The sequence below is a fragment of the Acinetobacter sp. 'aerobic (ED)' genome (assembly GCF_904886855.1).
Lineage (GTDB): Bacteria > Pseudomonadota > Gammaproteobacteria > Pseudomonadales > Moraxellaceae > Acinetobacter > Acinetobacter courvalinii.
On sequence record NZ_CAJHGI010000004.1, the window covers coordinates 55,534 to 113,204 of the forward strand.

Below are 57,671 nucleotides of genomic sequence, written 5' to 3' on the forward strand. Positions count from 1 at the left end.
TCAAATGGCCGGGGTTCTGCATAAATATCAATCACGTTTTTTACTCACGCTGACGGGTGCCTGTGCCATCCACTGTCGCTATTGTTTTCGTCGCCATTTTCCTTATCAGGAAAACCTGCCTAAAAATGACGACTGGATCAATATCAAAGCCTATATTGAACAAAATCCACAGATCAATGAAGTGATTTTAAGTGGTGGCGATCCACTGACATTAAGTAACCGAAAAATTGCGTTGTGGCTAGAACGTCTAGCATCTCTCCCTCAGCTCAAGATATTGAGAATTCATTCACGCGTTCCAATTGTGATCCCCAACCGTATTGATGATGAGCTGATTTCTATATTAAAAAACAGTAGGCTACGCATTGTAGTAGTGGTACACTCAAATCACGCAGCTGAGCTTGATGATTTCACCTGCTCGAAGTTATTACAGTTATCACTCCACCATATTACTGTGCTTAATCAGGCGGTTTTACTTAAAGGTGTGAATGATGCTGCGGAAACTTTAAATGCATTGAGTAGCCGTTTATTTGAAGCACGAGTAATGCCCTATTACCTTCATGTTTTAGATAAAGTCAAAGGGGCTCAGCATTTTGATTTAAGATCTTCAGAGATAGATCAAATATATACTGATGTATTAGCAAGTTTGCCAGGCTATCTGGTACCAAAACTTGTCAGGGAAATTGCGGGCGAAAAAAATAAAACACCGCTTTTTGGGGTTCAAACGTTCTGAGATTGATAACACAATGATGAATAATGCTTTTTCGGATATTTTTCAAATTCCAACTGTCTTGAGACGAGACAAACTCAGCTTTTGCGATACCAATTCGAAAAGTCTAAATGAATGGATTTCCAACTTGTCCATCATGCAGTTGGGCGATACCTCTAAAGCATTATTCGCTGCCTTACTTGAACTGAGTGAACTTGAGTGCCCTGAAACCTTGCGTTTCGATCTGGTGCAGGTGCTGCACCCCACTATTGAAAATGTGTTAGGAAGTCTGGAAAAGAACTTTTTCAATCAGGGCGTGATCAGTTCAGACCGTAATGAACACATTATTGAACTGGCCATGCTACTGCGTTGTTACTTCGCAGCAATCTATATCAATATTGTGCGTCGTAGTAACGATCAGCTCGATCAGCAGAAATTCTCCATCTTTGCGCTTAACCAAAAGAAAAATCTGCAAACCGCACGTACACTCGCCACCTTTCAGTCCTTGCAACAACTGACCCAACTGCTCTATCAACAACATATGTTGTATAGCGAACCTGTGGCGGGACAATGGCTCATTGCCCATCAGCTTTATGATGCCGCCGTAACCCATAAATATCAGCATACCAATCTGGATCAGATACAAGGTAAACCGAATGCCTTAAGTAATATCTCGCAAGCCTATGCGCAATTGATTTTGATGGATATTTTTAATACCAATCAAATCCGTCAATCCGAGATTCAGGCTTTATTCCAGTGTAGTTTTGACTGGGCAAAAATGGTTCAGATCCTGACCAAAGAAACAGACCTGACCAAATATGTGGTCGATACGACTAAAGATCATCCACCAATTTATAATAAAAAACAAAGCTCTGGCTTTAATCCCAATATTTTTATCAGCACCCATAGTCTACTGGACCATGTCACCGCGACCTTACATAAAAATGCAGAATATGTGTCCAAGAATGAGAAGATCTATTTAACCCCTGCATTGAAATTCCATGTGCAAACCATTCTTGGTACCACGGCAGAGCGCCGACATGAGCGTTATGAATATTCCGCTCAATTACATATCTGCTTTGGCTTACTTACGGCCCACTTCTATCTGTCTAAAGCCAAGAATTTTTCAGAAACCCTCTTATTAGACCACAGTTACGGTCTACAAAATGAATCAAAGTTTATGTCGGCATGGGACAAAAAAAGTTCAACCGACAATCAAGAATCGGCAATTCAACGTTTAAGCCGTGAAAGTAAAGCCGTTTACCAAGCCGATATATTAGATATTAGTGTGAACGGTTATCGTATTAAATGGTCTGGGGAGGCACCAAAGAACTTAAGAACAGGTGAATACATCTTAGTTAAAGAAACATCGCATGGGCATTGGCGTGGCGGTGTGATTCGTTGGCTCAAACAATCGACCGAGAAAAGTCTGGAACTCGGTTTGGAAGTACTGGCACAGGAAATCTTCCCTTGTGCGGTACGGGTTCAGGCAGATCGCCATATCAGCAATTATCATCCGACACTTTTATTAAAAAACCAGAATTTGGATGAAACCAAAACAACTTTAATTTTACCAGGTTCACAAATTTTTCGAGAACACCAGGCTGTTTATTTAAGATTGGGGAAAGAGGAAGTAAAAGTGTATTTATTAAACGCACAATTAATAACCCAGAGTTTTGTTCAATTTGATTTTGAACTGCTGAATGATGAGGAACAACCGATCCTTCAGCGATATATGGCACAAAAGAATATGGACACCATTGATCAAGATTTATGGGAAGCTTTAAAGTGAGAAATTCTTTACTCTCTAAAAAATTAAAACGCACTGAAACACGTTTATTGATTATTGATGACAACCAGCTTCGTTATAATCAGATTTCAGCTTTATTTACGGCTCAAGACCATCAAATTAAAGCCACTTTACTGGATGATCTGAAAACCTTCGAGAAACAGCTGAATTTACCATGGGATATTGTGATTTTTGGTCGGGCCTACGATTTAAAAATCGAACAGACCCTCTCCCTGATTCAAGCCTCATCACAACCTAGTTTGCCTGTTCTCCTGCTTGAACCTGAAGATTATAAAGCCGATCAATATCAGGCCTACATTCATAAAGGCATTTATGACATCCTGAATCTGAAATCACCAGAAAAATTCTATATCAGTATCATTCGTGCGCTTTCTTATAGTCGTTTGGTGCAAGCAGAACACCGTTTGCTGAATGAACTGGAAGCCGCACAAACGCAAGCACAATCACTGGTTGCAGAAAGCCATAAAGCGGTTGCCATTTTGCAGGAAGGTATTCACATGCATGTGAATGCCGAATACGCCAATCTATTTGGTTTTGCCAATCCAGAAGAATTAATTGGCTTGCCGATTCTGGATGTGTTGCAGCCAGAGGATTTAAGCCAGTTTAAACTGCGCTTTAAAAAGATTTCTCAAGGACAGTTTGAACAAGGCCGCTTTGAACTTCGTACACAAAACGCGACAGTGAAGCAGAATCCCCTTCAACTGGAATTCTTACCTTCAGGCAATGAAGATGAAATCCAGCTTAATATTGAATGTGGCACTTCATCTCAAGCGGCAGCCACACCTTCAACAGCCGCACCTGCCGAGAAAGCATCCAGTCTAAGTAGCGCTTTACAACACATTAATCGCCAGCTTAGCAATCATCCGGCCAATGCCAATGCGCTGGTTTTATTCAGCTTAAGCAATTGTCCGAGTGAAGTTTTCCAAACCGATTGGCGTGGCACTCGTGCATATTTTGCCAATATTCCTCACTTCATTAAAGAACAGGTGAATGTCCCGATCTGTCAGGTGGAACATGGTTTATATGTCTCGTTATTTCAGGCCGAATCAAAGAGTGTGCTTAATTCCCTGCTGATGGGTTTGAATGGCTTACAAAAACCGCAATTGGTAGTGACCGATCACTACACCTTCCCGCTGCATTTAAAATTAGGCTATTGCGAAATTAGCCAGCCTATTGCAGATGAAGTTCGTTTTGAACAGGTGTTAACCAAGGCTTTCCTAGTTCCTCTACCAGTGTTCAATAGTCCGAAAATTGACGCAGATATTGGCCTGACCACAGAACATATTCCTGTTGCTGTACAGTTAACCCTGTTACAAGAGCTGAAAAAGAAACTGGATGCGGGCGATATCCATCTAAAATATCAGCAGCTCTATGACAAACAGGATCAACATACCCATACTTATGAAGTATCCGGTGGGTTTATCTATAATAATCAGTGGCAGGATTTAAGTGATCTTGGCGACCTGAAAGATGATCCTGAATTATCGATTCAACTGGATCGCTGGATTCTTGTTGAAGCCTGCAAGCAGTTACACAACTTTATTACCCAATATCCAAAGGCGAAATTGATTGTAAACCTCAATCATCAGGTCTTGCTAAATGATAAAAAGCTACCAGAACTGGTGGCGAAACTATTAACCATTATTGGTAGTAAACAGGCTCATCCTTTAATTTTGCAGTTCTCTGAACAAGCACTACAACAAAACCTGTCGCAGGCACAGCCACAAATCGCGCTATTGCGTCAGCATGGTGCCGAGATTTCCATCCGTGGTTTTGGTGATTCGCTCTATAGCGATTCGATGTTGCAGCAAATCGATGTTCAGTATCTGAGCTTGCACAGCAAACTTACTCAAATGCTGAGTGCTGAAAAAGAAATGGCCGCTCTACAAGAGAAAATCTTGCACTTTATCGGGCAAAAACCTGTCGAAATTTTCTTAACCGAACTCAACGACATGAACCTGTTTGCCAATGCATGGAATGTCGAAGCACGCTTCTTGCAAGGCAATTATTTCCAGAAAAAACTGGACCGTCTTACTGACGTACAGGATCAATAAAAAATCCTCCCCAACCCTCCTTTTCAAAAGGAGGGTGAATTAAAGGGCATAAAAAAACGGGCATATTGCCCGTTTTTTCTTTCTTGATATTAACGTTTGATAGAACGTGACATACCAGAGAAACGTTGTTTGAATTTGTCGATACGGCCGCCTGTATCCACATTCTTTTGTTTACCAGTGTAGAATGGGTGGCAAGCTGAACATACGTCAAGGTAAATTGTTTCTTTACCAAGCGCAGATTTAGTTTCGATAACGTTACCACATGAACAAGTAGCAACTAATTTTTCGTATTTAGGGTGAATATCGGCGCGCATGGTCGATGCTCCTATTAAGTAAGAAAGGCTTAAGCTGTTATCGCAATTGATCACTCTCAACATGAGGAAAGCAACGTGTTCGCACACGTGCAGATCAACACCATAACAGACCATTTCTTTTGACTCACCGAGACTCTAAAGGTCAGAGCAAAGCCAACAAGTGGCGAGCATTATACGCCAATAAATTAAATTTTGCGAACTATTCTTGATTCGATTTTGACCAGTGATTCGCAATAATGCCACAGACCATGAGCTGGATTTGATGAAAAATCATAATCGGCAGCACAATCATTCCCAAAGGCTGTCCGATAAACAGGATCTGGGCCATCGGTACGCCACTTGCCAGCGTTTTCTTGGAGCCACAAAAGAAAATTGTCACCTGGTCTGCTCGGCTAAAGCCCAGCCATTTTGGCACGTATAACGCCAGCAACATCACGATGGTTAACAGCACCGAACATGCCAGGATTAAATAAAACAGTGTCAGGCCATTCACCTGTTGCCATAAACCGGCAATTACCGCGCTACTAAACGCGCCATATACCACCATCAGAATCGATCCCTGATCGAAAGCTTTGACCAGACTTGGCATTTTAACCATATAAGGAAAAATATAAGGTCGTAGCAACTGACCCAATACAAACGGGACCAGTAATAACAACGTAATCTGCAGAATCGATTCGGTTGGATCAAAGTCATGCTGACTTTGGCCTAAAATAAAATAGCTGACTAAAATCGGGGTAATCATCATGCCGACAATATTAGAAAAAGACGCGCTGCACACTGCCCCAGCCACATTGCCTTTGGCCATCGAGGTAAATGCAATGGAGGATTGCACCGTGGATGGCAAGAAACACATGAACAGGAAGCCCCAATACAGTTGCTGACCGAGTAAGGGCTCTAACACCGGCTTTGCCAATAAGCCGATCGCTGGAAAGACCAAGAAAGTAAAAGCAAACACTAGAGCATGCATTTTCCAGTGCAACATGCCTTCAACCACAGCTTCACGTGAAAGTTTTGCCCCATGCAGGAAAAAAAGTACGGCAATTGCAACAGTCGTCAGAATATTAAAATAATGTGCAACCTGACCTGAAACTGGAAAAAACGTTGCCAGTATCACCATCACAACCAATAAAATTGTAAAGCGGTCCAATGCCAATAATTTCAACATAACTATCCCTATCCACGCTAATAATGAAAAAGCCCAATATGGCGAATAATTCAACCATTCGATCAAATTACTCATCATACTGGGCTATTTCAATAAAGCTAGCGTTTTAGCTCAAAAATCTTCAACCAATCAGGCCAGAATCAGTTGTTATAGGCATCCTGATCTTGCTGAATCAATTCAACTTTATAGCCATCTGGATCTTCAACAAAGGCAATCACGGTAACACCACCTTTCATCGGACCCGCTTCACGCACCACTTTACCGCCACGCGCCTTAATTTCTTCACAGGCTTTATAAGCATCGTCTACACCAATGGCAATGTGACCATAAGCATTACCCAAGTCATAGCTAGAAGTATCCCAGTTATGTGTGAGCTCAAGTACGGTATTGTCTTTTTCATCACCGTAACCGACAAATGCTAACGTAAAACGTCCTTCTTCATAGTCACGTTGGCGTAGCAATTTCATACCAAGCACCTCAGTGTAGAACTTTAAAGACTGTTCTAAATTACCTACTCGTAGCATCGTATGTAACATGCGCATAGTTATTCACCTTTCTGCTGTGTTGTCTGGTTTTCATGATCACGTAACAGTTTCGCAACCCAAACCACAAGAACTAAAATTGGGATACCAATTAGAGTCGTCATTAAAAAGAAATTCGGATAGCCGATATTGCTGACAATTGTTCCCGAATAACCACCCAACAATTTAGGCGTGAGCGTCATGAGAGAACTGAAAATCGCATATTGAACGGCTGTAAATGATACGCTGGTTAAGCTGGATAAGAAGGCAATAAATGCTGCACCTGCCAATCCAGAGGCTAAATTATCGATAATAATCGCCAAATACAACCATAAAGAACTATAGCTCTTAATGACCTTACCCGAGAGTTCAACAGTGCCAGCCTGACCTGGCTCAATCACCGCCACAGGCTGAATATCAATATCTAGCGCTTCTGTAGGTGCAGTGGTATCGATACGATATTTTCGGGTTGCCAGTAATTCATGGCCAGTGTTATTTTTCAGATTCGCCAAAGCGGTAATGGTTTTGCTGTTAGATGCCTGCAACAGCTTGCCATCCACAGCACCCGTAAATAAACCGCTAGAATCAACTTTCGCGACAAATTCCTGACCATCCAGTTTTAAAACAACCGGACGTTCTGCATTTAAATCTTCAGCCTTAATCCCTGCCAACTGCCCTTTAACCACCAGACTTTGTTTTAACTCTTTTGGCGTTAACTGATCATCGTTGCTAATCGGCAACAACTGGATTTGTGGCTGTTGTGAAGTAATTAAATAAGGCACTGCAAGTTGAATGTTTGAATCAGCTTGATTCTGATACTGGGCACTGACCTGAACTGCCTTGGCTTTCGCCAAGACCTCATTCGGTACTTGCAACTTCCAGTAGCCCACCTCATCAGTGTGTACCTGATAATGCTGTTCACCCACCTGAACTTGCACCTGATCCAGTGCTTGACCTGACTTAACCAGACCAATGAAAATCAAATTGGTTGAACTGGCCAGCACCGCCCCCACAAACATCAGTTTCATAATGTTCATACGTTGTGCCAGCAAACCACCAAGGAAACCACCAATCAGGCTAAATAAAACACCATAGATCTTCACGGCTTCCGCAATCTGCTCTTTACTAAAGTTCAGATCCTGGTAAAAGACATTGGAAATGACGCCTGCAATAATGTCAGAGATACGGAAAAAACCAATGAGCAATAACAGCACCAATGCAAGCTTGACACCATAACGCTTAAAGAAGTCCAGAATCGGCGCAACCCAGGTTTCTTTCGCCATTTGCTGATTTACTACACCAACTTTGACCAGTCCAAAACCAATCAATAGCGCCGAGGCTGTAGCCGTCAAAAAGCGTAGTGCTTCCAGACCAAATAAGGCAGCTGTATCTTTAATAGCTGCAGATTTCGAAATTGCTTCAGTGACATTACCCGAATAGATATAACTCACCACGAATGTCGCGACTGCAATAAAGAATACAAAGACCAGTCGATAATAATCCGTGGTTTTGTAATGCTTATTGACGCGATTGACCTGCGGTTCACGCACACAAAGCGTGGTAATAATCCCGACCACCATGACGGCGGCCATGGTTAAATAGGTATATTTCCAAGCCTCGTAAATATAGTTCCCTTTCGCAGTGCCCAGATAAGCAGCTAAAAACAAAGCCCCAGCGCCCGCAACAATCATCCCGATACGATAACCTGCATTGTAGGTAGACGCTAATACGGTCTGCATTTCGGTTTCAGCGAGTTCAATACGATAGGCATCAATCACAATATCTTGCGTTGCCGCAGAAAAACCCAGTAACACCGCACCCACGGCCATCTGGATCAAATAACTCTGCCCAAGCGCCGGATCAGAAAATGCCATGATACAAATTGCACAGATAATTAAACTTTGGGCAATCAGCAGCCAGGCGCGGCGTCGACCTAAACGTTTGGTTAAAAATGGTACGGGCAATTCATCAATCAGCGGCGCCCAGACAAACTTAAAAGAATATCCCAATGCAGCCCAACTGAAAAAAGTGACTGCACTCTTCTCAATGCCCGCCTCACCCAGCCATAAAGACAAGCTAGAAAAAATCAGTAAAATCGGTATCCCCGCAGAGAAACCAAGAAATAACATAATCAGGGCACGGCGATCTAAAAATGCTTTAAATGCCGAAGCCCACCCGGTGGCTTGCGTTGTCATTGGTTATTATTTTCCAATAATCTATAAATGTGCTTATTCAATCGTTTCTTGCTCCTGCTTGCAAGTTGCTTTATGCAATCATTCTTTTGTTTTGTCGATAAAAAACACAAGTTCGCTTGATCTTTAGGTCTAAAACTGTATACCTTTAATTACTCAACTTACGTTTATTTGTTGGATAGCAACAGTGACCCAAAAACTTGATCAAATGACTGCAACAACTTTATCTTTAACACCAACAAACACGATTACAGCGAAGATCAATTCATTTCCAAGCGCTTTTGAACAGACGGACATACAACCAACACTGCTTAAAACAGCACTACGTGCAGACCAACTCACACATATTCCAGATTTAGCGGAAATACCAAGTTCAACCAAACGAATCAAGCCGCTTAATAACTTCTTAGGACAAGACCGCGCACGCGCTTCCGTTGAGGCGGGTATCGCGCTGCCTTATTCTGGCTATAATATTTTTGCTGTGGGGACAGCAGGCCTGGGTAAACGCACCATGATCAAGCGTTTACTGCAACAACATGCCAAGACCATGCCGACTCCGGATGACTGGGTCTATCTCAATAATTTTAAAAATCCGCGTCAACCGATTGCTTTACGCTTTCCGGCAGGACAAGGGGTTAAGTTCCAGAATGCCTTACAGCAAACATGGCAAATTATTCTTAAACAATTAGAACGCCGTTTTAGTGCTGAAAGCTATCACAACCGCATTGAGCGTATTCGTCAGGATACCGGTGATGTTCAACAGCAGGCACTGGTCGAACTGACCAAAGAAGGTGAAGAACTCGATTTAAAACTGATTTCACGTAATGACAAACATGTCTTTGTTCCCATGCAACTCAAGGACAATGAATATCATGAGTTGACGCAAACTGACCTGAATACTCTGAATAGCAAAGAGCGTGCAGAAATTACTTCCAATATTCGCTATATGGAGAAGAAACTCGAACGCCTCGGATTACATCTCGGTGATCTGGAAGATGATGCCCGTGATCAGGTTTCAAGTCTAAATCGCGATATCGCAACACAAGTGGTTACCCCACGGGTAGAATCGATTTTAAATAAAAATAAAGACGTCAAAGGTCTGGATCTATATTTAAAACATTATGCAGAAGACATTATTGACAATGTTGAGCTGATTCTTGAACAAGAAGAGGATGACTTTACCCCTGCTTTATTCAACCGTGTTCCATCACGCTACCAAGCCAATGTCATTGTGTCGAATAAACCGAATAGCGGTGCACCTGTCATTTTTGAAGACTTTCCGACGCACTACAACCTGTTGGGCCATGTTGAGCAACTGACCCATAACGGTACCATTACCACTGATTTTACCTTGATTCGTCCAGGTTCATTACATCAGGCCAATGGCGGATTTTTGATGCTGGAAGCAGAGCAACTGCTAGAGCAACCTTATGCATGGCAGGGATTGAAACGTGCCTTAAAATCGGGTCAGCTCAAGCTGTCTTCGCTAGAGCACATGTTGACGTTAACAGGTAGCATTTCCATAGAGCCGGCTTCCGTTCCGCTTGAAATAAAAGTAGTTTTATTGGCAGAACCTGAAATTTATTATGAAATTTTAGAGGTTGAGCCTGAACTTGGCAGTGTCTTTAAAATCCGTGCTGACTTTACAGATACATTACAACGTAATGACAGTAATGAGCAGGCCTATATGCAGCTGATCGCGGATTATGTACAAGCTGACAAACTATTGCCTTTTGATCGCTCTGCACTTGCAGCCTTGCTGACGGATTCAAGTCGTCAGGCTGAAGACCAAAGCTCATTATCGCTCCATGCATCTACCTTAGGCGATTTAATTCGTGAAGCGCATCACCATGCCTTTAAAGCAGGCGACAAGATCGTGACCGACGAGCATGTCAATCAGGCCCTGCATCATCGTCAATACCGCTTAGGCTATTTACGTGAACTGTACTGGCAGGATCTGTCACGTGGCACCCAATTGATTGAAACCTCAGGCCACCGACTAGGTCAAATCAATGCCCTCTCCGTGATTCATTATGCTGATGTCGAATTTGGTCTCCCTTCTCGCCTGACGGCATCTGTATATCAAGGTGGCGGCGATATTCTGGATATTGAGCGCAGTGTCGAACTAGGCGGCTCTCTGCATGCCAAAGGTGTGTTGTTGATGTCGAGCTTCCTAAAAGCACACTTTGGTCGTGAACAGATCCTGCACTTCTCTGCCGCACTGGCTTTTGAACAAAGCTATGGTCAGGTCGATGGTGATAGTGCAACCGTTGCGGAACTGTCTGCCTTGATCTCTGCAATCTGCCAGATCCCGATTGACCAATCTTGGGCAATTACCGGTTCGATGAACCAGTTGGGTCAGGTGCAGCCGATTGGCGGTGTCAATGCCAAAATTGAAGGTTTCTATGATGCCTGCAAATTGCAAGGCTTGACTGGCAAACAAGGAGTGATTATTCCACGTCAAAACATGCAACATCTGATGTTACGTCAGGACGTGAGTGAAGCCGTCAAAGCGGGACTCTTCCATGTGCACGCGATTGACACCATTGACCAGGCCTTAGAAATTCTAATGGCGCGCCCAGTAGGTACGCTGGATAAAAAAGGTCGCTACAGCAAAAATTCGATTTATGCTGCAGTCATGGAACAGCTTGAGTACTGGCAAGCCATTGAAGACGGTGAAGCTGTAGAAGAGGATGAGCCAAAGAAAAAGAAAAAGCGCAAAAAAACCAAGAAAGATGAGGTAGAAGCAAAAGCCAAAGCAAGTGAAGAAAACACTGCTGAGGCAAAAACGCTAAAATCGATGCGTAAAAAGAAAAGCAGATAAAGAAAAAGGCCATGTTCCGAGGAACATGGCCTTTTGACTTAGGCAACACCCTGTAAAGAGCGCCCCCCCGGTAACTGGGCAAAATATTGCTTCAAAGCATCAATACAGCGATGCACCTTCATTGGATATTGTTCGCGTTTAGAGGTTAAAGCATGCAAGGTATAAGATGGTAGTTGCCAATCTGGCAGAACCTCAACCAACGATCCATTGATCAGTTCTTTCTGAATATCCATATACAGGATACGTGCTATGCCATGCCCTTGTTGACATAACGCCTTGGCGACAAAAACATTATTGGTACCTAAACGTGTTTTCATATCCACATTCACCACATCGCCACTGATCCCGTGACGGAAGGTAAAATGTTGATAATTTTGCATGAGGGTTATCGGCAGTAATTCATGGTTACGCAAGTCTTCAGGACGGGTGATTGGTTGCGCCTGATTCAGATAACTTGGAGATGCAACCAGAACCTGATCTACCCGCGCTAAAGGCACAGCAGACAATTGCTGATCTTCCATCTTCAAGCTCATGCGTATCGCAATATCAATACGTTCTTCGATCAGGTCAATATAACGATGGTCTGCTTCAAAATGAATCGCCAGCCCTTTATGTGCCGACATCCAGTGCGATAATGCAGGAATAACGTGCAAGGCACCGAGTTCAGGTGTGGTAGCAATACGCAAATCGCCCACCAGATCATCACGTAATTCATTAATGCGGATTTTGCCTCGCTCAGCTGCGGCCAACATTTCCTGACAACTGAGGAAAAATGCCTGTCCAGCTTCAGTGAGACTGAGTTTTCGGGTGGAACGATGAAGTAAGGTGACATCCATTTCTTGTTCTAAAGAACGGATTTGTTGACTGACCGCACTGGTGGTAATTCCAAGTTCTCTTGCTGCACCACTGAAAGAACTTTTTTCGACGACACAAGCAAAGACCCCCATTGCACGCAATTGATCTAGCATAGACTTCCCTCTCAACTTAATTTATTAATATGCTTATTGTTCTAATGAAAGCAATCAAATTAAGTATACAAGGAAGTCTATTTATAGACTAGGGGAATTATTAATAAATTATTGAAAGTTTATTAATAATCTTTAGTTAATTTGGTAAAACTGTGCTCGGGTTCACAGGTTTGCCATCTAAACGAACCTGGAATTCCAGCATGACTTGCGACGCGCCAGAAGAACCCATTTCTGCAATTTTCTGTCCTGCTGTCACATTATCACCGCTTTTCACCAGCATCTTGCTGTTATGGGCATAGGCTGTGATGTAGCCATCAATATGTTTAACCAATACCAGGTTGCCATATTCTTTTAAGCCATCCGCCGCATAGACCACCTGCCCGTTTGCAGCTGCAAAAATCGGATCGCCCACATTTCCACCATAGCGTGTACCTTTGACATTACTCGCCAGATTAAAGGTTTGAATGACGGCACCATTTGATGGTTTCACCCAACGCAGGCTTGAAGCCACAGTCGAAGATGACGGATTAACCGGTACGGTCGGCACTACCGGACGTGGTACCACTGGTTGTGGTTTTGGTGCGACGGGTTGCTGGCTTGGTAAATTAATACTTTGACGCTGGATTGGTGCGGTTTGTGCCATGGCTTGCGTCGATGTTGTACGCTGGGCAGCCGAGCCTTTTAAGCGCAATGACTGATTGACATAAATACGATAAGGCGGTGCGATATCATTCAGTGCAGCCACATTCAGATAGTTCAAACCATAACGATTTGAAATCCCGCTTAGGGTATCGCCTGAACGCACCGTGTAATAGTTTGGTGCTGGCAGCGTATGACGTGCTCCACCATTGACTTGCGGTTTTGATGCACACCCTGTCATAACTGCCACTGTCGCAACCGCCATAGACAAAACGATTGTTTTAATCATTTTCTGTGATAGAAAAACCGAGACATGGTTTAAGTGCATCTTCGCCCTCATCGAAAAAACCTCAATTTATTTGCGCTAAGAGTATCAAAAAAGTGAGAAAAAACGAGTTCTCACTTTCTTTATTCACAAAGTTATAACATTCATACCCTTAACCATTTACATGCGCATGTAAATTTTCCAATACGGTATAGTTCGTCGCATCCATCTGGATCGGGGTAATACTGACATAACCATTTGAGACTGCAAAAAAATCTGACTGGACATAATCCGAGACAGGTTGCGGATCGGTAACGGCTTCACCCGCCAATCCAATCCAGTACACCTGACGTCCACGCGGGTCAACATGACTGCTGATCGGTTTGGATTGTGCCCGGCGGCCTTGGTAGGTCACTTGAGCCCCTTGAATTTGCTCAACATCCGGAATATTAATATTAAAGATATGTCGCGGCGGTAAAACCGGCAAGCCTTTGGCAATGAAGTCATGAACCCATTGCGCTGCTTTGGCATAATGTTCAGGATGCTCGTAGGCTCGTACATTGGCGCCCGCCAGTGAAACGGCAATCGCAGGGTGCTTCATTAACCGCCCTTCAAAAGCCGCACCAACCGTACCAGAATATAAAACATCATCGCCCAGATTCGCACCACTATTGATTCCGCTGACCACCAGATCAAATTCAAAATCAAATAAGCCATTCATGGACAAATAGACACAATCTGCTGGCGTACCATTGACCGCCCAGACATCTTCAGCAATCTGTACAGGACGTAAAGGACGGTCCAGCGTTAATGCACTTGAATAACCACTACGTTCACTTTCAGGCGCAACCACAACCACACGACCTAAAGGTTTTAATGCTTGAGCCAAAGCTTGTAGACCGGGTGCGAACACACCATCATCGTTTGCTATTAAAATATTCACTAAAATCAATTCTCTTCAATGTTACTAAGCAGTTTTTTCAATTGAATTATTCCTTGAATTATATATATTTATGGCTTCTTAGTATTAAAAATTTACGCAGCCATGAGACATTTATCTAATTTTATTAAAGTTTTTGGGGTGAGTTTCACGCTTTTTACAGCACCTGTTGTCTTTGCAGATGAAACGGTTTCAGTGAAAGAAGCAGATGCCCTCATTAAAGATGACATTGCCAATGCACAGGTACTGATTGAGATGTGTCCAGCTCTGATTGGGAAAAATGCCAAATTTGATCAGAACATCAAAAAAATGGTCGGCACCTATTTAAGCAACTATTCTGACAAATCAGCTTCGCTTGAAAGTTTGCAAAAAGATGCTGAATTTAAAAGCCTGTTAAAAGATGCCCATGAAGCAGCGGCAGAAGTCGACAAGGCTGAGCAAAAAGTGGTATGTGAAGAAGTCTTGAATTTCGAAGGCTAATCTGGCTTTCGTATATCCGTGTGGTTTTAAATTAAAATGATTTAAAATCACACCATTTCTATTCAACTCAACACATCATCCCCTCCTTTCACCCTGAAAAAAAGACCCACCACAAGACTTTTGAAATCAAAAAACCAGTTAAAAGTATTGAAGAATTTTAAATTCTGAAAATTTAAACCCACACTTTCTCCACGTTTCCTACAGCAAACATACATTTTTTTACTGGCTTCTATGCTATAAGTTATTCAAATTCTTTAAGTCTTGTTCTGAGTTTGATTTATTATGAAGAAAAATGTTTTTAAAACACTAGGTTTATCATTTCTCATCGCTTCTAGCGCTCTAGCTCCTACGGCATTTGCGGCAGATAAAAAATCTACAGAAGCAGAAAAGATTGAAGTGACTCCAACTTCAGATAGCGTTACCAAGCAAGAGCTTGCCGCGATCTATGTGCTTTCTGAAATTTGTCCAAGCCTGATTGGCAAAGATCTAAAATTTAATAAAGCTTATGACAACCTGGTTAAAGCCTATTTGAATAACGATGCCAACGCGGTTGAAAGCCTGAATAAACGCGTAAAAGGTAAAGATTTTAAAGAAGCTTTAAAAGAAGCACGTAATGATGCAAAAGCAGCTTCTGACAGTGATAACCGTCAAATTTGCGATGACGTTCGTAATTATTATTCTAAATAAGATGAACAATTAAGGTTCAGGTTACAATACTGTATGAAAAAGCCGATTTCCCCCGTAGAAGTCGGCTTTGCTTTATCCTAAAATGCTAGGCTCGTCTGCTTCATACAAGATATTGGAACCACCTAGAATGACTCACAAAAGCGCTCTTGCTGCATTATTACTTTTGCCAAGCTTTTCATATGCAGCAACTGTCCTATCCGCTCCACCAGAATTAAATAATAAATCCTATGTATTAATGGATTACGAGACCGGACAGATTCTCGCTGCCAAAAACGAAAATGAAAAACTGGCACCTGCTTCGATGACAAAAATGATGACAAGCTACATCATTGAGCAGAAACTTTTAAAGGGTGAATTGACTGAAAACGAACAGGTACGCATGAATGAATCTGCGTGGTGTCGTGGTAGCAGCTCTGAATCATGTATGTATGTTCCACTGAATGGTACTGCAACAGTTTTAGAAATGTTGCGTGGTATTATTATCCAGTCAGGAAACGATGCTTCTAAAGCAATGGCTGAACATATCGCGGGCAATGAAGGGACCTTTGCCCATATGATGAACCAGGAAGCAAAACGTGTTGGTATGGTGAACACTCACTTTATCAACTCAACCGGTATGCCAGCTGAAGGTCATTATTCAACTGCTAAAGATATGGCAATTCTTGCCCAACACATCATTAAAGACAGTTCTAAATACTATCCGATTTATTCAGAAAAAGAATTTGCTTTTAATGGCATCAAACAAGGCAACCGTAATGCCCTGCTTTATACCGATCCAAGTGTAGATGGTTTAAAAACAGGTCATACCAATGAAGCGGGCTTCTGCTTGACCACGTCAAGTAAACGCGGTCCAATGCGTTTAATTTCAGTGATTTTCGGAACACCAAGCATGAATGAACGTGCCGATCAGACACGTACGCTTTTAGCCTGGGGCTTTTCAAACTTTGAAACTGCTAATGTCCAACCAGCCAACCAGGTTCTTGCCAAGGCTAAAGTTTGGTTCGGTAAACAAGAGGATGTTCAAATTGGCTTAGCAGAAAACTTCAATGTGACCATGCCAAAAGGCCAGGCAGACAAAATCAAAACTCAGCTTGTGGTTCAGCCTAAACTCAATGCACCTTTAGCTAAAGGCCAAGTGGTAGGTAAACTGGTTGCAAGTCTGGATGGTAAAGTGATTGCAGAAAAACCATTGGTCGCATTGAAACCAGTTGAAGAAGCTGGCTTCTTTGCACGTATGATTGACCATATCAAAATGTTCTTCAGTAACTTGTTCTAAATTTTAGAATCGTTAAATTAAGCATTCATGCTCTTGGGTATGAATGCTTTTTTATTTTATAATTCTCCTAAATTTTCAAGCGAACGCTGCTATGCAAAAGAACATTCGTCCCTATCTCGACCAGAAACCAGATGTTGATTCAAGTTGTTATATCGATGACATGTCGGTTGTTGTAGGTGATGTTAAACTCGCTGAAAATGTGTCAGTCTGGCCTTTTGCCGTGATTCGCGGTGATGTAAATTCAATTCAGATTGGCAAAAACAGTAACGTACAGGATCATTGTATGTTGCATGTCAGCCATAAGAATCAATCTAAACCGAATGGTTCTCCACTGGTCATTGGAGAAGATGTAACGGTTGGGCATCATGTAACTTTACATGGCTGCACCATTGGTAATCGCGTCTTGATCGGGATTAATACCGTCGTGTTAGATGACGTCATCATTGAAGATGATGTAATGATCGGTGCCGGTAGTCTTGTTCCGCCACGTAAAGTATTAAAAAGCGGTTATCTCTATGTCGGCAGTCCTGTCCAACAAGTGCGTGCACTGACTGAAAAAGAAATGGAGTTTTTACCTTACTCGGCACGTCACTATGTGAAAGTGAAGGATAATTATTTAAATTCGCCTGATTAAGTGACCATCTTTTTAACACGCTTTCAGATGAGAAAACATCTAAGTAAATAAAGTACAGTCTAGCCCCCCGTGAAGGGCCAGACTGTACGATATTTATTAAACATTATCCACTGGATATTTCTTTTTCTAAGACTTCAAGAGAAAGAGAATCCTGCTTTGTTTTTCTCTTAACATCAATTTTCCATGCAAAATGTTTTGCCCATATCGAAGTTAATAAAGGTACCAAAATAGCGGATATAACGACACATGTCGCAATTAATGTCGTCGCAGCAGGTGCTACGTCTTTAAACTGAGGTGCAACTTGTGCAATCAACATCGGAGTGGCTGCGGCAGAACCAGCTGTACTCGAAGCTGCAACGCCTGCCACACCATTTCCCTTAGCCAATAAAATATCGGCAGGTATTAATACCAAAGCTGAAATCATAACAACACTGCCCCCCAAAATTACACCAGGAATACCCGTCTCTAGAATCAAGCTGAAATCAATACTGTTTCCTAATGCAAAACCAAAGAAAGGAATCATCACCTTGGCGGCTGGGGCAAAAAAGTTTCTAAGATTTTCGTCCAGATTCCCTAGCATAAAACCAAATAAAAAAGGTAATACCACACCAGCCAAATGGGCAGGATGAAAAGATGCTACGCCGGCAGAGCCAAGTATCAGCATGGTAAATAAGGGGCCAGATTCAATGCCAATTAAAGCACCAGCCGCAGCCTCTTCTTTACTGCCGTATTGCGAGGTTAAAGATGAAAATAATCCCGCATTGGTCATGTCAAATGCCACCACCAAGGCCAAAATAGAAAATCCTGCAAAAAAAGTACCCGTCAGCATCTCCGTTGGCAACATATATTGCCCAAGAATAAAAGCAATAATACAGGCAATACCAATTTTGGCGCCGATTAAGATACTGGCTTTACGCACGACTGTTCCTGTGGCCTTTAAATTAATGGAAGCACCGAGACAAAACGTCCATACAGCTAAAATGGGTACTGCTCCAGTAATCAATCCTTTGGTAAATGAACCAAAATACTCGGCCGTATTAGGCGCGAAGGTATGTATAGTTGCACCCAATAAGAGAGGAATGAGCATCATTCCACCAGGCACCTTATCAATGATTCTTTTTATTTCCATTTCACAATCTCCATCTTGTTCAATGACAATATTTTTCTAAATTTTTTCCATAAGACAGTTTACATCTGCGCCCCAATCATCCATGGCACAAATTCTTCTCCTCCTATCCCTAGCCCTTCACTCTTACTTTGCGCACCTGAGGCCACGCGAATTAACATTTCAAATATTTCCAGTCCTTTTTCTTCTACGGTTGATATGCCATCCATGATGTTTCCACAGTTAATATCCATATCATCAAGCATGTGCTCATACATTCTGCTATTCGTTGCGATTTTTATTGAAGGTACTGGTTTAGCTCCAAAACATGAACCACGCCCAGTGGTAAATGCGACCAGATTAGCACCACTGGCAATTTGCCCTGTCGCCCCCATTGGGTCATAACCTGGTGCATCCATGAAAACCAATCCCGTTGTATCAATCGGTTCTGCATATTTGTACACCCCCTTTAGAGGTGTTGAACCACTTTTTGCGACAGCTCCAAGTGACTTTTCTAAAATTGTTGTTAAGCCGCCCGCCTTATTCCCTGGCGTCGGATTATTATCAATACTACCTTTTTCTCTCTCTGCATAATTTTCCCAGGAGTGAATTAAAGAAACGAGTTTTTCTCCAATCTCAGCATTAATCGCCCGTTGAGTCAAAAGATGCTCTGCACCATAGATTTCCGGAGTTTCAGATAGAATGGCTGTGCCACCATGCCTGACCAGATGATCTACTGCAACACCTAAGGCTGGATTCGCCGTAATACCCGAGTAACCATCTGATCCGCCGCACTGTAAGGCAACACATAAATGTGATAAGGGTAAAGCTTCTCTCTGCACATGATTGGCTTCTGTCAACATCCCTGCCACCAACTCAATGCCCTTATCAATCGTTTTTTGGGTTCCCCCTTGTTCCTGCATGATTAAATGCTGTACGTTCTGGGTAATGCCTTGTTCTCTTGCTGCCAATAATGGTTTGAGCTGATTGGCTTCACATCCCAGCCCCACGATCAGCACACCTGCAAAATTCGCATGCTCCATATAACCTTTAATCGTTCTTCTTAATTGCTGCAAACCTTCTCCATGGTGATCGATACAGCAGCCAAAACTGTGCGATAACGCCACAACGCCATCAATATTGGGATAATTTTTAAGTATTTCGCTCTGATCAAAATATTGTGCGATTTTTTTCACAACTGTTGCTGAACAATTTACCGTACTAATGACACCAATATAATTCCGTGTAGCAACTCGGCCATCAGCACGCTTGATACCCCAAAAAGTCCGCTGTTGAATGGTTTCAACCAGTTTAACATTGCTACTGAATGCATAGTCCCGATCAAAACTTGCCATGGCTAGATTATGGGTATGAACATGCTCTCCTACAGCAATATCCTGACTCGCAAAACCAATAATCTGTCCATATCGAAATATAGGTTGATCTTTTAATATCGTTTTAACTGCAATCTTGTGAGCAGCGGGAATATCATTCACTGCTTTTAAATCTGCTGAAATATCTTGACCGGCATATAGGGCAACTCTTGCGATTGCAATATTATCGTCATCGTTTAATTTTAATATTTCATTACTCTTATTTATCATCTGCTTATCCTTTAGCTAACATCAATACGAAGCGTATTTCGGCGGGCTTATCAAACAAAAAAATTGTTGGATACATGCAGACTAAACTATTAAAATTATTATATATGTGATATCTATACTCGTGATTGTTTAATTTTTTTGGACAATAATGCAGTCACGTATCCCTTCTCTACATCTCATTCAGGCCTTTGATTCTGTGGTCAGGAATCATTCATTTACAAAAGCGGCAGAAGAATTGAATGTAACCAGAAGTACTATTTCGCATCGGGTTCAGACACTTGAAGATTTTTTAAAAATAAAACTATTTGAAAGAACAACTAGAAAAATTATATTAAGCACCTCAGGTGCAGCCTATTACCTTTCAGTCAAACAAGCGCTGATTGCATTAGATCATTTGGGCAGTCCTCATTCATCTGCACAAAGTAAGAAAAAGATTACCATTTCATCTCCTCCAACATTTGCAAATCACTATTTACTCCCCCAGATACGCTTGTTTCTAGAACAATATCCTCATGTAGAAATCGCAATTGATATCACCAAATCCCAGCTAAACTATGAGATATCCAATGTAGATTTTGATATTCGTTACGGTACAGGGGTTTATCCACGCATGTTGTCGCGGCAGATTACTAGAGATCAAATTTTTCCTGTATGCTCACCTTCTTATGCCTATAACCACAATATTAAAACCATAGCTTCTCTTAAAAGCTGTACTTTATTGAGAAGCTATCTTGAACCGTGGGAGCCTTGGTTTAAACATGCAGGTCTAGATTGCCCTGAACCGAACAACGGTCATCGTTTTGAAGATCTATCCTTATTATATAACGCAGCGGCGAATAGTTTGGGAGTCGCATTAGGCCGGGAATCTTTAGTCAAAAAACAAATTCAGGAGGGTACCCTGATCCAGCTTTTTGATCTCGCAGCAACACCAAAATTTCAATACTATGCCATTATTAATCCACAAAAAGAACTTTCTCAGGAAGCCAACCAGTTTTTAGACTGGATTAATATATGAATAGAGGAACACAAATAGAATAAATTACAATAATATAGAGGAATATTTTATCAGAAATGAGTATTTATATAAATTATGGAAAGTTAAATTTTATGAAAAAAACATATATAAGTTTTTTTATAGGCAATTGTTGCATTTTATCCGCTTGCTCCCCCACTCAATCAGAAAATGATAAATTAAATAGTTCATTGTCCTCATCTACTAATACCTCCTCATACGCTACCATAGCAAACGATATAGAAAACCAAGAAGTTTTTAGAAATAATTTACAGAAATGCCCAGCCAGCTCCTCTCCTATAATACAAACATTATTTCCGAGCACTTCTGATAGCACAACAAATGCTTGTGAAGATAATCAATCAAAATGTTATCAATTATGTTTAAAAAATGACGCCGTTGCTTGTTACTTTTCAGCCTTATCATTACAAGAAGCGAATTATAAACTTCCAGCCGAACAATTATTTCAAAGAAGTTGTGAACTCGGTGTTGCCTCAGGTTGTACCAACAGGGCTGCTGGAATGTTGAATTTTACAGAACACTTAACCGCTGAACAAAAAAAGTGTATTTTTTCAACATTTGAGAAAACCTGCGACTGGCGCGACCCTTGGGGATGTACCATGTTTGCAGACCAATTAATTTCTGAGGAAAATACTGAACCTAACTATAAAAAAGCTTTAAATGTTCTTAATTACAGTTGTAAATATGGAGAGGATGATCCAGCATGCCAATCAGCAAAAGAACTACAAAAATTTATCAATAGTAAACTTAAACAAAAATAAAAGTAGTGAGTGGCTCAATCTATGATTCAGCCACCATAGCCAAAAACTCTCAAATTTTGTAGAATACATTTTTTAAAACCATGGTGCTTTCTATGACCGCTTGGACACCTCATGTCACAGTCGCCACTGTAGTCGAAAAAGACGGACGCTTTCTGTTTGTTGAAGAGCACAGTGAAGGCTTTGTACATACCGTGTTTAATCAACCTGCAGGTCATGTAGAATGTGATGAAACCATTGTGCAGGCAGCGATCCGTGAGACCTTAGAAGAAACAGGTCATCACGTTGAAATCGATCACCTGCTTGGGATCTATACCTATACCCCACCGATGTTTCCAGATCGTACCTACTACCGTTTTTGCTTTCTGGCGCATGTGACGTCAGTTGAAGAAAATGCGCAACTGGATACAGGTATTGTTGCTGCAGTCTGGATGAATCTGGATGAGCTACAAGAATCAGCACGTGCGCGCAGTCCACTGGTTTTAAAAGCTGTTGAAGATGCCCTTGCTGGCAAGAAATATCCTTTATCGCTTATTTATGAGCACCCTTTCTCTCCCTCATTAACTTCTCATTTGGACGCTTAATTAGATGCAACAACGTGTCATCGTCGGTATGTCTGGTGGTGTAGATTCCTCTGTTTCTGCCGCATTATTACTTCAACAAGGATATCAGGTTGAAGGTCTTTTCATGAAAAACTGGGAAGAAGATGATGGTACGGAATACTGCACTGCACTTGAAGATCTGGCAGATGCTCAAGCCGTTGCAGATAAAATCGGCATCAAATTACATACGGCCAACTTTGCCATGGAATATTGGGATCGTGTCTTTGAGCACTTTCTGGCTGAATATGCTGCAGGTCGTACCCCCAATCCGGATATTCTGTGTAATAAAGAAATTAAATTCCGTGCGTTCCTCGACCATGCCATGACCCTAGGTGCAGATTTCATTGCAACAGGTCACTATGCACGCCGTGGCGCAAGCATGCAAAATTCCCGTGGCGAAACTTACGCACCCTTACTTCGTGGTGTCGATAACAATAAAGACCAGACCTATTTCCTGCATGCAGTTCATGGCCGTGAAATTAACAAGACCCTGTTCCCTGTCGGTGAAATCGAAAAACCGGAAGTTCGTCGTATTGCAGAACAGCTTAATTTAGCAACTGCCAAGAAGAAAGACTCAACGGGTATCTGTTTTATTGGTGAGCGTCGCTTTACTGACTTCCTTAAACAATACTTACCTGCGCAAGCTGGAAAAATTGTTTTGGAATCAGGTAAAGAAGTTGGTGAACATCACGGCTTGATGTACTATACGCTGGGTCAACGTGGTGGTATCGGTATCGGTGGGATGAAAGGTGTACAAGAAGGTGCATGGTTCGTACTCCATAAAGATATTGCCAATAACCGACTGGTGATTGGACAAGGACATGAACATCCGTTGATGCAAAGCACACAGCTCTGGAGCGAGACGATTGACTGGGTGGCTGGCGAACAGGACATTCCATCGGCTGGATTCCGCTGCACAGCAAAAACCCGTTATCGTCAACCTGATCAGGCATGTACAATTTACCGCGATGAACACACTGAAAATGGTATTCGTGTTGAATTTGATGAACCGCAACGCGCTGTAACACCAGGGCAAAGCGTGGTGTTCTACTCAGGAGAGGTTTGCTTAGGCGGTGGTGTGATTCACCATACCAATGCACCTGAACCGGATTTTATTTAAGGAAATTGGAAGCGAAGCATGGTCGAGTTACCCTTTCAGCACACGCAAGCGTTGAATGTCAGACAAAACCGTGCTTTGGCATTGGCAGCGGTGTTCCAGGCAACCCAGCTGACGCATATGACGGCGATGGCTGGACAGCAAAGTATTGGCGATAGTGGTAACTTTTATTTCGAACTGCTCATCAAGGCCAGTCTGAATATTCGACCGACGGCCAATAATGCCACGCAAACCCTCGATTTCTTTAATCAGCTGGCCGATATTTCCCTTGGCTTAAAAACATTAGAAGGCTGCATTACCCAGCCCTTTAATACGGCACCCAAATCCCGTGTTCCCAAAATGTCGACCGCTAAACTGCCAATGTCCTATGCAATGGCCTTATTGCAGCTGGAAAAGAAAGTCTACGGCAATCCTGAATACGTTAAAATCATTGAAACAGCCCAACAGAAAATCCTAAAACAACTCTCCTTTTTTGATAATAATTATTTGCATCCCAGCATTATTGCCAATCTCGCACAAACCTATGTTGAAACTGCGGGCCAAATTAATCCGCGCATTTTAGTCCGTGGTAATGCGGAAGCCTTTAAAGATATTAATCATACTAACCGTATTCGCGCTTGCCTGTTTACAGGCTTGCAGCTGGCCCATTTATGGAAACAGTCCGGCGGCAGCTCGTGGAGTATGATCTTTAGTAAACGCAAGTTATTGCAAGATATTCAAGCTCTCGCTCGTTTGCAGTATCAGGTGGTATAGCCGATATGCCAACGATTTTATTTTTATGTTTATTCCAAAATTAAGGAATCTGTATGAATGCTTTAACCGCACTCTCGCCACTTGATGGACGTTACGCTAGCAAATGCGATGCCCTACGCCCTTTTTTGTCTGAGTTTGGTTTAATCCACGCTCGTGTCACGGTTGAAGTGCGTTGGTTACAAGCACTTGCAAATCGTGCAGAAATCATCGAAGTTGCGCCATTTTCAAATGAAACCAATGCCGCGCTCGATGCGATTGTTAGCAACTTCTCTGAAGAAGATGCAAATCGCATTAAAGAAATCGAACGCACCACCAACCATGATGTAAAAGCGGTTGAATATTTCCTTAAAGAAAAAATTGCCAACATTGATGAATTGAAAAATGCAGGCGAGTTTATTCACTTTGCGTGCACATCAGAAGACATCAATAACCTGTCTCATGCATTAATGTTGAAAAATGGCCGTGAAGTTCTCGTGGCAAGCATGAAGCAGCTTCTTACTTCAATCTCGGCTTTGGCAACCACTCATGCTGAACAGCCAATGTTGTCTCGTACTCACGGTCAAACAGCAAGCCCAACTACATTGGGTAAAGAAATGGCAAACGTTGCTTACCGTTTAGCACGTCAAATCAAGCAATTTGAAAATGTTGAGTTACTAGGCAAAATCAATGGTGCAGTCGGTAACTACAACGCTCACCTCTCTGCTTACCCTGAAATTGACTGGGCTGCGCATGCACAAGCATTTGTTGAGTCTTTAGGCTTGGCATTTAACCCATACACCACGCAAATCGAGCCACATGACTACATGGCTGAATTGTTTGATGCATTACGTCGCTTTAATACGATTCTGATCGACTTTAACCGTGACGTTTGGGGTTATATCTCTCTCGGTTACTTCAAACAGAAGTTAAAAGATGGCGAAGTAGGTTCTTCAACCATGCCACATAAAGTCAACCCAATTGACTTTGAAAACTCTGAAGGTAACTTGGGTATTGCCAATGCGGTATTGGGCCACCTTGGTGAAAAGCTTCCTGTTTCTCGCTGGCAGCGTGACTTAACCGACTCAACCGTATTACGTAATATGGGTGTTGGTTTTGCACAAAGCTTGATTGCTTTTGATGCTTGCTTAAAAGGTGTAGGTAAACTTGAACTCAATGCTGCACGTTTAAATGAAGATTTGAACCAGGCACAAGAAGTTCTTGCAGAACCGATTCAAACGGTGATGCGCCGCTATAACGTTGAAAAGCCATACGAGAAATTAAAAGCCCTGACTCGTGGTCAAGCCATGACACGTGACATGATGGTCAACTTCGTGAAAGGTGATGAACTTGCTCAAGTTCCAGAAGACGAACGTACTCGCCTTGCTGAGCTTACGCCTGCAACCTACACAGGTAATGCAGCTGAACAAGCAAAACAGATCAACGATTTGATCAGCAAAATCTAAAAACGGATGCCATAAAAAGCAGAGCCTCGGCTCTGCTTTTTTTTTTAAACTGGGTCAGATTTTATCGCAACTGCGCAATCCTGCTCAAACATAGTCCATAGGTCTGGCTTTTAGCAGGTCCAGCTCCAGCATCTTTTTCTTTTTACGGCGATAGGCAATAAACAGGCCCAAAAACCAGATGGGTGAAACTGCCAAGGCAATCAAGGTATCATGATCCAGGGCCAGAATAACGATGGTAAATACTAAAAATGACATGGTAAACCAGGCCATAAACAGACCACCCGGCATTTTAAACTTAGATTGCTGATGCAACTCAGGAAACTTCTTACGATAGCAAATATAAGAAAGAATAATCAGTATAAAGGTAAAGACACATAAGATCGAAGTCAGCGCTGAAATGATGGTAAACGCTGTCATGACATTCGGTACAATAAATAAAATTGAAGTGCCGATGGTGACGCAAGCCATAGAGAAAACCAAACCGCGAATAGGCACTTTTCTTTTCGATAACTTACTAAAGCTTTTAGGCGCATCATTATCCAGAGACAAACCGTAGAGCATACGACTGGTCGCAAAAATACCGCTATTGGCTGAAGAAAGCGCCGAAGTTGCCACCACAAAATTGACCAGACCCGCCGCAATCGGTAAGCCAATCAAAGAGAACATCTCAACAAATGGACTTTTTTCTGGTGAAATTTTTGCCCAAGAAGTGACCGCAATAATACAGACCAATGCGCCGACATAAAACAACAGGATACGAAACGGAATAGAGTTAATGGCTTTAGGCAGTGATTTATGCGGATCTTTGGTTTCAGCGGCTGTGGTGCCGACCAGCTCAATCCCGACAAAGGCGAAGATTGCGATCTGAAAGCCAGCCAAGAAGCCAGTGAGGCCATAAGGAAACATCGATTCAGTTTCAAATACATGACTCATCGATGCTTTGACGCCACTTGGAGAAGTAAAGCCTGTACTAATCAGATATATCCCTGCAAGGATAAACAGGATAATGGCAGAGACCTTAATGAGAGAAAACCAGAATTCCAGCTCGCCAAACATTCGAACCGCGACAAAGTTCAAAATCGTCAAAATCGCCAGCGAGGTAAATGCAGGAATCCAGACCGGTATATCGGGGTACCAGAACTGCATATACCCCCCAATCACGATCACATCTGCAATGGCGGTAATAATCCAGTTGCCCCAATACGACCAGCCTAGGAAAAAGCCAGCCCAAGGACCGATATAAGCGGTTGCAAAATCGGCAAAGGTTTTAAAATTGGTATTGGCCAGCAATAGTTCACCCATTGCCCGCATTACAAAGAAAAAGAAAAAGCCGATAATTAAATAAGTTAAAACAATGGAAGTACCCGAAACACTTAAGGTTTTGCCAGAACCCATAAATAAACCGGTACCAATTGCACCACCAATCGCAATCATTTGAATATGACGATTGGTCAAAGAACGCTGTAACTTTTCCTCATCCTGCAGGTTCCCGGGCAGGTCTTCATCCTGAAGTTGCTTTTCTTTATTTTGACTCATGTAATCCTTACTCCAACTTACAACAACCGTTATAAGCACTTGATAAAAATATAATATTTTTAAACTGCTTTAATATAAAAATTCCATTTCGTTCAATAAAATTATTTTAAAATGAATGTATTAAGTCGTATTCACCTCACCAATCATGCTTTTTCATGTATGCGTTATCAGGGCACTAAAATCTATTGTTATTCGCCAAAAGTCCTTTAGGCGCAAGCATCATATCCTATTCCCTTGTCTCTTGAAGGTGAACTCACATCTTCCTGCTCAATTTACAAGCAATTAAACGTGAAATATATTTAATTATAAGGAGATTTTTTATGTAAATAATCGTTATAAGCCTTTACTGTACAGAACTTAAAATTTCATATCTATAGATTAAGCTCATAAAAAATACAATATAAATCAAATAAAATTCACGCTTAAAGATGCTGCAATATGCGAAAAGTCATTTTTTAATGTTTATGATGAACATTGATATTTAACACCCGAACCGAGTCATTATTTTTGATATGCAGCTGACGGGCCTGCTCTTCGGTCAATTTCACCAGATCATGATGTGGAGGGTTATAAATCAGGATTGCGCGATAATTATCATAATCATCATTAGCAACGATATACGGCTCATCATCTCCCGAAACCACATCAGATGGCTCAATCTGTACCTGCACCACATGACTGTCCTTAATCGCCCTTAAATTTTCGATATCAGCCTGTAAGGTTGCGCCCCCATCAAAGATATCGACATAACCCTTATAACGCAGCCCCTCTTCAATCAGGAGGTTATATGCAGGAACAGTATTCGGATGTACGGCACCAATCACGGCTTTGGCTTCATCAGGCAGCATATCGACATAAAGTGGATGGCGCGGCATCAATTCTGCAATAAATGCCTTTTTGCCAGTCCCACTGAGATAATCCGCTTTGGTAAAGTCCATATCAAAGAATCTATGACCGACTGCATCCCAAAAGGGTGAACGCCCATTTTCATCCGAAAAACCACGCATTTCGGCAACAATGGTTTCTTCAAAATATTGTCTAAAGGCGGACAGAAATAAAAAACGGACTTTGGACAGAAATTTGCCATTTTTATTTAAGCGATAATCAGGATCGAGGAATAAAGTACACAGCTCACTACAGTTGGTATGGTTATTACTGAGATACAAGGTCGGCAGCGCTTTATACACATTCAAAGGCTCGGAGGAATGAACTTGTGTCCCGACATGGAAATTATACCAAGGCTCTTTTAAACCAAGTGCCACCTCAATACCACAAACACCGACCACTTTATCCAGTTCGGTATCTTCCAGTACAAATAAATAGCCCTGCTCCGATTTATCTAATTTGCCCTGTACCGTTTTTACGGCCCGATCAATACGGGCAGCCAGCATTTCCATATCAGGTTGTAAGGAGGTTAAACCAAAGCCTGCTTTTTGTGCTAAGCGGTAAAGATCATGAATATCTTTTTGCTCAATATAGCGGATAATCATCATGCGATTGGATCCTTATTTTGAGAACGATCTTGATGATCTTCATGTATCACCTCATCCCAATGACGCTGTCCTTGCTGAACCATGCACAATAGCAACATTTCTTATTCCTTAATTATTAAATTTTCCCTAGCCAGACCAATTTTCGGCTGAGCTAACTTTCATTATGCAAGTCTTTTTTTGACCACTTTCATCAACCTGAAACCAAATGCAAATAGCATGACGCCAGGTATATTCAGGTTGCTTACTCTATTATTCAAAAACTAATTGCCATACAAAATTTAAAATTAAGCAAAAAATGAGCTGTTTTTTAGCAATTTATTCATTGACAGTGACAATGTGAAAAATTTTTATCATTAGAAAGCCATACCAAAGACCCTGAGCGAAACATCATTAAATCGATTAACTAAAAATTTCAATCAAGAGCATTAATATCGGGATTGCGTACTACATCCAACTCATTTCTATCGCATAATATGCCGATCAGAAATTAAAGGTTCATATGATGGTTGAAAAAGCTGACAGTCAAATACTTGATACTGAAATCGCTCGTTTACTGCTGAAGCAAAGAAAAAGTAAGGGATGGACGGTTGCTGAATTAGCGCAATATTCAGGTGTCAGCCAAGCCATGATCAGCAAGGTTGAGCGCGGGGCGTCCAGTCCCAGTGCAGCCATCCTCAGTCGTTTGGCCAGTGCCTTGGGTATTACCCTATCCAAATTGTTTGCAGAAGCTGAACTCAGCCAAAATATACCTGTATTGGTCTCTAAAAAATCGCAACAACACTATTGGACAGACACACAATTAGGACTTACCCGCTGGTCAATCTCGCCCGCAGGCGCAAATCCGGAAATGATTAAAGTCGAAGTTCCACCGGCAGGACAATTCAGCATTCCTGCAAGCGCATACCAGCACCTGAATGGTCAAACCATTTGGGTATTAAGCGGACAACTTGATATTCAAGTTGATACACAACGCTTTCATCTGGAAACTGGAGATTGCATCGCACTCACTCAACCTGCAGATTGCCAATTAACCAATCCTGATAATCAACAACCTTGTATTTATATGGTGAGTTTTAGCCAGAAACAGAGTTAGCAATGAATGGTCAAAACCAGCTTTTCCCCCATTCAGCTAATCCAATATCAATAATTTAATAAAAATAGCATTAAGCCTTGGGTTTAAACGCAAGATGCAATAATGGATAGGCTCGGCCTTGACTATCAAGTTCTGAGCGTCCTGTTACCTGAAATCCGAGATGTTGATAAAACCCAATTGCCTGCTGGTTCTGCTCATTCACATCAATGGTGAGATTAGGATATAAGGTTAAAGCATGGGACACCAAAAACTTTCCAACGCCTTGTCCACGGGCTATGGCATCAATGAACAATGCTTCCATATGCCCTTCATGCAAGAACATAAAGCCCAGCGGTTGATCATCCGGATTTACAGCAACCCATACCGGTGTCTCCGAAAAAAAGCCGATCACCTCTTTTTCAATTTCAAGACGATCTTCAGGCTTAAGAAACTGGTGAGTTGCATCGACCGAACTTTTCCAGATTGCGACTACCTTAGCGCCCTCATCCGGACGTGACATACGAATGTCTAACATTTTATATCTCTTCACATTAACTTAAAAACTGGGCAAAAAATTCCTCTAGAATGAATCATCCACCATGAATTTAATTTACTATAGTGAATAAATAATTACAATAGTAATAAAAATAAAGTCTTTTTACCTATCCATTCTGTTCAGTGGGAAATCGTCATTTTAAATTTTTCAAATCTATAAAAATTGCTGACAGTACTGGTCGAATCGCCTGCATTTCAATTTGAACACAAGTTTTATAAATGATCATACGCTTTTTAAAAGAGAGATGAGATAAGGACATATCACAGACAAATAAAAAAGCCCTTGTTTTCACAAGGGCTTTTTTATATTAAGGTAACAAAGCTTCTGTTGCTTTTAGCTTTTCCTCATAAGGAGCACGTAGACGCAAGTTAGATTCACCTTGTGTATTTTGCACCACAACAGCTTTCGCATGACTAAAACGTCTAAAACCATGAATACCGTGATACGCTCCCATACCGGAAGCTCCCACACCACCAAATGGCAAATCATCCACAATAACGTGAGTCATCACATCATTGATCACCAATCCCCCAGAAACAGTATGTGCTGCAAAGTATTCCTGCGCCGCCGGATCTTCTCCGAAATAATAGGCAGCCAGAGGTCTAGGTTGTTCATTAATATAAATCATGACATCTTCAAAATCACGATAGGTTTTAATCGGCAACAATGGCCCAAAGATTTCTTCCTGCATAACCAGCATTTCATCTGTAGCATTTAAAATGAGGACAGGAACAATTTTTCGGGTCTGAGCATCACTTATAGCTTCATCAGTACGTTGCTTTAAAGGAACAATCGTCGCTCCTTTTGCTTTAGCATCCTCAATTAAAGCCAAGAGTCGTTCAAAATGCCGGTCACTCACAATAGAAGTATAATCATCATTATCATGAAAACTTGGAAAAATTTGTCCAATAAACCGTTGGGCATATTCGATAAAAGCAGACTCAGCAGCCTCAGGCAACATTAAATAATCTGGAGATAGGCAAATTTGACCAGAGTTAAACGTTTTAATCGTCAGAATACGCTCTGCTGCAGTTTGTATATCAGCATCTTTATAGATTACTACAGGAGATTTTCCGCCTAACTCCAAAGTAACAGGGACCAAATTCTCAGCTGCAGCACGCATAATATGACGCCCAACATTGGTACTTCCTGTAAAAACCAGATGATCAAATGCAAGGCGGCTAAATGCCTGTCCTACATCGGCATCTCCGGTTACGACATACAGCTCGGTATCAGAAAAATATTGAGGCACCAGTTGAGCCAATAACTCGCTAGTACGTGGCGTTAATTCAGATGGCTTCAGCATTGCCCTGTTACCTGCAGCAAAAACACTCGCTAAAGGGCTAAAAGCAAGATTTAAAGGAAAATTCCAGGGACTGATAATTCCAACCACACCTAAGGGCTGATATTGTATTTCAGTTTTCATGCCTTGAACTGGGGCTGAAACTGTTTCACTTTTCATCCATTCTTGAAGAGATGCACTGGCCTTATCTATCGCCGCTACTGAAGACAAAACATCTGCCATTAAACTCTGATAATTATTACGATGACCAAAATCATTACTGATGGCTTCAAGCAATTCATGGCGAGAATCAAGTAAAAGCTGTTTGGTGCGGGCTAAACGATCTAATCGTAATTCCAGTGATGCAGGACCTCCTTTAATATGTGCTTGTCGCATATGATTTAAAGCAGTGAAAAGTTGTTCTTGTTTCATAATTTACCCACTCCACTTGATTCGATCTATTACCATGATGTTTAAGCCAGCAACACTCGATTTGATGAGTTGAACATGAAAATTACTTGACTATTCCAACAACAAAAAGAGTTACTTGAGCAAATCTATTCTGTCTCTTTTCGGAAAACCCCACAAGATAGCCCAAAATTCTTGGCGCTTTAAAAAGCCTGTATTTAGAACGGCTGACAAAATAATTTTCAATCATAAAGCGCAAAAAGCCGTAAGGTGTTAATCTTTGCCATTAGCCAAAATGACAATAAAGTAAATTATTTTTAACGCTTATTTTAAGAAATATTTTTTTTAACTCTCTATTTTTTATTCTAAATAAATATTTTATGAAAGAATTAACATTAATCACTATTTTAGGCCTTTGACCGAATCTACAGAATTTTTTTTTGATGTCCAAAGTAGAACAGCAGTTATAGAATTCAAATCAAAAAATTAATGCTGCCCGAGAAAATAGGATTAAAAAGGTAAACAAATTATCCCAATAGGTTGAAAATTTCTTCTCTAAAATCAATACATAGAATGGCTTGAATCATCCGATAATTTTTTATGAATTAATTTTTGAGAAATTAGATACAATAAAAAAGCCCTTGTTTTCACAAGGGCTTTTTTATTTATTTGGCAGAGGATCAAGGACTCGAACCTTGACGAACGGTTTTGGAGACCGTCATGCTACCATTACACCAATCCTCTATAACGGCATGGTTATTGCCTAACAGGCTTAACCATAAAAAAAGCAAGATGGCCTTGCTCTTTTAAATTTGGTGGGGGCGAAGAGACTCGAACTCTTACACCTTGCGGCGCTGGAACCTAAATCCAGTGCGTCTACCAATTTCGCCACGCCCCCGATGGGTGTGTATATTAGAGAGAAACTTTGCTCATGACAAGCCCTTTTTATAAAAAAAACATGTCTATGAAACCTAATGCTTTTTTAATGTACAACTGAGAAAATAACAGACATAAAAAAAGGACTTTATAAAAAGTCCTTTTCAGATTTGGCAGAGGATCAAGGACTCGAACCTTGACGAACGGTTTTGGAGACCGTCATGCTACCATTACACCAATCCTCTATAACCGCATGATTAAAGCCTAAAAGACTCAACCATAAAAAAAGCAAGGTAACCTTGCTTTTTAAATTTGGTGGGGGCGAAGAGACTCGAACTCTTACACCTTGCGGCGCTGGAACCTAAATCCAGTGCGTCTACCAATTTCGCCACGCCCCCGATGGGTATGCATATTAGAGAGAAACGTTGTTCATGACAAGTCTTTCTTTTAAAAAAACCACTCAAATGAACATATAATATTCAAATCAAGGTGTTATGTTTACTTTTAAAGCAAATTTAGCGTATTGAGGCGAGTTTTTATCGCGTCAACAGAATCAAATCGATGTTGAACATGTTTCTCCAGCAACCCTTTTAACACGGGGGAAAAACACTGTAAGTGCTCGGGAAGCTCAATCTGGAGTTGCTGACAATGCAATATTGCCCAATCATGATAGCTTTTGGCGTGTAATCTGCTTTGGGTCAACCATTCATAAACAATAATACCGAGGGCATATAAATCGCTTTGCACGCTCTTGCCTGCGCCCTGAAACAATTCTGGTGCCATATAATGCGGTGTTGCATCCAGCGTCGTGATGGACTGCCCTATCCTAACGGTCTGTTCAAAGTCGATTAGCCTGCAACCATTATCATATAAGCGAAAATGTTCTGCCTTTAAATCACCATGAATCCAGCCCGATTGATGCAACTCATTTAATGCATCTAAGGCCTTCAGCAACTTTTGCCGTAGCTCTTCAATATTGCTCAAATCCTGCATAGGTGTAAAAAAATCTTGTGCAGCAAGCGTGATCAAGCCTATTTCATCACCATCGCAATCCAATAGGGGTGTGAACGGGTTAAGCTGAACGATCTGATGCGGTAACAAAAAGTGTTGCCCGGCGTGCTGCTGGTAAAATTCCAGCTCGTCTAATAAAGCCTGTTTTAAACCGGTATGGGTATTTGAACGGTGGAATTTCAGCCAGTATTGCTGCTGGTTAATTTCAAAAGTATATAAACGACGCCCAAAGGCATAGCTTTGGGTTTTGGTCACTAAAGTTAAGTTTTCAAGTTGACTCTTGGGATCACAGATCCACGTAGTAAAACTCATTCTGCTGCTTTTCTTCCTGCTTTCGCAATGATGTTAAACAATGCTCAATGGTTTTACCAATCCGCGCATGAGTTTCAATGGCAGAAACTTTAGGCCAGGTTGCCCGCTCACCTTCTCGCTGCAAGATTTTGAACAGTTTTGGCCGTGGATTTTTCAGCATATAGCTATAGTGCCGTAAACCGTATTTGGCAATGATATTCACATCACCATAATAACGTTGTCCCAGAATACCGTAGCCGTGATCCAGCGCACGGCGGATCGGGAAAAAGCTTCCCACATAATTACGTGTCAGATCCATCACTTCCAGTGCAATTGCTTTGCCTTGACGGCGCACAATCCGTTCAGGCCAGCTCAAGACATCTCTACGGAACCGTTCAGAATCACTTTGCATAAACGGCACAATGTGCGGATTGACCTGACTGGCGATGGTGTAATTAATATTATACAGCCGTGCCATTTTTTCCTGCGGGAAATCGCTGCGCATGCTGCCATCTACCCATTTGGTGTTGGCCAGATATGGAGTATGCTGCCCGTCATAACGTTTACTGGTCAAATGCACAGGTGGAAATAACACCGGGACAGCACAAGAAGCCAGTACTGCACTCCATACCAACACATTCGGCGCTGTTAAGGCATTCATGATCCGCGGGCTTTGCGCCGTGTTATAGGGTGCAATCACAATATTAATATGACGGTTGGACTGCTGATAAGCTTCAGCAAAGGTGACGTCGCCCAAGTTTTGCATCAGGAACTGTTTTAAATACATGACATCGGCGAAACCGCCACGTCCCTTGACCAGTTCACTTATTTTCCTGAACTTGAATGCATCACTAAAAAAATGCTCTCCTTTGAGCAAGTCAGGCACCTGATCCGAGGTAGAGACGCCTAACATGCCGGTCATGATGGCCCCCGCACTAGAGCCGGACAATACCCGCGGCATTAAATCCTGCTCGAGCAAGGCCTTACAGACACCGGTATGAAACAGTCCCAAGGTAGCCCCACCAGAAAACATCAGGGCTGGCTGTCCATAGGCTTTCTGGCATTCTTCAAAAAACTGGATTTTTTCCTTTAACTGAAAGGTAATACATTCACTAGAGGCAAGATAACGAAAACAGTCACTCATTTCCTCGACATAATTTTCAATAATCTTTTTTGTTCCGATATAGGTTTGCGCAAATAACATTGGATGACCAATATTGGCAAAGTCATAAGACAAGCCTTCTCTTAATACATAAATCAGATCAAGTGTCCGATGCTGAGTGCGATACTTTTTTAATAGGTTATAACGCTTGGATAAAATTTCTGCATCAAAATAAGGCGACTCATTGTCATATTTCCATACTTCATGACCCGATTCCTCGTCCAGTTTTAGTGCAATTTCCTTCCATTCATCATAGGAGTTTGCGTGCCGTAAGTGTTCTTGCAACACATCAACCCTATGCGACTGATATGTATTCTTTTTTTCCTGAACTCTATTGAACATTCGCGATCCTGTTTTTCAGCATATTTTTTGAATTCTTGCACCTATACAATGCAAAAAGCTGCTGTAACAATCAAGGGTAAAATCGATTTATTTCGATATTTCTGATGAGATCTTCTTTCTTTCAGAAATAGCAATGTTAGTATCACTATTCATCATTAAGTTTGGTTTGTATTTATGGCGATCCTTGATTTACCCGAATCTATTCTCCAGTCTTTATCGAATGTCTTAACACAACTGCAGCAAGTTCTTCCTGCACTAAGACAGCCGACTGATTTCTCTGCGATTGCGTTTCGATGGGAAAATCAGCAATTGGTCGCAATACAACAGCCCAAGCAGATGTATCTGGAAGATTTAAAAGGGATTGAACGCCAGAAAGAGAAGATTATCCAGAATACCTTACAATTCCTGAATGGCTTGCCGGCCAATGATGTATTGCTCACTGGCTCTCGAGGCACGGGGAAATCGTCGATTGTACGTGCCCTGCTTACCGAATATGCAGCGCAAGGTTTACGTTTAATTGAAATTGAACGTGATGATCTGTCAGACTTGCCTAAAATTCAAAAGCTAATTGAAGGGCGACCTGAGAAATTTATAGTCTATTGTGATGATCTGGCTTTTAACGCCGAAGATGAAAACTATCGCAGTCTAAAAAGCGTTCTGGATGGTTCCCTGCAATCTGGCTCAAGCAATTTTATTATTTACGCCACCAGTAACCGCCGTCATTTATTGCCTGAATTTATGCATGAGAATACCCCGGTACGCAAAGTCGATGTGCCGCAATATACGGAACTGCATCCACAGGAAGCCATTGAAGAAAAAATCTCACTTTCGGATCGGTTTGGCTTGTGGCTATCCTTCTATCCTATGGATCAGCAGCTTTATTTAGAAATCGTTGAACACTATATCGTGAAAGCCAATCTAGAATATAGCGAGCTAGTACGCGGTGAAAGCTTGAAATGGTGTCAGGCCCGTGGCCAACGCTCGGGCCGTGCCGCATATCAGTTCTCAAAACATTGGATTGGTTCACAAAATTTAGAAAAAATTACCTAAAAAGTTAAATAGTGAGTTGTCCTCTAAAGCTTTGGTTTTGTCCTTATTTCCGCTTAGCATGGGCAATTGTTTCTCCTACTCTAGCTTGCACAGCATGGATTGAGTTTAGGAAACAAGATGAAGAAACAATTGCCACCAACTTCCCTGACCAGCAAAATTTTGGGCAAAAGCTTATTACTCGCTCAAGGCACCTTAGACAAAGCCGTAGAATATTCAACGATTCCGTTCTCTACACCTGAAATCATTCGTCCAAGAACAGAAGAAAAATTTTATACCTGGACACATTATGGAATTTTCTTTCCTTTATTGCCTGAACCCCATCGTTATTTAAATATTATGATCTTGCTTGGTACGCCTGGTGCACTGGCTTTTGACCATGATGATATTACCTTGGGCAATCCACGAGAAAGCTCAACCTTCTTTTCCAGTACGGCTGCTGTTGATGAACATCTGTTAAAAGCCTATATCATGCCCGAAACTGCCAACATTCAGGAAGATGGTACCTTGATTGAATTGGGCGAAGAGGTTTCAATTCAAGGCACATTACCGAATATTCAGCTCAAAGGGGCTTATCATGGCCTTAGCTTTGAATTTGATCTGGATGTCAGCGATCAAATTTCATGGTTTATCAAAACCCCAATTTACGATCATTTTAGTTTACTGGCTCACTTTAAAGGCCAACTTGAGTATAAGGGCAAAAAAACACCTGCTGAGGGCTTATGTACTTATGAATATGCCCGGGCAACAGGTGCACATGGCGTGGTGAAAAAACTCCTGCCTGAACCCTATAAATTACCGTTGGATTTCTTTACTTATCAGATTATTAACTTAACCGAGACCACGCAATTACTGCTGACCAAAGCCGATATTTTGGGTCAGCCCGCAGCCTATACATTGCATGTTCGCCATACCGATAAGCCGGCTAAAGTCTATACAGATGTTGAGTTCAAGGTCACCCGCTATCAATCTGATCGTCATGTTTCGCCAAGCGGCAAGAACATGCGTCTGCCACAACAATTTAGCTGGTCTGTCAAAGATAATGCCGGTCAAAAGGTACTTGAGATCATTGCGGAAATTGACAGTCCATTCCGTTATGGACACGGTGTGGGTTATGCCAGCGCCTACACTTATACAGGTGAATATCTAGGTCAGCCAGTTCAGGGCCGTGGTTATATCGAATATGTAGATGTCGAAGACCAGAAAGCATTTCAATAAACCTTCTATTTAGCAGTGAATATAGCGATAAGCCTTTGAAAATATTAAAAGGCTTATCTACTCTCTGATTTCTCTCGCCGCTTCATCGCTGAAAAAATTGCTGTCTGTTTAAGGATTCATACTTGCGAATAAAGTAATTTTTACTTAATATTAGGTAGGTCGGTATACATAAGTAAATTTTACAATGAGTTCGAAATCAGCAAAACAAAAAATCCTGGATGCAGCATCTACCCTGTTCTATAACGATGGCATCAGTAATACAGGTATCAATAGCATTACAGAGAAAGCCAACGTGGCGAAAATGTCTTTGTATAATAACTTTGCTACCAAGTCAGATCTGATCACCTGCTATATCGAAGCACGTCATCAGGAATGGCTCGACTTATATGAAAAACGAAAAGTCCAGATTAAAACACCTCTAGATGGAATTCTGGCGGTATTTGATGCCTATCAGGATCATGCAGAATTTGCCTATGAAAACGGTTTTCGTGGCTGTGGCTTATTGAATGCGGCAGCAGAATTTCCAGCTTATAGCCCTGAGCGATTAGCTGTCAAAAACCATAAAGACGAAATTGAAGCAATTTTAGCCGGCCATTTAAATCAATTAATCCACGATGCTGAGCGAGTCAAAGAACTGGCATTACTACTTTCTTTTCTCCTTGAAGGATCGATTGCCCGCGCAGGTTTGGAAAGTTCCAGCGACAAGGTATTTGCAGCCAAACACATGGCTCAACGTTTATTAGAACAAGAGATCACAAATTGAATAGCTCAATCAATATAAAAGCTCATTATGGCTTTATTGCAGTGTTAGTGGCCTCTATTTTATGGGGAACCACAGGGACAGCTGCGTCCTATGCACCGAATTTAAGTCCTTTGGCCATCGGCGCAATTGCCATGGGTGGTGGTGGGCTGTTACAAGCCTTACTCGCCCATAAAGATATTCGCAACCACTTACCCCATATTCGCGCTTACTATCCATTATTATTGATCGGTATGGTCTCGGTCGCGATTTACCCATTAGCGTTCTATTCATCGATGCGTATGGCGGGGATTACCATTGGCACCGTGGTTTCAATCGGTTCAGCCCCTTTATTTACCGCATTACTGGAAAAGTTTTTTGATAAAAAAGCACTTTCTGGCAAATGGTTTATCAGTTTCGTTTTTGGTGTCGCCGGCGTTTTACTATTATCCATTGGCGAATCTCATTCTCAAGGATCAATACATACCATTGAGACAGACCAGAAAAGCATTGGTATTATTCTCGGACTGGTCGCTGCCCTGACCTATTCTCTATATTCCTGGGCTGCAAAAAAGATGATTGATCGCGGCGTCGACTCCAAAGCCTCTATGGGCCTGATTTTCGGTTTTGGGGCCTTAATTCTATTACCGACCCTATTTTTTACCGGCACCAACCTGTTTGATGAACCGGTAAATCTTTATGTGGTGGGTTATATGATGCTGATCCCGATGTTTCTCGGCTACCTATTATTTGGTTATGCGCTAAAAACCATTTCAGCCAGTACCGCCACCACACTAACCCTATTTGAACCACTGGTTGCAGCATTATTTGCAGTGTTATTAGTTGGAGAGCAACTGGCACCTATTGGCTGGCTGGGTATGGTGTTGATTTTTGTATGTCTGGCAGTGTTGTCTAAAGCTGATCGTTCGAAACAAACGAGCTAAATCATTTTCTACACTATTAAAATCACGAATAGGAACATCGTACCAACCAAGTTAAATGCAATGATTTTCCCATTAAAGAACAATGCTGCTTTTGCTGATTCTTTAATGGGAGGTTCATCCCCCATTGCAATCGCCGACAATATCATGCCGATTACATTACAAACGATCGAGACGATCAGCATCAGGAAAAAGAATAAATGAATGGGTGGCATTTCACAGATACGATCAGTTGTACATGGGATACTGAGAACATAAATTGAAAAAATTGCTGCTGCGGCAACTATAATGATACTTAACCATGCACAGCCATTGGCTGCTTTAATCACCCACATGATCGATTCCTTTTTATTTATATATTATTAAAAAATATTGAAATTATTTGATCATTAAAAATATTGAGCAGTATCGATGCAAAAAAAAATTTTGCATCGACCATCCAACTGAAAGATTAATACTCTCTTGCTAACTTCTCTAAAGTGGTTAGCATTTTTCTGACCACACTTCTTTTATGATGCAACATATTCTTAATGTTACTTGGATTAAAACCCGTCAATTTTGCGATACCACGACTGGTCATGTATTCGCCAGTTTTCGCAAAGTGCTTTTCACTTAACTCGGTTTTCGCATTAGAGAAACGAACTGCCAGCTTATAATCATTAAACTCAGACCATGCACCTGTCTTATATTCATCCGCATCAAAGTTGCTCTTCTGCTGAGTCGGTTTCTCGCGCAGAATATTACTTAAGCGATTAATGATAATTTTTTCTTCACTTTGTTCAATTAATTGATAAAGTTCAGTTTCTTCAAATGGTCGACCTAACGCGATATCTTTCCGATATTGTTCAACGATTTTTTCTTTTGATGCAACCTTGTCCTCATCTTTTTGAGTGAGGCATAGAATCTTAAATAAAGATTCTAATCGGCCACATGTAAAAATATAAGAAATTTTCAACTTACAACTCCATTATGAACGATTTGTTCATAAAAATATTTTCAAAAAAAATTTTGACGTATAAATTCACTATAGAATTCATTTAAAGGCAAATCAAAATCAGCAACTAACTGCCTTCTTGTCGTTTGTGTAGTTTCACCAGTTTTCGGATTCAGACCCGTTTTTTCAACATCTTTCCAATAAACACCTGTACCACGTTTTTGCCATGCAGGGAGTTCATTAAAATTAATCTGCTGTGAAAAGAGTAAATCATGCTTTTCTTGACGATTTAATCCCTTAACTTGTTCCGTTGCCGCACCGACTGCATGGCCTGATTTTCTTAACATCCAATAACAATGTGCATTTAATGCATTTCGATGAGCATCCTCTTGTCTCCAACGGAAGTAGTCATCGACTAATTGCGAATTGGGTAAAACACAAACTCGAGCATCAAAAGTAGCCATTTGACCATGCATAACAGAGAACTTTGCACTGGCTTCCCCTGCTAAAATAGAAAGAATTTTGCGTTCCTTACGATTAAAACTTTCATCACGGTAATGGAATAAAAGAGAAATTTCATCGCTCTGGGTATAACCATAAACGATATTAAAACCACATTGTAATAAATGGGTTGTGGTTTCTACCATTAAATCTCTAAAATGTACATCAAATGGCGCTTCAAATTGCCAGATCTCTTTAGTTAACCGTGTAAACCCACGACCATCCAACCTTACGACAATATAATTTTCGGGCGGAATACAAAAATCGTAAGCCGTCTCATATTTTCTTAGTCTGGTATCTAAATCTTCAAATCTCATTATTGTTCTCTTTGATACAGCAAGCTCACATTAAAATCATTTTCTTGATCAATTGAAACACTGTAAATTTCATCAAAGCCTTCATTAAGCTCAGGGACTTCTAACTTTTTAAACGTAGAAATCACACCAACTCTAGGAATTTTCGCCTTACCTTGACGTTGTTCATTCCGTAAAAGAGCATCATCCAGACCACTATCAAAATAGTAAGCGATCACCTTAAAGTGAGCATTTTTTGCATCGTGAACATATATCTTTCGATCTAGTTTACTCGGATTAGTATTATCAACAACAACCTTCTGTTTTGCGTCCAAACAGGCCTGAAACAATATTTTCTCACGATGTCTTGTTTTCAACATATCAAGATTGAGACGAATATGCGTGTCAGAGAAATATTGCTTAAAGAATGTTGATTTACCTGAAGCTTGCCCACCCACAAAAATGATAAGTTCCATTTTAGGTCGGTTTTAACTCGGTCATTGGCCAGCGCGGTGTGGTGGTTACCGCCAAACCATCCTGCTGTCCTGCCTTTAATCGCTGGTATCCGGCAAAGGCAATCATGGCACCGTTATCGGTACACAACGCAGGCTCGGCATAATAGACTTGAGCCTTTATCTTTTTCAGTGACGTCTCTAATTGCTCACGCAAACGAACATTCGCACTCACCCCGCCCGCAATCACCAAACGCTTTAAACCCGTTTGTTTTAAAGCTTTCACAGATTTTTTAACCAGTGTATCGACTACCGCTTCTTGAAAAGAGGCCGCAACATCAGCATCCCGATTTTCTTCACCCAGCTTTTTCAGTTGTACCGAAACTGCTGTTTTAAGACCACTAAAAGAAAAATCCAGACCTTGATGCAAGATTGGGCGCGGGAATTCAAAAGCTTGTGCATCGCCCTGTAACGCCAGTTTCGCAATATTCGGTCCGCCCGGATAAGGTAGCTTCATCATTTTCGCGACTTTATCAAAGGCTTCACCCGCAGCATCGTCAATTGATTCACCGAGTAATTCATACTGACCAATGCCATAAGCCGCCATTAATTGGGTATGCCCGCCAGAAACCAGTAAAGCCACAAACGGAAATTCCGGTGGAGTTTCCGAAAGTAATGGTGCCAGCATATGACCTTCCATATGGTGTACACCAATCGCAGGCTTATTCAGCGCAAAGGCTAAGGTACGACCAAATAACGCACCCGTCATAAGCGCGCCCATCAGACCTGGGCCACGGGTATAAGCCACTGCATCAATCTCTTGCTTGGTGACACCACTTTGCTCAAGCAGTTGATTCATCAAGGGAATCATTTTACGAACATGATCACGTGAAGCCAGTTCAGGCACCACACCGCCATATTCAGCATGCAGTTTGATCTGGCTATAGAGAACCTGTCCACGTAAGCCGAGCTCGCTATCATAGAGTGCTAACCCAGTTTCATCACACGAAGTTTCCAAGCCCAAAACAATCATTAAACTGCCTTTACAACGATCAAAAATAATATCCGAGCTATTATAGACTTGTGATCTGAGTTGTAAATGAGTAAAATACTGACCTTCACTTGCGATCTAGTGCATAGTGCGTTAGATCTTATCCATTATCTTAGAGGATTTTACATGCCACAAGTTAAGTTGAAAGAAGGCGAACCAGTAGACGTAGCTATCCGTCGTTTCAAACGTTCATGCGAAAAAGCGGGTGTTTTAGCTGACGTTCGTAAGCGCGAATTCTATGAGAAACCAACTCAAGAACGTAAGCGTAAAAAAGCTGCTGCAGTTAAGCGTTATCAAAAGAAATTGACTCGCGAATCTGTACGTACTACTCGCCTTTACTAATTAATTTGTGATTGACTGCTGAAGACTATGAATACTTTAAAAAACCAGATTACTGACGTGTTAAAAAACTCAATGCGTGCCAAAGATATGGCAACAGTAACGGTGATTCGTGGTGTACAGGCAGCAATTAAGCAAATCGAAGTCGATGAGCGCATAGAGCTTGACGATGCTCAGGTTCTTGCGGTCATTGAAAAGCAAATTAAACAACGTAAAGAATCGATCAAAGCCTTTCAAGGCGCTGGTCGTGATGATTTAGCTAGTAAAGAACAAGCCGAAGTTGAGGTTATTTCTCAATTTCTACCAGAAGCTATGACTGAGGAAGAGCTTGATTCTATCATTGAGCAAACGATTGCTGCTCAAGAAGCTACTAGCATGAAAGATATGGGTAAGGTGATGAATTCTCTACGTCCGATCATAGCCGGGCGTGCCGATCCTGCACAAGTATCTGCTAAAATTAAAGCAAAATTAAGCTAATCTGCTTAATCCCCCCTTTATATAATTTATTTAATTCAAAAATTGGATTCATTGCAACAATGAACCCAAAGCCGCTGTTTTATTTAAAATCACACTGAACATGATATTTCGCGAGCATTTGCATCTCTTTCGATTCTGCAACCTGCTTGATGAGATCCTGTCTGGTCATACTGGCATATTGTGCCGGTAATGATGAGCGATTTTGTTCGATCGCATCCGACATATCCTGAATATAACGCTGATTTATCTGGCAATATTTAGCCTGCTGCTCAGGCGTAAATTGTGAGGTTTGGGGATTCAAGCTGCGTAAAAAACTACGGATATCCTGTGCATAGCTACTACGAATTTTATCGACTGCATTTACATATTGCTCAACAGAAGCTGCTGAACTCATCCCCACTGCACTTAATGCACAAATTAAAACTAAAATCTTTTTCATAAATGTTCTAAATGCTCAGCTATTGCTTACGCAGGCCATCTTATCTTAATTCAATAAAATTTGGTTTATGCTCAAGAAAAAATTCTTCTTTCGGTGCAGGGATATCACCTTCCGTCACTGTACCCAGACGTAAACGGATGACATTCGGCAAATCAATACGATAAGAATAAAGCGGACTGGCACAGTTTTGGCAAAACACGCGTGCCTTGTTAGGTGTATGAAAATATTCTTTCAGTTGCTCACGTCCGCAAATTAGCTCAAATTTACTTTGCTCAAGTGGGCTGTTCCAGCCTGCAATTGCACCTTGAGCCTGCTGGCAATGCATGCAATAACATAAGATGCTGTGTTCAATTTCCCCATGATATTGATACTGCACCGCACCACACAAACATTGCCCTTTGATCATTTTAATTTCCTTGGGGTCTTAGCTGGTTTTAGATTTTCATACGCCGTTCATCTTGCATTTGTTTTAGGCGCGAGTCAATTTTGGCTGACATGGCCAGATTTCCTTTTGCCAAGCGCTGGGCATGCAGCATCGATTTAATCGCATTTTCCTCATATCCCGACCAATACTCGGCTTCTGCACGATAGCACAGCACATTAATCGCCTGCAGCGAAGAACTCTTATCCAGATTAGTGGCACGCTGCAATAATTGCCAGCCTTCAATATCTCTTTGGTTCTTATGAATAAAACGTTGTACCAAAGCTTGTGCCTGCGCGACCTGTCCTTGACGAATCAACACTTCAGCCAGTTTATAAGACAATGCCCGGTTTTCAGGCATGGTTCTTTGTACTGAAACAATACTATTACTGGCCTGCTCTATTTTATTTTGCCCCAGATAAATATCCGTCTGGATCAAAGGAATCAGCACATGATTTTTTAATCTTGTTTTAACCAGATCCAGATTTTCCTGAGCCTGCGTATAATCACCGCGCTCTAAATAGAATTTGCTGAGTGCAAGTTGTGCTGCAGTATTGTTCTGGTTAGCTAGTGCCTGTAACTGGATTTCTGTCGCCTGATTAGACACAACCAAGGTATAGAGTTTTAGAATTTCAAAATCGAGATCATAAATTTTTGATTTAACATTCGGCAGTTGATTCGCCCGCAATCGTGCTTCGCTCATACGCTCAGTGGTTAAAGGATGGGTAAACCAAAAGTCTGGTAAAAAGCTAACCCGACTGGTCGCACGATGCATAGTTTCAAAATAGTCCGCCATACTTTGCGGATTATAGCCCGCAGCATACATAAACTGCATACCGATACGATCTGCTTCACGTTCCTGATTACGACTATAACTCAACTGCTTGTCCATTAATGCGGCTTGAGTTCCCAGCATGACTGCCGAACCCGCATTGCTATCTGCCTGAGAGGCAATGGCGGCACCGACAAGAATCCCCGCCAATGCCAGTAAGCCCTGCCCTTTAAATGCTTCTTGTGAACGACTGTAGTGTCGCTGTGCCACATGCGCGATCTCATGCGCCATAACGCCCGCAATTTCATCCAGATTTTTTGCCGAGGTAATCAGACCGGTGTTTAAGGCAAATAAGCCACCCGGCACCGCAAAAGCGTTAATTTGAGGATCTTTTACAATCACCAGCCCAATCGGCTGGCCCAGTTGGGTCTGGCTTAAAATACCTGAGAAAACTTGTAAAAACTGATCTTCCAGCCATGCATCCTGCACGGTTGGCATTTGACGATGGACTTCACGATACACCTTTTCGCCAATAAATTTTTCTTTTTGCTGGTCGAGTAAACCGATACCGCTGCCAATTTCAGGTACTTCCGTTTGCCCAGCCGTCACTGTCGGCAAAAACACCTCTGTATGACTCAATTGAGTTGTGGCCAGTAAGCCACATGCAAGCAGCAACGATCTCAAGGGGTTTCTCTATGATTTTAATAAAGAAATTTAATATAGCACTGAAAAAAGGAGAAATTTGCAACAATGTGTTATAAAAGGCAGAAAAATCCTGCCTTATTTTATGATTTTTGCAAGCAGCTTATTTATTCCGCTGTCATATAACGCTGGTCTACACTGAATTTTTCCGGAAATTTACCTTGAATTCCCGCATAAAAAGCCATGATTTCCGCCATGTCTTTTTCATAATCCCCTGTTGGATAAACAATTTTTCCTACACCAGTCTTTTTCTTGGCATAGTCCATATAAGCCAAAGCAATCGGCACGCCCGCAGTGGTCGCAACATGATAGAAACCGGTTTTCCATTGTTCCTGTTTTGCTCGTGTTCCTTCAGGGGTCACCAGCATCACCAATTTAGGATGTGTCTTAAACAGATTACTCATGAGCTGAACCATACTTGGGCGCTCCTGACCTTGCTGCTTGACACGACGGTCAATCCCGATTCCGCCCATCGCACGTACAAAAGGACCAAAGGGTAATTTCATATAACTGTCTTTAATAGTGATACGTACATTAACCCCTAAGGCTTTTAGGGCCAGACGTGCATAAAGCGCATCCCAGTTGCTGGTGTGCGGGGCTGCAATCATGACACATTGATCAATATTCAGATCCCAATGATTATCAATTTCCCAGCCCATTAACCCTAAACTTTGTTCAGCTAATTTCTCAAACACCAGACACCCCAAGATGAAGTCACAAAGGGCGCAAGTGTAGCAATATCCATCAATTTAGAAAGATCGTCCAGTACAATAATCCAGCGATCAAATGCTCAGCATTGTAAGCAATTATTCGAATTTTGGATTGACCAGATAACGTGGAGTACGGCCTTCTAAAGCCTCAATCAGGTTTTGATAAGCAAGATTCACCATCTTCTTGCGTGTCTCTGCGGTTGCCGAGCCCAGATGTGGCACAGTCACGGCGTTAGGTAAGTCGAATAAAGGAGAAGTTTGCAAAGGTTCTTTGGTATAAACATCCAGACCTGCAGCAAAGATTTTGTTTTGCTGCAAGGCCTCGATCAATGCATTTTCATCGACCACTGAACCACGGGCAATATTGACGAATACCACATGTTTCTGCATTAAATCGAACTGTTCCGCACCAATCAGGGCTTTAGATTCGGTATTTAAATCAACCGCAACCACAATAAAATCCGACTGTTGTAACAGTTGATCGAGCTCGCGATATTGCGCATTGAAAGCTTGTGCAACTTCAATTTTTTCACGGCGGTTATGGTACAGGATATTCATATTGAAACCATAAAAACCGCGACGGGCAATGGCAGCCCCAATATTTCCCAGACCAATAATACCGAGAGTTTTACCAAAAACATCGACACCAAACTGTTCAGTCGATACGGTCCGTTTCCATTGGCCCTGTTTGGTCCATGCATCCAGATAGGGAATTTGACGTGCGGCACTGAGCAATAAAGTAAAAGCAAGGTCTGCCGTGGTTTCAGTCAATACATGCGGTGTATTCGCCAGCCAGATTTTTTTCTGATTCAGATAATCGACATCATAGTTGTCGTAGCCTACCGAAACGGTAGAAATCACTTTGAGTTTTTGTGCGGGTGCCAGATTACTTTCATTGAGTAAGCGCCCTGCACCAATCATGGCATCGGCATCAGCCACTTCAGTTCGGATTTGTTCATTGATATCACCAAGCTTGGGATTCAGTACCACCACCTGATAATCTTGCTGTAACTGTGCGATAACATCCTGGTCGATCTGGCTAAATACAACGACTTTCTTCATTATTAAATTCCGCTCTTTATTGCATGAGCTGCCACAACCGTCTTTTCAGTAAAGGTTGAGCCAGCATTTCTTCCAAACTCGCTAAATGTAATATATTAGAATGCTGGATAAAGTCCAGTTGACCTAAGCATAATATTTTTTTACCAGTGGCGGTTGCATCCAGAAAGCCTTGAATATATGAAGACAGTCCTCGACTTTCCTGAAAAGCCGCCAAAGGAAATGGCCATTTTAACTCAGCATATTGTCCCAGTCTGGCCTTTTGTATGTTTTGCCATAACTGGCGCTGTGCATCGTTGAGTTGACTGCTTTCCAATAAAATGGCGCAGTTTTCCAGAACATACATTTGCAATTCAAATGCCTGGATCTGGGTGCTAACAACGATCTGTTCTTTTTCAACGACCGCTTCTTTAACCACAGGTTCTGCAACGACTTCCGCCTGTTGAGGACGTTCAATTTCAGTAACCAGCGCTGTCTGGACAGCTTTGACCTCAACATCTTGAACCACTGGCGCAGGCTCAAATACCGGTGCAGGGACTTGTTGAAGCTCTTCAAGCACCTGATCCCGCCATAGGCTGGACGCAGTATTTTTTTGACATACGACTTCCCTAGGAATCCAGACATCTATTCCTAAACTTGCCAATATGTTTCTCTGCTGCCCGATCATGCTACCTACTCGTTGTCTCTATTTACAGTCATTTTCGATCCTGTAATGTGCGCTAGTCTAACACAAACCTACCCTGTCTAAATGGCTTCCTTTTGCTCAATCACATTTCTTCTCATGCCATAGAGCGCCAGATAAAAAGAACCGGTTTGATGCTTTGAAGCAAGGCTTCAATCAGAATAGGCCATCGTTCATTCATCGGTTTTCAAGTCTATTTCATCATTTTGTCGCTTTGACTTTTTATTACTGTCGTATCGAATGCTCAAATGAAATGGTTGACTGCATTTATGCTTATTGTTTTTGCCATTGCTGTGATGCTGCTTATTGTGAGCAGTTTTATTTATACGCAACACCCCTTATTTGGTAAAAGTCCCACTGGCGAACGTTTACAATTAATTGAGAACTCTCCCAATTATCGACAAGGTCAATTCCGCAATCTGATTGAAAAGTCAGGTATGAGTGAAGGTTGCAGCATGGTTGTTGAACTCTACAAAACTTTTATTCAGACCATTCCCCATCGCAATCCAATTGATCCGATTCCTTCGATTAAAACCAATCTAAAAACACTGAATCCCCAACATGATGTCATGGTCTGGTTTGGACATTCCTCGGTATTTATGCAGCTGCAGGGTAAAAAATTCCTGATTGATCCGGTCATGAGCGGCAAAGCCTCGCCTTTTCCATGGGGCACACGTGCCTATAAAGGAACCGATATTTATCAGGTTGAAGATTTACCCGATATTGATTATTTACTGATCTCACATGATCACTATGATCATCTGGACTACGACACCATTATCAAACTCAAAGATAAGGTCAAATACGTGATTACCGGTTTAGGGGTTGGAGAACATTTTGAGTATTGGGGCTATCCCAAAGAAAAGCTGATCGAGAAAGATTGGGGTGACCGGATCGAATTTGATGAGGGTATTTGTATTATCACTGAAACTACGCATCACGACTCAAGGCGGGCCTTTGAGGGCGGTAAAAATCTATGGGTGTCATTTGTAATCCAGTCACCGAATAACAAGATTTTCTATACCGGAGATGGCGGTTATGGTCAGCATTTTGCAGCGATCGGCAAAAAATATGGTCCCTTTGATTGGGCCTTGATGGAAAATGGACAATATGATGCAGCCTGGCGTTCTGTACATTGTCATCCGGATGAAGTCGCTCAAGCGACCGAAGAGCTGAATGCACGCAATATGCTTCCAGTACATCATTCCAAATTCAGCTTAGCCAAACATGCATGGAATGAACCGATTATCCGTATTTCTGAATATTCAAAAACTCGCAATTATCGCCTTGCCACGCCAATGATTGGTGAACTGGTTGAACTTGATAACCAACAGCAAGTCTTTCAAACCTGGTGGAAAAATATCCGTTAATTTCATCAAGTCATCATGCTCTATTTCAATAGGGCATTTTGTTTCACCTCTAAAAGTTAAAGTCTGTGTTAGTCGTTTGTGGACTTTTTTAGATAAAAAAAATCGGACAATAGTTGGAACATTGTCCGATTCTGCCAATACGGCAGCAAGGGGATCAAATCGTTTAAACAGCCATCTGTTGTGCTTTCAGATGCGCATCTTTCAAGGCATCAGTCTTTAATGCCGAAATATCCAGTCCTTCCGCATAGACAAAATCAACCTCATGAATGCCCATTAGGCCCAAGACTGAACGAAGATAAGGTGTCACGGCATCGGTCATTTGCCCAAGATGGATACCCCCGCGACTGCTCATCACAATCGCTTTTACGCCTTCTACCAAGCCTTGTGGATAGGTTTCGGTATAACGGAAGGTATGACGGGCACGGGCAACCAGATCAAACCAGTTTTTCAATTGGGTTGGTACATTCAGGTTGTACATTGGCGCACCAATCAACAATAAGTCTGCCGCTTTAAGCTCTGCAATCAGCTCATCTGATAGTTGCACGATCTGCTGGACCGTGGCACTGGTATTTTCGGCACCACGCAAAGCATGGAAAATCTCGGCATCCAGTACAGGTAAATTCAATGTGGTCAGATCACGAATGATGACTTCATCTTGTATACCGTTTTCTATACGCTGTTTTAAAAATGCATCAATCAAACGGCTAGTCTGTGATTGATCACCCATAATGCTTGATTTCAACACCAATATTTTTGCCATTTTTGTTCTCCATATCTTGATGGAGCTATATTACTATTAATTTTAATCACCAGTCGTGATACTATTTCAATCAATTGATTCCAAAAATTCTACAATAATGCAGACTGAACTAAATACCATTGCAATCTTTGTGGCAGTAGTCGAGGCAGGCAGCTTTAGCAAGGCCGCCGAACAACTGCATCTTACCCGCTCCGCAATCAGTAAAAGTATTGCCCGTCTAGAACAACGTTTAGGTGTCAATTTATTTAAGCGCACTACCCGCACCCTGAGCTTAACAGCGGAAGGTACATTATTTTATGAACATGGTCAGCGTGCGCTTGCCGAGATAAACAGTGCTGAAAGCTTGTTAGATCAAGGTAAAATCACGGCAACGGGCCTGTTAAGAATCTCAGCGCCAGTGCTGTTTGGACAGCTTTATGTTGCCCCACTCATGGCAGGTTTTGCACAACAGCATGCCGATTTACAGATTGAACTGTCGGTTAATGACCGGACAGTTGACCTGGTTGAAGAGGGTTTTGATCTGGCCATCCGGATTGGAAATCTGCCTGACAGTCATCAACTGGTGGCCAGAAAACTAGGCATGCATCGGATGTTACTGTGCAGCACACCTGAATATCTTCAACGATCAGGGCCTGTCAAGGCTCTGGAAGATTTACAGCTCCACACAACTATTGCCTACGCCTCCTCAGGACATCTGCAAAAATGGCAATTACAGGATGAACAGCAATATACGGTCAAACCTAAAGCTAAATTTATGCTGAATGACATGCAAGCAATCAAGGATATGGTGTTATCGCATTATGGTATCGCATGGTTACCGGACTGGCTCATCCATAAAGAACTGCAAGAGGGTCATTTAGTTCAGATATTGGCAGAATTTACCAGTGTCCATTTTCCGATTCACGTGGTTTGGCCTGCTTTAGCCTATATGCCGCTTAAGACGCGTTTGGCGATTGATCATGTGGTGGCGGCTTTGCCTCAACAACTGAAAGCTTAAAACCTATGGCCATTTAAAAGCATTTTACCTATGCAGCCGGCCGATGAAGGTGATCGATACCACAAGATCGATTCACATGACTCTCAGAAGCTCATCCCAGCGGGTTAAATAACTCGGAGATTTATGGTTCTGATTCATACGCCATGTTCGTCCATGCGGCGTAATCAAACGTCCTAAAGTCATGGCGTCCCGACCAAATTTCTGATTGATTTCATCAAAGGCCTGTGAGAGGTGACGACGGGCAACCAGTTCATCGGTATCATGAAACAGATCGACGGCATGACTATGTTGCGGAATAATATCCAGCAAGATGACTTCGGCTTTTTTATAACGATGTCCTGCCTGATAAATCCGATCTAAACCTTGCTGGACTGCTTTCATAATCTCCAGACGGTCATCACTATAATCCGCCAGATATACCACGGTAAAAGGACGGTAATAAGTTTCTTGATTAAAACGATTGGTACGAATCCCGACCCCGACCGCTTTACAGAGTAAGTTTTGTTGACGTAAACGCTCTACCGCACGCAAGGTAAATTCAGTTAATGCTCCGCTTAGGCTATTTTTATCTTCAATCGGCTGCCCAAAAGAACGGCTACTCAATACTTGCTGACGGTCGGCTATCACGTCTTCAATCTGCAGACAGGCCAGCCCCTGTAACTCCTTTACGGTATTTTCCATCAGTACGGAAAAATATTTTCCCATCATCTTTGGGTCAGCCTGTAGCAAGTCCAGTACCGAGTAGACTCCCATTTTTTCCAGACGTTGTCTGATCTTTCGTCCGACACCCCACACTTCTCCTACCAGCATGTGTTGCAGCAGGTCTTCAATTACGCATGGGTCTTCTGCAACGATATTACAGACACTATTAAAACAGGCATGGGTTTTGGCCAGGTTATTGGCAAGCTTGGCCTGAGTTTTGGAATAACCAATCCCAATACAACACGGCATTCCCAACCATTGTTTTACGGTCCGTAGAATCTGTTGAGCATATTCATTTAAATCATAGCTGTGCTGATAAGCTGTCAATTCTAGAAAGCATTCATCAATCGAATAAATTTCCTGCTCGCATGGATCTACAAAGTTACCCAATATATTCATAAAACGGCGCGACATTTCCGCATACAAGGCATAATTACTTGAAAAGACTTCAACTTGATGTCGGCGAATAATCTCCTCAATCTGAAACACTGGCGCAGCCATCTTGATCCCGAGTTTTTTGGCCTCATAAGAACGCGAAACCACACAACCATCGTTATTAGACAGCACCACAACAGGACGATTTTCCAGTTTTGGATTGAATACCCGCTCACAACTGACATAACAGTTATTCACATCAATCAAGGCAAAAATACGTTGTGGAGGACTCATCCGCTTATCTCATCGGTTTCAGATTATAAGTCACCACACCCCAGATCAGCAGCTCTTGCCCTTCTGTAATATAAATATCCTGATAGTCAGGATTCTCGGCCTTTAGCCAGACTTTTGGCGGGCTAAAGTGATGGTCAACCATTAAACGCTTCACGGTAAAATCATTGTCGATCAAGGCAATCACAATATCACCCGATTTGGCAGACAAACTACGATCGACCACCAGCGGATCATCAATATCAATGCCTGCATCCAGCATTGACAGAGAGTTTGCCTTAACGATAAAGGTGGAATTTTCATTACGAATTAAAAACTGATTTAAATCCAGGGCTTGTTCAATATGGTCTTGGGCAGGCGATGGAAATCCGGCGGCAACACGTTCCGTGGCAAGTGGAATATGGTAAATTCGATCATTATTGGCCTGTACATTTTGTATTTTCAGCGAGGGCGTCAAATCGGACCGTGTTCCGGTTTTGACATTATTCAGTAACCAGTTTTTGATGAAATCAACCTGAGACTCCGGTACACGGATCACCTTGGTCGGCTCACTGAACTGTGACTTACGTCCAGCATTGATTCTAGCCCCACCATGTTCAAATTCCGTTTTTTTGGACATATCTCCCCCTTAGCCAAGTCTAAAATGCGTTCAAATAATTTAACTTGAAAAAGTTACAAATTCAAGTTGACGCCTCATTAATTTTGCATAACAATAAATCCCATAGATCAGATTTTGGCTTGTTTAACTAAGACAAGGATGTAAAACAAACCAGATTCATATTTTAAATCAACGATTTAAATCTTTTAAAATTCTTTTTAAAAAATTAAGTTATTGATCTGATTCATAAATATATCTGATTACTCGGCAGTTAGATTTTATTCAATTATTTTTGATGTGGAGACATGAAAAATGAACAATCAACGTGATGCTATTTTAGGTTATGCAGACGAACAACATGCTTACTTTATTCGTCTAATTGAGAACAATACCGTGCTTGGCAATAGCTATGGACTTTTTTGCGAAAGTCCTGACAGTGAAAATGCAGAGCATATTATGACCACACTTTTCCTGAAGAAATCCTTCTGGTTAAATGGCTCAGAATTTAAAGATATTGTAAAAGGTCTTAACCCAATTACCTGATCAATCCACACCAGAAGATAATGTTTATATTAGACAAAGCCTAGACTTCTCACCCTAGTTAGTCGGCTATTTAAATTACCTCCCAACCCTAGCAGCAAATATTGATACGATAAAAATAGCCATGAAAAACGATAAATTTTTATGATGCGCAACAACACAACCCACTTATTTCAAGATGATAAGTGGGTTTTTTAGATGAGATGATACGGACGTTATTTAAACAAATCGTTGATCATCCACGGGTGCAACCAGTTTATAAATTTTTCCATCTGCTTCATTTTCAAACAGCCAATCAATATTCGGATGAATAATATGTCCCTCAACCTCAATATGTTCTACCCGCTTAAAAAACGGAATATCCTGATCTTCGAGATCATTTAACTGGGCCACGACAATAGACTCATTTTCTTCTTGATCTTTTACAATGACTGTAATTTTATCAATCTTATCCATAACAGTTCTCCCAATAATCTTGTTCATAGGACTATGGGAAATTTTCTATAAATTGTCGATCAAATGGTTGTAACAAGAGTTATAAGTATTATAGTTTTATTTTTTAAACTGCTAACTTATTGAAATTAACACCAAAATCAGCTTTTCCGTTAATCTTGAGTTAACTGTCGAGTTACAATGCACAGCATAAACGTTTCAAAATAATTCCACGCATGCCGGGCATTTAATGGGTAAAGATTGACTTGAATAGCCTGCTTCCCCTCACTGTGACACACAGACAATGTAGGCTCCCCTTCACGGAATAGCAAACAACTATTTACTTGCCACAATTTCCGCTACATTTTTAACTTTGGCTTTTTCTACCGGTAATTGTTGCTGACTTTGTTGTGCATCTTTTTTTAACTCAAGATACTCTCGTGCATCCTCTCTACGATGAATTCCGCCTAGCTTTAAAGCTTGGGTGCCTACTTCCTCGTTAATGTCAGCTTTTTTTACCGATTGTTTAATCAACGATTCTTTGCCTTTATCACTTGATGCTGAAGCAATCGCAACAGGTTCTGAACTCGGTAATTGCGCATCAGCAGCACAAGTCAAAGTTGATGCCATAAAAACAATCCCCAAACATAGCGTCTTTTTCATTCTCAAGCCCCATCGATTTTTAATTTTAGTGATGAATATTATCATGTTATGTTGCATTGAATGGCATAAAATTTAGCCGAATATTTTACGCCACTAAAAGCCTGCACATTGTGCTTTTCACACTCTGGTGTTGCCTTTTACCCCTCATTAGCAAAGCCATACTTTAGCTGAATGATGACCAAGAACAATCCAAAAATTTTCCAATTCGTTTTTGTTATTTTAGATTTTGACTTAACCCTATTATGTGGATAGGATTTTCTAGGAAACCCGATAGGTGGAGCACTCTACTTAAACAGAGCTACACTTTATCCAATAAAATCAAATATTCTTGATTTCGTCTGCAAAATCATCACTTCTAAAATATGAAATGATTCTTTCACCGCTATGCTGGTTACGTATATCTAGCACCACATTTGGATCACTTTGAAAGGTAAATTCAGGTGGGATATCGGTATGCAATGGCGCTAAGCGTTTCACCCCGCCTTCAGTAATTCTTTCGATAAATCCTGCCAGCCATAACACAAATTCGTCCTTATGCTTATAGCTCGGGATCAAACTGATATCCAGAGTCATGCGTCTATCTTTTACAGGTTCTTCAAATCCTTCAACAAAATCAATATAGTTATAGATTAACTTAAGATCTGTATCGACAAGTTCCTTACGGATTTGTTTGATAATCAGATTCAAACAATCTTGTTTATTATCCGTAAACCGATCATTTTCCTTAAATTTTCTATATATATTTTCAGATATTCGTAAATATTGAGGCATTTCTATTTCCTTTAAGATGCAACCTACTATTCTTATTTTGAAATAAAAACTATTTTTACTTTGTAAGGATTGATACCTTACATGTAATTAGTGTAATTTTTGTGCAACATAGACATCATTGTTAACATTCTGGTTACTTGTCTTATATCTGCATTTTAATTTGAATTGACTCAGCATATTTCTGAAATGATTATTCCGCTGACTGAAAAACTTAAACTTTCTACTTTTTTGTCCTTATCTAAGCATTGTCTATAGCTAAAAGATTTTATTCATCTTAGTGCACACATTAAATCCTTGTTATTTAATATTCTTTTAATTCAACAAGAATTTCATTTACCTTTCCAATCTAAGCTCTTTAACGGTTTAATTTATATATTGAGACATCAATTTCTGCCACATCGACATTCACCAAAAATTTTATAAACAAATTTAGCAGGTGCATCTGCCGGATAAACTTGCGTGCTTTTATAATAAAATATAATACCCTGATCTAGAATGGTCAGAATTTTTTTTCTAATTTTTAATATCACTCCCTTTCTAAATATTTTTCTAACCTTTCCCGCCTGTATATCATACTGGCAGAAGTACACAATTTGTCCTGACCTCAGGGTGTCGGGATAAAACCTTTTATACTTCCCGCAAGCTTTACAAATCCATGTAATCATTAAAAAGCTCTACAAATTAAGAATTATTATTATATAAAAATATATATTAAAAAAGATAACACTTAAACCACTTTAATTTAACAGTTAATGCATTTCTTCAAGAATCATGATTTCAACATCTATGCTTATTAAAATATCAGCAATCAATATTTTTATTATTTAAATTTCAGCTTCAATAAACTTTTAAAAAATTAATTTTGACAGAAAAAAATCCCATCATCTTATGATCATGGGACTTTTATACAGTTAAACAGATAAACCCTTGAATAAGGCTATTAAATTTCCTCTATAAATCGATAGATACGACCATCTTTGGGATTCTCATATAAAAGTTCCATATTAGGCAGCAGGATCTCACCTTCAATTTCAATATGCTCTATTCTTTTGAATAAAGGAATTTCCTGCTCATTTGCCTTTCGAATTAAGGCAAGAGCTATATTTTCAGCCTCAAACTGATCCTTTACTTTGATTTTTATATTGTTCATCAAATAACTCCATTTTAAAATTGGAAAACAGCTAAATAAATTAGAAAATATCATTGCCGAATAAGCTAAAGGCATTGCAAAAAAGGTTAAAATAAAAGCAGCTATTCGTTGCAATTTTTGTTGATTTAACCAAACGATTTTATTAGAAATCAATAGAGATTCAAAAGCAATCCATAAAAATAAATTGCAGTAATCCCTATCAAAAATATTCCTCTGTAATTAAAATAATGATTCAGGATCAACGTTACTATACATAAAAAGACTAATCCCAATAATAGTAAATAATGCTTTATCTATTTGTTGGACTAGGTGTAAACACAATCC

The 57,671-nt window shown here is 41.2% G+C and carries 57 protein-coding genes, 4 tRNA genes and 1 pseudogene (1 of these 62 running past the window's edge); 24 read left to right on the plus strand and 38 right to left on the minus strand.

From position 1 onward, the window contains the following. The 3 genes in view from epmB to JO943_RS09115 are tightly spaced (at most 13 nt apart) and all read left to right on the plus strand, a layout consistent with a single transcriptional unit that may run on beyond the window. Window positions 1-730, plus strand: partial view of an EF-P beta-lysylation protein EpmB gene (gene epmB / locus JO943_RS09105; RefSeq protein ID WP_199973587.1) — the 3' portion only. Its footprint begins 287 nt before the window's first position; the window shows 730 of its 1,017 coding nt (coding positions 288-1,017); its start codon lies beyond the left edge, outside the window; its stop codon occupies window positions 728-730. 13 nt (window positions 731-743) lie between these two features. After that, on the plus strand, window positions 744-2,498 hold the full coding sequence (locus tag JO943_RS09110; protein ID WP_005231375.1) for a hypothetical protein: 1,755 nt from the start codon (window positions 744-746) through the stop codon (window positions 2,496-2,498). Next, entirely contained in the window at window positions 2,480-4,570 is a 2,091-nt protein-coding gene (locus JO943_RS09115) for an EAL domain-containing protein (protein WP_202740606.1), read from the plus strand. Before JO943_RS09110 ends, JO943_RS09115 begins: the two co-directional genes overlap by 19 nt. 89 nt (window positions 4,571-4,659) lie before the next feature. On the opposite strand, the gene rpmE is transcribed toward JO943_RS09115, so the two are convergent. The 4 genes from rpmE to JO943_RS09135 form a co-directional block, all read right to left on the minus strand. Further along, window positions 4,660-4,884, minus strand: coding sequence for a 50S ribosomal protein L31 (rpmE, locus tag JO943_RS09120; protein WP_005231378.1), 225 nt, complete (start codon window positions 4,882-4,884; stop codon window positions 4,660-4,662). 199 nt (window positions 4,885-5,083) lie between these two features. Continuing rightward, the gene (locus tag JO943_RS09125; RefSeq protein ID WP_171067746.1) at window positions 5,084-6,058 is read right to left on the minus strand and encodes a bile acid:sodium symporter family protein; all 975 of its coding nucleotides are present in this window, start codon (window positions 6,056-6,058) and stop codon (window positions 5,084-5,086) included. A 134-nt stretch (window positions 6,059-6,192) separates the two neighbouring features. After that, window positions 6,193-6,594, minus strand: coding sequence for a lactoylglutathione lyase (gloA, locus tag JO943_RS09130; protein WP_004770462.1), 402 nt, complete (start codon window positions 6,592-6,594; stop codon window positions 6,193-6,195). Between the two features lie 2 nt (window positions 6,595-6,596). After that, the gene (locus JO943_RS09135) at window positions 6,597-8,768 is read right to left on the minus strand and encodes an AmpG family muropeptide MFS transporter (protein WP_202740607.1); all 2,172 of its coding nucleotides are present in this window, start codon (window positions 8,766-8,768) and stop codon (window positions 6,597-6,599) included. Window positions 8,769-8,952: 184 nt separating this feature from the next. On the opposite strand from JO943_RS09135, the gene JO943_RS09140 reads away from it, so the two are divergent. Beyond that, a complete protein-coding gene (locus tag JO943_RS09140) occupies window positions 8,953-11,589 on the plus strand; it encodes a Lon protease family protein (protein ID WP_005231383.1) in 2,637 nt (878 codons plus the stop codon). A gap of 38 nt (window positions 11,590-11,627) precedes the next feature. Here the strand turns inward: JO943_RS09140 and JO943_RS09145 are convergent, their stop codons facing one another. The 3 genes from JO943_RS09145 to surE form a co-directional block, all read right to left on the minus strand. Beyond that, window positions 11,628-12,557 (minus strand): LysR family transcriptional regulator, encoded by a 930-nt coding sequence (locus tag JO943_RS09145; RefSeq protein ID WP_005287268.1) that lies wholly within the window; start codon window positions 12,555-12,557, stop codon window positions 11,628-11,630. A gap of 136 nt (window positions 12,558-12,693) precedes the next feature. Continuing rightward, window positions 12,694-13,524 (minus strand): peptidoglycan DD-metalloendopeptidase family protein, encoded by an 831-nt coding sequence (locus tag JO943_RS09150; protein ID WP_005231389.1) that lies wholly within the window; start codon window positions 13,522-13,524, stop codon window positions 12,694-12,696. 109 nt (window positions 13,525-13,633) lie between these two features. Then, a complete protein-coding gene (gene surE / locus JO943_RS09155; protein WP_005231390.1) occupies window positions 13,634-14,404 on the minus strand; it encodes a 5'/3'-nucleotidase SurE in 771 nt (256 codons plus the stop codon). Window positions 14,405-14,506: 102 nt separating this feature from the next. On the opposite strand from surE, the gene JO943_RS09160 reads away from it, so the two are divergent. The 4 genes from JO943_RS09160 (at window position 14,507) to JO943_RS09175 (ending at window position 17,478) form a co-directional block, all read left to right on the plus strand. Beyond that, window positions 14,507-14,881, plus strand: a complete 375-nt coding sequence (locus JO943_RS09160) for an MCR_0457 family protein (protein ID WP_202740608.1) — start codon at window positions 14,507-14,509, stop codon at window positions 14,879-14,881. 282 nt (window positions 14,882-15,163) lie between these two features. Then, window positions 15,164-15,568 (plus strand): MCR_0457 family protein, encoded by a 405-nt coding sequence (locus JO943_RS09165; protein ID WP_005231397.1) that lies wholly within the window; start codon window positions 15,164-15,166, stop codon window positions 15,566-15,568. 127 nt (window positions 15,569-15,695) lie between these two features. Beyond that, the gene (dacC, locus tag JO943_RS09170) at window positions 15,696-16,844 is read left to right on the plus strand and encodes a D-alanyl-D-alanine carboxypeptidase PBP5/6 (protein ID WP_202740609.1); all 1,149 of its coding nucleotides are present in this window, start codon (window positions 15,696-15,698) and stop codon (window positions 16,842-16,844) included. 91 nt (window positions 16,845-16,935) lie between these two features. Continuing rightward, window positions 16,936-17,478, plus strand: a complete 543-nt coding sequence (locus JO943_RS09175; protein ID WP_202740610.1) for a gamma carbonic anhydrase family protein — start codon at window positions 16,936-16,938, stop codon at window positions 17,476-17,478. 103 nt (window positions 17,479-17,581) lie between these two features. Here the strand turns inward: JO943_RS09175 and JO943_RS09180 are convergent, their stop codons facing one another. Together JO943_RS09180 and JO943_RS09185 are read right to left on the minus strand one after the other, a co-directional pair. After that, window positions 17,582-18,607 carry a 2-keto-3-deoxygluconate permease gene (locus JO943_RS09180; protein WP_199973581.1) on the minus strand — a complete coding sequence of 342 codons (1,026 nt, stop codon included), beginning with the start codon at window positions 18,605-18,607 and terminating at the stop codon, window positions 17,582-17,584. A 59-nt stretch (window positions 18,608-18,666) separates the two neighbouring features. Beyond that, on the minus strand, window positions 18,667-20,187 hold the full coding sequence (locus JO943_RS09185; protein WP_199973580.1) for a UxaA family hydrolase: 1,521 nt from the start codon (window positions 20,185-20,187) through the stop codon (window positions 18,667-18,669). Window positions 20,188-20,335: 148 nt separating this feature from the next. On the opposite strand from JO943_RS09185, the gene JO943_RS09190 reads away from it, so the two are divergent. The 6 genes from JO943_RS09190 (at window position 20,336) to purB (ending at window position 25,892) form a co-directional block, all read left to right on the plus strand. Beyond that, on the plus strand, window positions 20,336-21,202 hold the full coding sequence (locus JO943_RS09190; RefSeq protein ID WP_202740611.1) for a LysR substrate-binding domain-containing protein: 867 nt from the start codon (window positions 20,336-20,338) through the stop codon (window positions 21,200-21,202). Window positions 21,203-21,294: 92 nt separating this feature from the next. Then, the gene (locus JO943_RS09195; protein WP_202740612.1) at window positions 21,295-21,981 is read left to right on the plus strand and encodes a hypothetical protein; all 687 of its coding nucleotides are present in this window, start codon (window positions 21,295-21,297) and stop codon (window positions 21,979-21,981) included. A 92-nt stretch (window positions 21,982-22,073) separates the two neighbouring features. Beyond that, window positions 22,074-22,562, plus strand: coding sequence for an NUDIX hydrolase (locus JO943_RS09200; protein WP_005231405.1), 489 nt, complete (start codon window positions 22,074-22,076; stop codon window positions 22,560-22,562). Between the two features lie 4 nt (window positions 22,563-22,566). Beyond that, on the plus strand, window positions 22,567-23,700 hold the full coding sequence (gene mnmA, locus JO943_RS09205) for a tRNA 2-thiouridine(34) synthase MnmA (RefSeq protein ID WP_202740613.1): 1,134 nt from the start codon (window positions 22,567-22,569) through the stop codon (window positions 23,698-23,700). A gap of 18 nt (window positions 23,701-23,718) precedes the next feature. Continuing rightward, window positions 23,719-24,450 carry a high frequency lysogenization protein HflD gene (gene hflD, locus JO943_RS09210; RefSeq protein ID WP_005231407.1) on the plus strand — a complete coding sequence of 244 codons (732 nt, stop codon included), beginning with the start codon at window positions 23,719-23,721 and terminating at the stop codon, window positions 24,448-24,450. A 53-nt stretch (window positions 24,451-24,503) separates the two neighbouring features. After that, window positions 24,504-25,892 carry an adenylosuccinate lyase gene (gene purB, locus JO943_RS09215; RefSeq protein WP_202740614.1) on the plus strand — a complete coding sequence of 463 codons (1,389 nt, stop codon included), beginning with the start codon at window positions 24,504-24,506 and terminating at the stop codon, window positions 25,890-25,892. Between the two features lie 84 nt (window positions 25,893-25,976). Here purB and JO943_RS09220 read toward each other — a convergent pair whose 3' ends face one another. Both JO943_RS09220 and astA read right to left on the minus strand, forming a co-directional pair. After that, the gene (locus JO943_RS09220) at window positions 25,977-27,428 is read right to left on the minus strand and encodes an amino acid permease (RefSeq protein WP_202740615.1); all 1,452 of its coding nucleotides are present in this window, start codon (window positions 27,426-27,428) and stop codon (window positions 25,977-25,979) included. A gap of 455 nt (window positions 27,429-27,883) precedes the next feature. Next, window positions 27,884-28,921, minus strand: coding sequence for an arginine N-succinyltransferase (astA, locus tag JO943_RS09225; RefSeq protein WP_202740616.1), 1,038 nt, complete (start codon window positions 28,919-28,921; stop codon window positions 27,884-27,886). A gap of 502 nt (window positions 28,922-29,423) precedes the next feature. Between astA and JO943_RS09230 the strand changes: the two genes are divergently transcribed. After that, window positions 29,424-30,014 carry a helix-turn-helix domain-containing protein gene (locus JO943_RS09230; RefSeq protein WP_202740803.1) on the plus strand — a complete coding sequence of 197 codons (591 nt, stop codon included), beginning with the start codon at window positions 29,424-29,426 and terminating at the stop codon, window positions 30,012-30,014. 70 nt (window positions 30,015-30,084) lie between these two features. On the opposite strand, the gene JO943_RS09235 is transcribed toward JO943_RS09230, so the two are convergent. From JO943_RS09235 to JO943_RS09270, 8 genes are all read right to left on the minus strand, one after another. Continuing rightward, a complete protein-coding gene (locus tag JO943_RS09235) occupies window positions 30,085-30,528 on the minus strand; it encodes an acetyltransferase (RefSeq protein ID WP_202740617.1) in 444 nt (147 codons plus the stop codon). 328 nt (window positions 30,529-30,856) lie between these two features. Continuing rightward, window positions 30,857-32,263, minus strand: coding sequence for a coniferyl aldehyde dehydrogenase (locus JO943_RS09240; protein ID WP_202740618.1), 1,407 nt, complete (start codon window positions 32,261-32,263; stop codon window positions 30,857-30,859). A gap of 646 nt (window positions 32,264-32,909) precedes the next feature. Continuing rightward, window positions 32,910-32,983: transfer RNA gene (locus tag JO943_RS09245), tRNA-Trp, on the minus strand. 69 nt (window positions 32,984-33,052) lie between these two features. Continuing rightward, window positions 33,053-33,137, minus strand: a tRNA-Leu gene (locus tag JO943_RS09250). A 149-nt stretch (window positions 33,138-33,286) separates the two neighbouring features. Then, window positions 33,287-33,360 (minus strand) — tRNA-Trp (locus JO943_RS09255). Window positions 33,361-33,428: 68 nt separating this feature from the next. Continuing rightward, window positions 33,429-33,513, minus strand: a tRNA-Leu gene (locus JO943_RS09260). A 106-nt stretch (window positions 33,514-33,619) separates the two neighbouring features. After that, entirely contained in the window at window positions 33,620-34,438 is an 819-nt protein-coding gene (locus JO943_RS09265) for a protein kinase domain-containing protein (protein WP_202740619.1), read from the minus strand. Continuing rightward, window positions 34,413-35,921, minus strand: a complete 1,509-nt coding sequence (locus JO943_RS09270; protein ID WP_199948654.1) for a DUF3336 domain-containing protein — start codon at window positions 35,919-35,921, stop codon at window positions 34,413-34,415. The genes JO943_RS09265 and JO943_RS09270 overlap by 26 nt, the downstream gene beginning before the upstream one ends. Before the next feature lie 174 nt (window positions 35,922-36,095). Here JO943_RS09270 and JO943_RS09275 point away from each other — a divergent pair, with 174 nt between their 5' ends. The 4 genes from JO943_RS09275 (at window position 36,096) to JO943_RS09290 (ending at window position 39,869) form a co-directional block, all read left to right on the plus strand. Next, complete coding sequence (locus JO943_RS09275) at window positions 36,096-36,971, plus strand: ATP-binding protein (protein WP_032874167.1); 876 nt, start codon at window positions 36,096-36,098, stop codon at window positions 36,969-36,971. A gap of 117 nt (window positions 36,972-37,088) precedes the next feature. Then, complete coding sequence (locus tag JO943_RS09280; RefSeq protein ID WP_202740620.1) at window positions 37,089-38,186, plus strand: DUF6670 family protein; 1,098 nt, start codon at window positions 37,089-37,091, stop codon at window positions 38,184-38,186. A gap of 184 nt (window positions 38,187-38,370) precedes the next feature. Further along, window positions 38,371-38,949: a TetR/AcrR family transcriptional regulator gene (locus JO943_RS09285; RefSeq protein ID WP_009514874.1), complete on the plus strand. Its 579-nt coding sequence runs from the start codon at window positions 38,371-38,373 to the stop codon at window positions 38,947-38,949. Next, entirely contained in the window at window positions 38,946-39,869 is a 924-nt protein-coding gene (locus tag JO943_RS09290; RefSeq protein WP_202740621.1) for a DMT family transporter, read from the plus strand. The genes JO943_RS09285 and JO943_RS09290 overlap by 4 nt, the downstream gene beginning before the upstream one ends. A gap of 8 nt (window positions 39,870-39,877) precedes the next feature. Here the strand turns inward: JO943_RS09290 and JO943_RS09295 are convergent, their stop codons facing one another. The 5 genes from JO943_RS09295 to tsaD all read right to left on the minus strand — a co-directional run bounded on the left by JO943_RS09295 (window position 39,878) and on the right by tsaD (window position 43,079). Then, complete coding sequence (locus JO943_RS09295) at window positions 39,878-40,201, minus strand: hypothetical protein (protein WP_202740622.1); 324 nt, start codon at window positions 40,199-40,201, stop codon at window positions 39,878-39,880. A gap of 116 nt (window positions 40,202-40,317) precedes the next feature. After that, a complete protein-coding gene (locus JO943_RS09300; RefSeq protein WP_032874172.1) occupies window positions 40,318-40,821 on the minus strand; it encodes a hypothetical protein in 504 nt (167 codons plus the stop codon). Between the two features lie 41 nt (window positions 40,822-40,862). Continuing rightward, window positions 40,863-41,618, minus strand: coding sequence for a tRNA(His) guanylyltransferase Thg1 family protein (locus JO943_RS09305; RefSeq protein ID WP_009514896.1), 756 nt, complete (start codon window positions 41,616-41,618; stop codon window positions 40,863-40,865). Next, window positions 41,618-42,070, minus strand: coding sequence for an AAA family ATPase (locus tag JO943_RS09310; RefSeq protein ID WP_005231426.1), 453 nt, complete (start codon window positions 42,068-42,070; stop codon window positions 41,618-41,620). The genes JO943_RS09305 and JO943_RS09310 overlap by 1 nt, the downstream gene beginning before the upstream one ends. A gap of 1 nt (window position 42,071) precedes the next feature. Next, on the minus strand, window positions 42,072-43,079 hold the full coding sequence (tsaD, locus tag JO943_RS09315) for a tRNA (adenosine(37)-N6)-threonylcarbamoyltransferase complex transferase subunit TsaD (protein ID WP_202740623.1): 1,008 nt from the start codon (window positions 43,077-43,079) through the stop codon (window positions 42,072-42,074). A 144-nt stretch (window positions 43,080-43,223) separates the two neighbouring features. On the opposite strand from tsaD, the gene rpsU reads away from it, so the two are divergent. Both rpsU and JO943_RS09325 read left to right on the plus strand, forming a co-directional pair. Continuing rightward, entirely contained in the window at window positions 43,224-43,439 is a 216-nt protein-coding gene (gene rpsU, locus JO943_RS09320; protein WP_004652785.1) for a 30S ribosomal protein S21, read from the plus strand. A gap of 27 nt (window positions 43,440-43,466) precedes the next feature. Beyond that, complete coding sequence (locus JO943_RS09325; protein ID WP_004652784.1) at window positions 43,467-43,913, plus strand: GatB/YqeY domain-containing protein; 447 nt, start codon at window positions 43,467-43,469, stop codon at window positions 43,911-43,913. 79 nt (window positions 43,914-43,992) lie between these two features. Here JO943_RS09325 and JO943_RS09330 read toward each other — a convergent pair whose 3' ends face one another. The 6 genes from JO943_RS09330 to JO943_RS09355 all read right to left on the minus strand — a co-directional run bounded on the left by JO943_RS09330 (window position 43,993) and on the right by JO943_RS09355 (window position 48,683). Continuing rightward, window positions 43,993-44,352, minus strand: coding sequence for a hypothetical protein (locus JO943_RS09330; protein ID WP_005231428.1), 360 nt, complete (start codon window positions 44,350-44,352; stop codon window positions 43,993-43,995). A gap of 40 nt (window positions 44,353-44,392) precedes the next feature. Next, the gene (locus tag JO943_RS09335; protein ID WP_199973567.1) at window positions 44,393-44,758 is read right to left on the minus strand and encodes a GFA family protein; all 366 of its coding nucleotides are present in this window, start codon (window positions 44,756-44,758) and stop codon (window positions 44,393-44,395) included. A gap of 28 nt (window positions 44,759-44,786) precedes the next feature. Further along, window positions 44,787-46,199 (minus strand): M48 family metalloprotease, encoded by a 1,413-nt coding sequence (locus JO943_RS09340; protein WP_376746137.1) that lies wholly within the window; start codon window positions 46,197-46,199, stop codon window positions 44,787-44,789. A gap of 155 nt (window positions 46,200-46,354) precedes the next feature. Continuing rightward, window positions 46,355-46,942: a 1-acyl-sn-glycerol-3-phosphate acyltransferase gene (locus tag JO943_RS09345; RefSeq protein ID WP_005231431.1), complete on the minus strand. Its 588-nt coding sequence runs from the start codon at window positions 46,940-46,942 to the stop codon at window positions 46,355-46,357. A gap of 111 nt (window positions 46,943-47,053) precedes the next feature. Then, window positions 47,054-48,019 carry a 2-hydroxyacid dehydrogenase gene (locus JO943_RS09350; protein ID WP_005231432.1) on the minus strand — a complete coding sequence of 322 codons (966 nt, stop codon included), beginning with the start codon at window positions 48,017-48,019 and terminating at the stop codon, window positions 47,054-47,056. A 16-nt stretch (window positions 48,020-48,035) separates the two neighbouring features. Then, window positions 48,036-48,683, minus strand: a complete 648-nt coding sequence (locus tag JO943_RS09355; protein WP_032881695.1) for a hypothetical protein — start codon at window positions 48,681-48,683, stop codon at window positions 48,036-48,038. Window positions 48,684-48,967: 284 nt separating this feature from the next. Here JO943_RS09355 and JO943_RS09360 point away from each other — a divergent pair, with 284 nt between their 5' ends. Beyond that, a complete protein-coding gene (locus JO943_RS09360; RefSeq protein ID WP_202740804.1) occupies window positions 48,968-50,068 on the plus strand; it encodes an MBL fold metallo-hydrolase in 1,101 nt (366 codons plus the stop codon). 163 nt (window positions 50,069-50,231) lie between these two features. Here the strand turns inward: JO943_RS09360 and JO943_RS09365 are convergent, their stop codons facing one another. Beyond that, the gene (locus JO943_RS09365) at window positions 50,232-50,828 is read right to left on the minus strand and encodes an FMN-dependent NADH-azoreductase (protein WP_202740625.1); all 597 of its coding nucleotides are present in this window, start codon (window positions 50,826-50,828) and stop codon (window positions 50,232-50,234) included. 97 nt (window positions 50,829-50,925) lie between these two features. Between JO943_RS09365 and JO943_RS09370 the strand changes: the two genes are divergently transcribed. Beyond that, complete coding sequence (locus JO943_RS09370; RefSeq protein WP_202740626.1) at window positions 50,926-51,825, plus strand: LysR family transcriptional regulator; 900 nt, start codon at window positions 50,926-50,928, stop codon at window positions 51,823-51,825. Between the two features lie 72 nt (window positions 51,826-51,897). On the opposite strand, the gene JO943_RS09375 is transcribed toward JO943_RS09370, so the two are convergent. Beyond that, the gene (locus tag JO943_RS09375) at window positions 51,898-53,196 is read right to left on the minus strand and encodes a Y-family DNA polymerase (protein WP_202740627.1); all 1,299 of its coding nucleotides are present in this window, start codon (window positions 53,194-53,196) and stop codon (window positions 51,898-51,900) included. A gap of 4 nt (window positions 53,197-53,200) precedes the next feature. After that, a complete protein-coding gene (locus tag JO943_RS09380; protein ID WP_009514869.1) occupies window positions 53,201-53,812 on the minus strand; it encodes a LexA family protein in 612 nt (203 codons plus the stop codon). A 291-nt stretch (window positions 53,813-54,103) separates the two neighbouring features. Between JO943_RS09380 and JO943_RS09385 the strand changes: the two genes are divergently transcribed. Next, window positions 54,104-54,334 (plus strand): hypothetical protein, encoded by a 231-nt coding sequence (locus JO943_RS09385; RefSeq protein WP_005231449.1) that lies wholly within the window; start codon window positions 54,104-54,106, stop codon window positions 54,332-54,334. Window positions 54,335-54,550: 216 nt separating this feature from the next. On the opposite strand, the gene JO943_RS09390 is transcribed toward JO943_RS09385, so the two are convergent. The 5 genes and pseudogenes from JO943_RS09390 to JO943_RS18525 form a co-directional block, all read right to left on the minus strand. Beyond that, window positions 54,551-54,778: a hypothetical protein gene (locus JO943_RS09390; protein WP_032881702.1), complete on the minus strand. Its 228-nt coding sequence runs from the start codon at window positions 54,776-54,778 to the stop codon at window positions 54,551-54,553. 321 nt (window positions 54,779-55,099) lie between these two features. After that, window positions 55,100-55,393 carry a hypothetical protein gene (locus JO943_RS09395; protein WP_079283288.1) on the minus strand — a complete coding sequence of 98 codons (294 nt, stop codon included), beginning with the start codon at window positions 55,391-55,393 and terminating at the stop codon, window positions 55,100-55,102. A gap of 351 nt (window positions 55,394-55,744) precedes the next feature. After that, window positions 55,745-56,197, minus strand: a complete 453-nt coding sequence (locus JO943_RS09400) for a hypothetical protein (protein WP_005231452.1) — start codon at window positions 56,195-56,197, stop codon at window positions 55,745-55,747. 940 nt (window positions 56,198-57,137) lie between these two features. Further along, the gene (locus JO943_RS09405) at window positions 57,138-57,347 is read right to left on the minus strand and encodes a hypothetical protein (protein ID WP_032874193.1); all 210 of its coding nucleotides are present in this window, start codon (window positions 57,345-57,347) and stop codon (window positions 57,138-57,140) included. A gap of 51 nt (window positions 57,348-57,398) precedes the next feature. Continuing rightward, window positions 57,399-57,565 (minus strand): annotated as a pseudogene (locus JO943_RS18525) (LysE family translocator); the annotation flags it as partial. Window positions 57,566-57,671: the final 106 nt, after the last annotated feature.

What these genes read in the sequence shown, in the direction of transcription:
- JO943_RS09360 (WP_202740804.1), top strand. Translation starts at nt 48,968, where the DNA reads ATGCTTATTGTTTTTGCCATTGCTGTGATGCTGCTTATTGTGAGCAGT.
- JO943_RS09310 (WP_005231426.1), bottom strand. Translation starts at nt 42,070, where the DNA reads ATGGAACTTATCATTTTTGTGGGTGGGCAAGCTTCAGGTAAATCAACA.
- JO943_RS09180 (WP_199973581.1), bottom strand. Translation starts at nt 18,607, where the DNA reads ATGGAAATAAAAAGAATCATTGATAAGGTGCCTGGTGGAATGATGCTC.
- JO943_RS09285 (WP_009514874.1), top strand. Translation starts at nt 38,371, where the DNA reads ATGAGTTCGAAATCAGCAAAACAAAAAATCCTGGATGCAGCATCTACC.
- JO943_RS09190 (WP_202740611.1), top strand. Translation starts at nt 20,336, where the DNA reads ATGCAGTCACGTATCCCTTCTCTACATCTCATTCAGGCCTTTGATTCT.
- rpmE (WP_005231378.1), bottom strand. Translation starts at nt 4,884, where the DNA reads ATGCGCGCCGATATTCACCCTAAATACGAAAAATTAGTTGCTACTTGT.
- JO943_RS09270 (WP_199948654.1), bottom strand. Translation starts at nt 35,921, where the DNA reads ATGTTCAATAGAGTTCAGGAAAAAAAGAATACATATCAGTCGCATAGG.
- purB (WP_202740614.1), top strand. Translation starts at nt 24,504, where the DNA reads ATGAATGCTTTAACCGCACTCTCGCCACTTGATGGACGTTACGCTAGC.
- JO943_RS09135 (WP_202740607.1), bottom strand. Translation starts at nt 8,768, where the DNA reads ATGACAACGCAAGCCACCGGGTGGGCTTCGGCATTTAAAGCATTTTTA.
- JO943_RS09375 (WP_202740627.1), bottom strand. Translation starts at nt 53,196, where the DNA reads ATGAGTCCTCCACAACGTATTTTTGCCTTGATTGATGTGAATAACTGT.
- mnmA (WP_202740613.1), top strand. Translation starts at nt 22,567, where the DNA reads ATGCAACAACGTGTCATCGTCGGTATGTCTGGTGGTGTAGATTCCTCT.
- hflD (WP_005231407.1), top strand. Translation starts at nt 23,719, where the DNA reads ATGGTCGAGTTACCCTTTCAGCACACGCAAGCGTTGAATGTCAGACAA.
- JO943_RS09405 (WP_032874193.1), bottom strand. Translation starts at nt 57,347, where the DNA reads ATGAACAATATAAAAATCAAAGTAAAGGATCAGTTTGAGGCTGAAAAT.
- JO943_RS09275 (WP_032874167.1), top strand. Translation starts at nt 36,096, where the DNA reads ATGGCGATCCTTGATTTACCCGAATCTATTCTCCAGTCTTTATCGAAT.
- JO943_RS09200 (WP_005231405.1), top strand. Translation starts at nt 22,074, where the DNA reads ATGACCGCTTGGACACCTCATGTCACAGTCGCCACTGTAGTCGAAAAA.
- JO943_RS09350 (WP_005231432.1), bottom strand. Translation starts at nt 48,019, where the DNA reads ATGAAGAAAGTCGTTGTATTTAGCCAGATCGACCAGGATGTTATCGCA.
- JO943_RS09160 (WP_202740608.1), top strand. Translation starts at nt 14,507, where the DNA reads ATGAGACATTTATCTAATTTTATTAAAGTTTTTGGGGTGAGTTTCACG.
- JO943_RS09400 (WP_005231452.1), bottom strand. Translation starts at nt 56,197, where the DNA reads ATGCCTCAATATTTACGAATATCTGAAAATATATATAGAAAATTTAAG.
- rpsU (WP_004652785.1), top strand. Translation starts at nt 43,224, where the DNA reads ATGCCACAAGTTAAGTTGAAAGAAGGCGAACCAGTAGACGTAGCTATC.
- JO943_RS09330 (WP_005231428.1), bottom strand. Translation starts at nt 44,352, where the DNA reads ATGAAAAAGATTTTAGTTTTAATTTGTGCATTAAGTGCAGTGGGGATG.
- JO943_RS09325 (WP_004652784.1), top strand. Translation starts at nt 43,467, where the DNA reads ATGAATACTTTAAAAAACCAGATTACTGACGTGTTAAAAAACTCAATG.
- JO943_RS09280 (WP_202740620.1), top strand. Translation starts at nt 37,089, where the DNA reads ATGAAGAAACAATTGCCACCAACTTCCCTGACCAGCAAAATTTTGGGC.
- JO943_RS09305 (WP_009514896.1), bottom strand. Translation starts at nt 41,618, where the DNA reads ATGAGATTTGAAGATTTAGATACCAGACTAAGAAAATATGAGACGGCT.
- JO943_RS09355 (WP_032881695.1), bottom strand. Translation starts at nt 48,683, where the DNA reads ATGATCGGGCAGCAGAGAAACATATTGGCAAGTTTAGGAATAGATGTC.
- JO943_RS09380 (WP_009514869.1), bottom strand. Translation starts at nt 53,812, where the DNA reads ATGTCCAAAAAAACGGAATTTGAACATGGTGGGGCTAGAATCAATGCT.
- dacC (WP_202740609.1), top strand. Translation starts at nt 15,696, where the DNA reads ATGACTCACAAAAGCGCTCTTGCTGCATTATTACTTTTGCCAAGCTTT.
- JO943_RS09335 (WP_199973567.1), bottom strand. Translation starts at nt 44,758, where the DNA reads ATGATCAAAGGGCAATGTTTGTGTGGTGCGGTGCAGTATCAATATCAT.
- JO943_RS09230 (WP_202740803.1), top strand. Translation starts at nt 29,424, where the DNA reads ATGGTTGAAAAAGCTGACAGTCAAATACTTGATACTGAAATCGCTCGT.
- JO943_RS09370 (WP_202740626.1), top strand. Translation starts at nt 50,926, where the DNA reads ATGCAGACTGAACTAAATACCATTGCAATCTTTGTGGCAGTAGTCGAG.
- JO943_RS09110 (WP_005231375.1), top strand. Translation starts at nt 744, where the DNA reads ATGATGAATAATGCTTTTTCGGATATTTTTCAAATTCCAACTGTCTTG.
- JO943_RS09165 (WP_005231397.1), top strand. Translation starts at nt 15,164, where the DNA reads ATGAAGAAAAATGTTTTTAAAACACTAGGTTTATCATTTCTCATCGCT.
- JO943_RS09295 (WP_202740622.1), bottom strand. Translation starts at nt 40,201, where the DNA reads ATGTGGGTGATTAAAGCAGCCAATGGCTGTGCATGGTTAAGTATCATT.
- JO943_RS09235 (WP_202740617.1), bottom strand. Translation starts at nt 30,528, where the DNA reads ATGTTAGACATTCGTATGTCACGTCCGGATGAGGGCGCTAAGGTAGTC.
- JO943_RS09385 (WP_005231449.1), top strand. Translation starts at nt 54,104, where the DNA reads ATGAACAATCAACGTGATGCTATTTTAGGTTATGCAGACGAACAACAT.
- JO943_RS09240 (WP_202740618.1), bottom strand. Translation starts at nt 32,263, where the DNA reads ATGAAACAAGAACAACTTTTCACTGCTTTAAATCATATGCGACAAGCA.
- JO943_RS09265 (WP_202740619.1), bottom strand. Translation starts at nt 34,438, where the DNA reads ATGAGTTTTACTACGTGGATCTGTGATCCCAAGAGTCAACTTGAAAAC.
- JO943_RS09220 (WP_202740615.1), bottom strand. Translation starts at nt 27,428, where the DNA reads ATGAGTCAAAATAAAGAAAAGCAACTTCAGGATGAAGACCTGCCCGGG.
- JO943_RS09195 (WP_202740612.1), top strand. Translation starts at nt 21,295, where the DNA reads ATGAAAAAAACATATATAAGTTTTTTTATAGGCAATTGTTGCATTTTA.
- JO943_RS09365 (WP_202740625.1), bottom strand. Translation starts at nt 50,828, where the DNA reads ATGGCAAAAATATTGGTGTTGAAATCAAGCATTATGGGTGATCAATCA.
- JO943_RS09175 (WP_202740610.1), top strand. Translation starts at nt 16,936, where the DNA reads ATGCAAAAGAACATTCGTCCCTATCTCGACCAGAAACCAGATGTTGAT.
- JO943_RS09115 (WP_202740606.1), top strand. Translation starts at nt 2,480, where the DNA reads ATGGGAAGCTTTAAAGTGAGAAATTCTTTACTCTCTAAAAAATTAAAA.
- JO943_RS09145 (WP_005287268.1), bottom strand. Translation starts at nt 12,557, where the DNA reads ATGCTAGATCAATTGCGTGCAATGGGGGTCTTTGCTTGTGTCGTCGAA.
- astA (WP_202740616.1), bottom strand. Translation starts at nt 28,921, where the DNA reads ATGATGATTATCCGCTATATTGAGCAAAAAGATATTCATGATCTTTAC.
- JO943_RS09395 (WP_079283288.1), bottom strand. Translation starts at nt 55,393, where the DNA reads ATGGCATCAACTTTGACTTGTGCTGCTGATGCGCAATTACCGAGTTCA.
- gloA (WP_004770462.1), bottom strand. Translation starts at nt 6,594, where the DNA reads ATGCGCATGTTACATACGATGCTACGAGTAGGTAATTTAGAACAGTCT.
- JO943_RS09185 (WP_199973580.1), bottom strand. Translation starts at nt 20,187, where the DNA reads ATGATAAATAAGAGTAATGAAATATTAAAATTAAACGATGACGATAAT.
- tsaD (WP_202740623.1), bottom strand. Translation starts at nt 43,079, where the DNA reads ATGATTGTTTTGGGCTTGGAAACTTCGTGTGATGAAACTGGGTTAGCA.
- JO943_RS09150 (WP_005231389.1), bottom strand. Translation starts at nt 13,524, where the DNA reads ATGCACTTAAACCATGTCTCGGTTTTTCTATCACAGAAAATGATTAAA.